This window comes from Helicobacter sp. 11S02596-1, from assembly GCF_002272825.1.
Lineage (GTDB): Bacteria > Campylobacterota > Campylobacteria > Campylobacterales > Helicobacteraceae > Helicobacter_J.
On the sequence record NZ_MLAM01000012.1, the window covers coordinates 1 to 52197 of the forward strand.

The window sequence follows — 52197 nt, forward strand, 5'->3', positions numbered from 1 at the left end:
TGCCAGTGAGGCAAGCTTCTGTGCCATCTGTAGAACAAGTAGTATCACCACCTAGAGAAATATCCGCCCCATATACCAAAGCACTCCCCATCAAAGAAGCCAAGATGATGGAGAAAAGGGGTTTGAAAGGCTTTTGAATTTGTTTGAGATTGTGAGATTCAGAAGCTTTTTGAGATTGTTGGGAAACTTGAGCTGTTTTTGAATTTTGAAGCTTATCTGTAGGGTTGGATTGACTAGTTAAAGGGCTATTAAGATAATCTTGCCCCCCCCCCCGCACGCAATGGAGAATATCGTTGTTGATTATGTTTTTCATAATCCATTCCTTTATTTGAAATTTTGGGTATTAAGAAAAGGGGTATTATATTATAAAGTTTCTTTAAATTATCCTGAAATTTTTTTGCAATAGCTAGAGAGATAAGCTAAATTGGCAATTTTATAGCTATTTTTGAGATATTTCAAATCAAATGATTTACTAAAACAATTTATTTTTGAATAAAATAAATATAAATACTAATTGAAAATTTTGGATTTAAAGGGTGAGAGAGGAATAAAAAGCGAGATTTTGGGGTGGATTTGGGGGCAAAAATCTGAATGGATTTGAAAAAAATTCTAAAAAAATATGCAAAAACGCAAGATATTTTGTTTGTAGATTTTAAATATGGGGGGTGAAAAATAATGATCGGATTTGATTTGTAGCAGTTAAAAAAGTAGTGAAAAAACTATGGCCGGGAGATAACGCTCTGCAACCATTGCGAACGTGATAGGGCTATTGGCTACAAAATCATTTTCTAGCTCGATTTTCTTACTGAAAGCTAGCTTTTCACTCCAGCCACCAAATTTCGTGCCAACTTTTACCTCGTGTCTCTTGCCATCTTTAGTGAATCGGACATAATAGGCGATGTCGCCATCACTAAGGGATTTGAACCGCACGCCCTCGTATTTTTTGCTGCTTATGCTTGTCCCCAATTTTAAATTATTTTAGATGATAATAAATGATGATAAATGAAAAATATAAGAATGTTATTAATCCATAGAGTAACGTATTTTAGGTTGTTTGATGGTGATAAATGATGGCAAATTACTAGAGATGATTTTAAATGATAGTTGAAGAAAAAACTATGGCCGGGAGAGAGGGATTCGAACCCCCGGAGGTGTTACCCTCAACGGTTTTCAAGACCGCCGCTTTCAACCACTCAGCCATCTCCCGAAACAAAAAACACGATTGAAAAACTCTAAGAACGATTTGGAGGCGACACTCGGATTCGAACCGAGGAATCAAGGCTTTGCAGGCCCACGCCTTACCACTTGGCTATGTCGCCGTCTCTTTGTCTGTGGTGCCCGAAGCCGGACTTGAACCGGCACGGAAGCAATATCCGAGGGATTTTAAGTCCCTTGTGTCTACCAATTCCACCACCCGGGCATTTTATCAAAAATTAAAAAACATAAAAATAAACTTGAGCCACAGAGATTTGAAATCAAAGCTTAGGTTTAAATTATATTTATCAAGAAAGTCAAAAGTATGGAGCGGGAAACGGGGATCGAACCCGCGGCCCCAACCTTGGCAAGGTTGTGCTCTACCACTGAGCTATTCCCGCAAGATATGTCTGTAATATCAAGGCGGGTATTTTAGCAACCCTTTGTGAAAAAATCAAGACTAAAAGCAAAAAATTACGAAATTTCCTATACAATGGTTGTTTTCAAAACACCTTAAATAGAATAAAAGAGTAAGAAAGTGAATTTCCAACCCTACCCCTTTGAAAAACTCAAGCAACTCATCGCACCCATCACGCCACAAAAACAAGGTCTCACGCTCACGATCGGGGAGCCACAATTTCCAACCCCTCGCCCTATCGTAGAAACGCTCATAAAGCACGCTGATGAATTGCGGTATTACCCCAAAAGTGCTGGTGAGGACTATCTCAAAAACGCCCAGCTAGATTTTGTCCAAAAACGCTTTAATATCACGCTAAAACCTACGCAGATTATCCCTACGCTAGGCACTCGTGAGGTGTTGTTTAACTTCCCTCAATTTTTGCTTTTTGATGTGCCTGCCCCGATTATCGCTCATCCCAATCCGTTTTATCAGATCTATGAGGGGGCAAGTATCGCTTGTCGGGCAAAAACCATCTATATGAATCTCAAAACTACAAATGATTTTAAACCTATCTTGACCCACGAAGAAAAAAGCCAAGCCCATCTTGTTATCCTCAACTCGCCAAATAACCCAACGGGTGCGACGCTAAGTATCACAGAACTCAAGCAATGGGTAAAAGATGCACTTCGCTATGATTTTGTCCTCCTCAATGATGAATGCTATAGTGAAATCTACCAAAATAACCCGCCAGCCTCTATCCTGCAAGCTTCCTATGAAGTCGGGAATAAGGATTTTAAAAATATCCTTGCGATCAATTCTATCTCGAAGCGTTCTTCTGCCCCCGGTCTTAGGAGTGGGTTTATTGCCGGTGATGAGGGGATTTTGAAAGCTTATGGGCAATACCGCAGTTATCTAGGCTGTGCGATACCCAATCCGCTCCAACGAGCGAGTGCGCAAGCGTGGGGGGATTTTGCAACCAGTGAGGCGATTCGCAAAAAATATGCTAAAAATCTCCAGATCGCAAAGGAAATATTTCCCCACGCTCATATCCCGCCCTATGCGTTTTATCTGTGGTTTGAAGTCAAAAATGACACGGATTTCACACAAAAGCTTTATGAAAAAGAGGGGATTTTGGTGCTTCCGGGAAGTTTTCTTGGCAGGGAGGGAATGGGCAAAGGATATGTTAGAATTGCATTGGTATATGAGGGAGACATCTTAGAGGGTGCGCTCAAAACCATTGCAAGTTTTTTAAAAACCTATCAAAAAGGCGATCAATGATTCTCAAAAAAGATATTAGCAAGCTAAAAATCCATTTCGTAGGTATCGGCGGGATAGGGATTTCTGGGCTTGCCAAATATCTCAAAGCGCAAGGGGCGCAAATTAGCGGTTCAGATATCACAGACAATAATGCGACAAAATACCTGCGCACTCTTGGTGTCCCTATCACTATCCCGCACAACAAAGACGCTATCAACAATCAAGATCTCATTATCCATTCAGCCATCATCAAGCCCGATAATATCGAGCTTGTAGAGGCACAAAAACAAGAAATTCTGATTCTTTCAAGAAAAGAGGCTTTGGAATTTATCTTGTGTAACAAGCGGGTTTTTAGCGTTTGCGGGGCGCACGGCAAAAGCACTACGAGTGCGATGTTGAGTGCGATTTTTCCTGAATTTGGTGCAATCATCGGGGCAGATACGAAAGAATACGGCTCAAATGTGCGTGAAATTGAAAGCCAAAGTATCGTGTTTGAAGCGGATGAATCGGATAAAAGCTTCCTTAATTCCAATCCCTACTGCGCCATCGTTACGAACGCTGAACCCGAGCATATGGAAAACTACGGACACAATTTGGAGATTTTCTATGGGGCTTATAGGCAGTTTCTCCAGAGTGCAAGCGTGCGGTGTATCAATGCCGAAGATCCCTTTTTGGCGAGCCTAGAGCTAGAGGCTTGCAAGCTTTTTCCCTCAAAAGATATTTTTAATATCACCTACGCACTCAAAGATGATGAGCCCTGCACCCGCTTTGAACTAAAAGACTTGGGGGAATTTGAAGTATGGGGCTTTGGAGAACATACCGCTATCAACGCTTCTTTGGCGATTTTGTCTGCTAAGACAGAGCGTGAAATCGAAGAAATCAGAAAAAATTTAGCCCATTTCAAAGGCATCAAAAAACGCTTTGACATCCTGCAAAAAGGGCGACTGACTATCATTGATGACTATGCCCATCACCCTACAGAAATCAAAGCCACGCTTGAATCTGTCAAAATCTATTCGGATTTGAAATCAAAAAATAAAATCATCGCCATCTGGCAACCGCACAAATATTCACGGCTTTTGGATAATCTGGAGGGATTCCAAAAATGTTTTGAAAAATATTGCGATGAACTCATCATCTTGCCTGTATATCGGGCGGGGGAAAGCGAAATTTCGTTTGATATGGAAAAAAACTTTGGGCATTATCGCCCCATCTTTGCTAGGAGACTCAAAAAAGTGGGCGAAACCATAGAGCTTATTTATGAAGACAAAATCATCAAAACCATCGATGAGGGCATTCTCATCGGTCTTGGGGCGGGTGATATTACCTATCAACTCAGAGGAGAAAAATAATGCCTGCATTTTTAGCAATCTTTTTGGTGCTAGCACTCACGCTCTCACTTTTGTATTTTATCTTGAAAGATTTTGGCATCATCACACCCAAACAAAGAACGATCGCACTTGTGGCATTGGTCTTATTTGGCGTATTTGCGGGCGTTTATAGTTATTTTCAAAGCAAATCAGACAAAAACGATATGATGCTCCAAACTGCCTTTTTGCGGGGACAATCGCTCGAATGTAACGGGGTCATCATCAATAGAGAAAATTTCAATCTCGTTACAGGGACGCTAAGCTTTATTGGCAAAAAAGATGGCCCGATGAATAATATCATTATCCCTTTGGATAATTGCAAAATCATCACGCAGGAAAACCCTGAAGAGCCTGTTTCAAGAAATCTCGAGGAAGAACTCCAACGAGACTAATGCAAGAAAATCATTCGTATGCATCCTTGATTGACAAGCTGGATTTGCGGGAGTTTATCGCTTCTTTTGAGGAATTTTTCGCCCGCAAAAAACCTATCCATTTAGAGGGCGATCGATTTGTCTTTGGTCGTTTTATAGCTGAACTTGACACGATCGATTTCACCCCACCGCCCAAGATAAACCCGCTCGATACACAGATCCTCCATCTCAAAAAAATCGGCGTCCTCAAACTCGAAGAAATTTTTGAATTTATCAAAATCATTCGGTATTTTGGCTATCTCAAATCCCTTGCCCAAATCCCAAAAGACTCCCATCTTTGCACGTATCTCCAAAAGATAGAAATCCCCCCTGCTCTATGGGATTTGATGAAAGTTTTTGAACCCAATGGGCAGATAAAAGCGGGTATTTATGCAGAACTCGATAGCCTTGAGCAAGCCATCTGTAGGCAAAAAGCCCAGATTTCAAAAACGCTCTCAGAAATCCTTAGCTCACAAAAACTCTCTGCTTATTTCGTCGATAAACAAATCCATTACATCAATGGCAATGAAACCCTGCTATTAAAAGCAGGATTTCATCACGCCATCAGCGGGATTGTTATTTCACGCTCTCAAGGCGGATTTTTTTATCTCCTGCCTCAAGCCATCCATAGTGTCCATCAAAAAATCTCCGAACTAAATGAGAAACTCCAAATCTGTGTTTATGAAATCTGCAAAAATATCTCTGCGATTTTAGGCAAACAGGTGCGTTTTTTGGATTTTATCAACAAAGAATTTGATAAATTCGACCATCTCCAAGCACGGGTGTTTTTTGCCAAAGCCTACAATCTCGAATTTGTCATCAATAAACCTACGGGCAAAGCAATTGTTTTAAAGGATTTTTCTCACCCGGCATTGTCGCACCCCAAGCCTATTAGCATTGATTTTTCTGCGAATCTTTTGATGATTACGGGCGTGAATGCGGGCGGGAAAACGATGTTACTCAAATCCATCTTGACAAGTGTTTTTTTGTCCAAACATTTGTTGCCAATGAAAATCAATGCATTTCATTCAAAAATCCCCCATTTCAAAAACCTCGCTGCCATCATCTCAGACCCGCAAAATAGCAAAAATGACATCTCGACATTTGCCGGGCGTATGGTTGATTTTAGCAAAATCTTGACCCAAGAAGACATACTTATTGGTATCGATGAAATCGAGCTTGGCACAGACGCTGATGAGGGGAGTAGCCTTTATAAGGTGCTTTTGGAATTTTTGCTTGATAAAAATGCCAAAATCATCATCACAACCCACCACAAGCGCCTCGCTGCTTTGATGGCACAAGATGGGCGCATTCAGATGTGCGCTGCGATTTTTAATGAAGAAAGGCAACTCCCTACGTATGAGTTTTTGCACGGAAGTATCGGCAAAAGCTATGCGTTTGAGACTGCCAAACGATATGGTATCCCAGAAAATCTCATCAAAAAAGCCAAAGAGGTGTATGGAAAAGATAAAGAAAGATTGAATGAACTCATCGAAAAATCCGCACAGCTTGAAATCTCGCTCAAACAAAAAGCGTGCGCATTGGAGGCGAAAATCGATCAATATGAAAGGAAAAAAACCGAACAACAAGACCTTATCACAAAACTTGAAAATGACTACGCAAAAGAAAAATCCTTGCTACAGAGGACCTATCAAGAGGCGCTAAACCAACTCAAACAAACTATCAAAGACAAAGAAATCAGCGACATCCACCGCAATATCCATCACGCCAACAAGATCTTAAACACGCTCAAAAAACAAGATGAAATTTTCAAAACCACGCCTATTCCCAAAAAAGAAATCAAGATTGGCGATAGGATCAAATACGGCTCCAACAAAGGCGTGGTGGTAGCAAAAAATGGTGATATTTGTCAGATACAGCTTGATGAGGGGATGAAGCTAAAGATTGAAGCTAAAAAACTCAAGCTTATTGGAAATTTTGCTAACAATCCCCATCAAGTCGCCCCAAGAGTGCATTTTCAAAATCCAAAAAATGCCAATGTTAGCTTGGATTTACACGGATACCGGGCTGAAGAAGCCATCGAAAAACTCGATATTTTTCTCTCTGATGCCCTCATTGCTGGGTTTGATGAAGTGATGGTATATCACGGGATTGGGACAGGAAAACTCGCATTTGCTATCAAGGAATTTCTAAGCAAACACCCAAAAGTCTTGGGGTTTTGCGATGCACCCCCGCAGATGGGAGGATTTGGCGCAAAAATCATCAAGCTATGATGATAAATGCTAGTCTTTAGGCTTATTTAAAATAGCTTTGGCAACCCTTGAAGAGCTTTCTCGGATTTGCTCCATAAAATCTTTTGCACCATTAGCAAGCTCCACGCTACTATCTATCTGATCGAGGCTCACACGGATACTCTCGACAACTTGGGAAGTTACATCACGCATTGAGTTGATCGTTGTGGTGATTTCAGTGATAGAATGCCCGGTTCTCTCAGCGAGTTTGCGCACTTCATCAGCAACGACAGCAAATCCTCTGCCGTGCTCACCCGCTCTAGCAGCCTCGATAGCAGCATTGAGAGCCAAAAGATTGGTCTGATCAGCGATGTCTTTGATGGTCTGGATTACTGATGTTATCTCGCCAGATTGGACATCAAGCGAAGAAACCAGATTGGAGCTTGATTGCATTGATTCAGAGATCTGGCGGATATTGCCCGCAGTCTTTTCGATAATATCAGCTCCATTATTGGTAAGCTCATCATTTTCTAACACCAATTCGGAAGCCAATTTTTCATTTTCTTTGTCTCGATTGACTTGAGCGGTAATATCAGAGGCAAATTTGATGACTTTGTAAATCTTGCCATCCAAATCAAAAATCGGATTATAGCTGGCATTCAAATAGATATGTTTGCCATCTTTGGCAATACGCACAAATTCACCCGATTGGAACTCACCAGCTCGGAGTTTCTCCCAAAATCTAGAGTATTCAGGGGAATTGACAAATGACCTTTCACAAAATATACTATGGTGCTTGCCTTTGATCTCATCAAGTGTGTAGCCTACCACCCGCAAGAAATTTTCATTAGCATTCACAATCACGCCCTTAGGATCAAATTCGATGGTAGCCATCGAACGATTGACGGCATTTAGCACGCTTTCAAGATCGTTTTTGAAAATAACACTTTGGGTTACATCCGTGGCAAATTTGACAACACGATAAGGTCTGCCATCAGACCCTGTAATAGCATTGTAGCTCGCTTCAAGATAGACTTCTTTTCCCGAACGTGTATATCGCTTGAAAACGCCCGATTCAAATTCCCCATTTTTTAGCTTGCCCCAAAATCTTCTATAATCATCAGAATTGACAAATTTAGGATCACAAAACATACTATGGTGTCTGCCTTTGATGTCATCTAAGCGGTATTCCATTAATTTCAAAAAATTCTCATTTGCAGTAATAATTGTCCCATCAAGGTCAAATTCAATGCTTGCCATTGAGCGATTGACAGCATTCAAAACATCACCCATTTTTTGCATTTCTTCTCTAATTTTTGATTCTTCAGTTATATTCTTTTTTCCAAAAAGCACTATTTACTCCTTATAATTTAAACTTAATCTATTTTCGGATAACTAAAATAAAAATTCTATCAAAAAATAGATAAAATTATCTATAAAAAAGGAGAATGATGATTAACATCGTGCTTATCGAACCTAGAATCCCCCAAAATACCGGAAACATCGGTAGGCTTTGCGTCGCTGGCAATGCAAGATTGCACTTGGTCCATCCGCTGGGATTTTTTATCGATGAAAAATCGCTCAAAAGGGCAGGCATGGATTATTGGGAAAAGCTTCAATTCACAGAATGGGAAAATGCCGAGCATTTTTGGGAAGCCCATCCTATTGATAAAAACCATTTTTTCCTCAGCACCAAAGCAAAAAAGTCTTATTATGAAGCGGATTTTAATGATGAATGTTTTTTGTATTTTGGCAGAGAAGATGCAGGGCTTGATGAAAATATCCTCATCCAAAACCCCCAACAAAGCCTAAAAATCCCAATGACACAAGGCACACGCAGTATTAATCTAGCTACAGCAGTCGGCGCAGTGCTTTATGAAGCCATCCGCCAGACAAAAAATTATCTAAAATTTTAGTTGCGATTTTTATAATCGCTGTATTCAAAGCTTTTTAAAAGCTCGAACTTTCCATTAGAAATAACACCCAAGCTTGGGAGTGGGACACCATTAAATGTGTTGTTTTTCACGATAGTATAATGCATCATATCCTCAAACAAAATCCTATCGCCCACTTTTAGAGGCGTATCAAAGCTATAATCCCCAATAACATCGCCAGCCAAACACGTCGGACCGCCCAAGCGATAGGCGTATTTGCCCCCGCTCGCACCCCTATCATCTTCTATTACTTCCCCCTCATTGGTTTGCGATATTTTTTTGATGTTGGGACGATAGGGCATTTCAAGGCAATCTGGCATATGCGCACTCGCACTCACATCCAAAATCGCGATGGAAATTTCGTTATACACAATATCAATAACTTCGCCTAGTAAAAACCCACTTTGCCAGCCAACCGCCTCTCCGGGTTCTAAAAATACATCGATATTATGATGCTTTGAGCGAAAATCCTTGATAATCGTGATGAGTTTTGCCACATCATAATCCGAGCGTGTGATATGATGCCCGCCCCCGAAATTAAGCCATTTCATCTGTTTCATCTGCGAAAAATATGGCTCAAAATGCTTTTGGAAATGCTCTAATGTCCTCTCAAGCACATCAGAATTTTGCTCACAATGGGTGTGAAAATGCAATCCATCAATCCCGTCTAATCCAAACTCTTGCACGCCTTTGCTAAATTCGCTCGGCACAATACCCAAACGGCTTCCGGGAATGCAGGGATTATAGATAGGTGGATACACTTCACTATAAAGCGGATTCACCCGCAAACCTACTTGGATTTCAGAAAGCCCCAAGGACTGGAGCTGTTTGTTTTTTAGTTCAATTTTTGCTTTAAATTTTTGCCACTGCGAAAAAGAATTGAAAATAATATGGGTCGCAATGGGTAAAAGTTGCTCTATCTCAGAAGCCTTGTAAGCAGGAGAAAAAACACAAATGTCTTTGTCAATCTCTCGTGAGCCAAATTCTTCAAACGCCAACATCGCTTCATAAATGCCACTCGCACAGCAACCCTTGAGATACTCTCTAACCAACTCAAAGCTTCGCCAAAACGCATAGCCTTTCAAAGCGAGTAAGATTTTTGCACCCGTTTGTTGTTGCACAAAATCTAATATTTCAAGATTTTTTTTTAACTTGTCATTTTCCAAGACATAGCAAGGGGTGGGGATTTTAAAAAAATTCATTTTTAATGTGCTTGATTTCCAATAAACTGCTTGACAGCTCTTTCTATGTCTATAGGGTTGGATTTGGATATAAAATCATCGGCGTTTAACGATCGTGCCATATCTTCATTACTGCTCCCGCTCATCGAAGAATTTACAATAATAGGAATATGGGATGTTCCCGGATTGTTTTTCACCTGCTTGATAACCTCAAAACCACTCGCTTCGGGCATCTCAAGATCGGTGATAATCATTCCAATATTATCAATATCAGTGTTTGGAGAAAATAAATAATCAAGCAATTTCTGCCCATTGATAAAATCATTATGCTCCACGCCAAGCTTATCGAGGATGATTTGCATTGTTTTCAAAACGCTGGGACTATCATCAGCGAGCAATATGCTCTTGTTGGTTTTGACCTTACTGACTTTGTTGAGTTCTTCATTTTTTTCTTCCTCGATCCACGGGAAAACATCCACAAGCATTTTTTCAATATCCACCACTTGCACGAGCTTGCCATCAAAATATCGTGTCCGACTTACCAATTTGCTATTGCCACCATTCCCCCCTACCCCAGCGCTCTGCTCCATTTCTGTCCATTTTTTGTTCAAAATCCTATCGGCTTCATAGATACGCACGCCAATCGTCCATCGTGAAAACTCACAAATCATAATAATATCGTCTTCATCTTCTTCGCGCTGGATTTTATAAGGTCTTAAATCTTTGCCTTTATTTTTGCTGTCATAATAAAACCATTTTTTCATATCAATAAGCGGGATAGTGAGCTCACGAATCGTAATCAACCCCTCAACCAAGGAGCTATTTTCGTGGCTGACAATGGTGAGGACACCCTTATACTTGACAACTTCACGTATCTTAAAAACATTCACCGCATACAAATCTTTATTTTTCTCTAAACGAAAGCACAGCAATTGAAGTTCGTTATTTTTGTGCAAACTCGTAACTTGATCGACTTGCGATAGATTCGACATACTGCGTTCCTTTATACAAATAATTGGTTTTTAATATGATAGCATAGTTTTATTTCAAAAAACTTTAGAGGCGTTTGGCAGGATAAGCACAATGCTTGCAAAGCTCCTCGCAAGCCTCCCCACGCATAAATCCCTCCCGTATCCTGCTCGCCCGAGGCGTTGTGAGTATATTGGCGAGATTGTCTTGCTTGAGATTACCAAGATTGATTTTTCCACTAGAATCCACGCAACAAGGCACAACGCTCCCATCAGATAGAATCGCTATTTGAGAAATCAGTCCGTGGCAATATTTTTTTGGATTGCTAATATTTTGGGGCGCAATCTTGGGCCATTCAAAGGTTTTGGTGATATTCAAAAAAACCTTTTTACCCAAGCGAAAACGTGTCTGAAATCCCGTATTAGCAACACCAAACGCCTCTAAAATCGTATCTTTTACCCAAGACAAATCATCAAGCGTGCTATCTTGGAGTCGCAGATTGATGAAATTGGGGGTATCGTTTAGAATCTTATAAGTGCAGAAATTCAAGATATTTTCAAGATAATCTTTTGGGGTGTGATTGCGCCTATCAAAACCAGCATTCAGAGAGATAGAAACCTGTGCAATCGGCGGGGAAAGGAGCAAAGTAAAAATCGAGGGTTGCAGATAAAAGCCACTAGTAACCAAATCAACTTGCAAATCATATTGTTTAGCAATCCTTAAATAATCGCCCAAATTCTGCACTTTGCAGGGATCACCCAAAACGTGGAATGCTATCCTTTCACACAGGGGCGCACTCTGCTGGCAAACCCGTGCAAACAAATCGAGTGGCATTGTTTTGCGAACCCCCTTGGGAGCGGGGCAAAAACTACATTTCAAGCCACAAATATCGCTGAGTTCGATATAAATCTTTTTGAATTTAGACATTAAATCGAAAGTGCATCACATCGCCATCTTGAACGATATAATCTCTCCCTTCTATCCGAACAGCCCCAGCTTCTTTGGCTTTTGCCTCCCCGCCGTATTTGATAAAATCATCATAAGAAATCGTCTCCGCACGGATAAAGCCTTTTTCAAAATCCTTGTGAATCACCCCAGCAGCTTTAGGCGCACTATCGCCTTTGTGGATCGTCCAAGCACGCACCTCTTTGACCCCTGCGGTGAAATAACTCAACAAACCAAGCTTAGCAAAACCTGTGCGGATAATCTGGGTAAGCCCGCTTTCTTCACAGCCCATACTTGCCAAAAATTCATTACGCTCATCCTCATCCATCCCGACCATCTCTTCTTCAAGCTTCGCACACAGCATAATCACCTCACAACCCTGCTTGCGGGCGTATTCTTGAACTTTTTTGAAATACGCATTACCAGAAGCGATGGATGCCTCATCAACATTTGCCCCATAAATGACTTCTTTGTTACTCAAAAATCGCAATTCCCTTTCAAGAGCAAGAAATGCTTCAGTGTCTTTATGCCCAAATGTCCGCACCGGTTGGGAATTTTCAAGATGTTTTAGGAGTGCCTCAGAGCATTCTAGTGCTTCTTTGGCATTCTTATCAGCCTTTGCTTGGCGGGAAAGCTTTTCGATTCGCTTGTTGAGGCTCTGCATATCAGCAAGCAAAAGCTCAAGCTCGATGATTTCAATATCGCCAATCGGGTCAATCCTGCCCTCAACGTGCGTGATATCTGAATCCTCAAAACAACGCACGATATGCAAAATCGCATCGCATTCTTTGATGTTAGCCAAAAACTGATTGCCTAGCCCCTCGCCCTTGCTCGCCCCTTTGACAAGCCCAGCAATATCGACAAACTCAACCACAGAGTGCAAAACCCTTTCGGGATTGACGATTTCAGCAAGCTCTAAAAGTCGTTTGTCAGGGACATTCACGACAGCACGATTGGGCTCGATAGTGCAAAAAGGATAGTTAGCAGATTGGGCATTTTGGGCTTTGGTGAGCGCATTGAATGTGCTAGATTTCCCGACATTTGGCAAGCCGATGATACCGATAGAAAGTCCCATTTTAGCCCCTCTTTGCTACATCTTGAGCGAATGCCACACACGCCCGCACCCCCGCACCGCTCGCCCCAGCGGTATGGATACCCCAATCTTTCTCGACATATGCGGGACCAGCGATATCGATATGTAGCCATTTGTCTTTGTATTCTGGACGAATAAATTCACCCAGAAATATCCCCGCAGTGAGCGCCCCGCCATATCTTGAGGAAGCGACATTGCTAACATCAGCGATTTTGGATTCGATGAGTTTATTAAGATGGCGATTAAAAGGGAGCTTTGCGACCAATTCGCCCGAAGTCAAAGCCAAATCTTCAAATCTCGTTTTCAGTGCTTCATTATGCCCCATAATCCCGCTAGTGTATTCTCCCAATGCCACCACGCAAGCCCCTGTGAGCGTGGCAATATCAATCAAATAATCGGGTTTAAGATCTTGGGCATAACTCAAACAATCCACCAAGACCAATCGCCCCTCAGCGTCGGTATTTCGCACCTCAATGGTCTTGCCCTCACGAGCAAAAAGCACATCATCAGGCTTATAGGCATTTCCCCCGATCATATTTTCGGTCGCCCCGACAATCGCGTGAATCTCTGCTTGGATTTCCATCTTTGCGAGGGCATTGATAATGGCTAAAACCGCACAACCCCCGCTTTTGTCCGCTTTCATTGTTACCATATAATCAGCAGGTTTCAAGCTCAGACCCCCGCTATCATAGGTAAGCCCCTTGCCTACTAGCACAATTCTTGCACGTGATTTTTTGGGCTGGTAGGTCAGATGAATCAATCGTGGAGGGTGTGCAGAAGCCCGATTTACCGCCAAAAATGCACCCATTTTTTCTTGTTTCAAAAATGCCTCATCGCCGATAAAACATTTGAGCTGATTTTCCTTCGCAATCTTTTGTGCCAAATCTGCCATAAACAAAGGAGTAGCGTCTTCTGGGGGCGTATTGATAGCATCTCTAGCCAAAACCATACTCTCTGCTAGAATCAAAGCCTTGTTAAATGCCCCATCAAAATCCTCTGGGGAAAGGGTGCAATCTGCCCCATCAAAACATTCATTAGCGACAAAAATTTCTTTTAACGTTTCTGATGATGGGGGGGATTTTTTGCTTTTGTATTGTTCAAACACATATGTTCCAAGCAACATCCCTAAAAATAGCGATTCCATCATTTTTTTGTCGCCATAAATACCGATTTTAGCAGTGGCAAAAGGCATTTTTTTGATATAGCGAATCGCTTGTGTGCCCGCCTCTGCAAGCATTTCAGGATCAAAAGGCATTTCAGGGTTAAGAGATTTGATACCTACATAGAGGATTTTGTGTTGCTGGTCAAAAAAAATCCCCTCGCCCTCATAGCCAAATTCTTTTAACACCGCAGGCATTACCCAGGGGTGTTTGAGATTTTTATCCACAACAAATACAATACCCAAATCCGCTTTGGTTTCTACAAAACTTGTTTTTTCTAAGCTAATTTTTAACATCATTTTTCCTTCCCTATTTTTTTATTTTCTCGATCTCAAGTTGCGATTGGATTTTTTGAATTTTCTTATCGATCTTTTTTGTATGGGAATTGAAATACCAAATCACAAACCCCAAGAAAACAACCAACAAAATCACAAAAATATAAGGGTGGTGTTTGAGCCATCCTAATATATGCAGGATTTGATCGCCCAAAAACCACGCCAAAAGAATGGTTACAGCAGCCCAAACCCAAGCACTGATGAGATTAATAATCGCAAATTTCAAAGCGCTATAACGTGTCAAACCAATACTGATCGGGATAATCGTGCGCATACCATACATATATCTTTGGATAAATATGATAGGCCAGCCGTATTTTTGTAGCAAAAGATGGGCTAAGGCGAGTTTTCTGCGTTGCTTACTCAAACGTTTCTGCATATAGCCTTTGTTGAACCTGCCGATATAAAAATAAATCTGATCGCCTACAAATCCCCCAAGCCCCGCAACAAACACCGCCAGAAAAACATTCATATGCCCGGTATGTGCGGCGATCCCAGCAAATATCAAACCAAGCTCGCCCTCTAAAATGCTCCACAAAAATAAAATCAAATAGCCCCAATCGGCTACATAGGTATCCCAAAGCTCGATGATATATTCTTCAATACCCATTTTCAAGCCCTGCATTCAATATCGTGAAGACTTTGCTAGATTCACGCAATTTCTCAGCACCGCCTAATTGGGGCAAATCCAGCAAGAAACAAGCCTCTATACAGGTCGCACCCACACGTTTGATTAGATTGAGTGCAGCTTGGGCAGTCCCGCCTGTAGCGATCAAATCATCGATCAAAATAACTTGAGCGCCCTTGACCCCCCTAAAGGCATCAGTATGCATTTCAATCTCATCAAAACCATATTCAAGCTCATATCTTTCGCTCAAGCGTTCAGAGGGGAGTTTGCCTTTTTTTCTAATCGGAACAAACCCGGCTTTGAGAGCATAAGCCAGCGCTGCACCAAAAATAAATCCTCGTGATTCAATGCCGGCAACAAAATCGACATTGAAAACTTCGTAACGGGTTTTTAAAGCATCGATGAGGGATGCAAACAAAATGGGGTGATTGGTTAAAGTCGTGATATCCTTAAACAAAATCCCGGGTTTTGGATAATCAGGGACATCCCTGATGGCAGAAAGTAAATCTTTTTTTAGTTTTTCAGAAATTGGGTGCATTGTTTTCCTTATAAGAGCGCTTCAATTTTTTGTTCTAAATCTTTGATTCTGGTTTTGTATTTATCAGTTTCTGTGCGGTATTGCGAGTTCCTTTGTTTAAGCGTTTTTACCTCGTTTTTGAGCGAATTCATCTCTTGAGTCAAAATATCGATATTCCCTAAGGCTCTTTGGAGTTGGAGTTGGTGTTTTTGGATCAAGATTTCAGCTTCTTGTAAAGTGAGCTTCATCGAAGCGGAGTTGCGCTCTTCTCTTTCTGCAATGGATTTATAAAAAAACGTTTTCACCACCATATAAAGAACAAACAAAATAAAAGCGGTAATAAAAAACCATTGTAACGCCATATTCATCATCTTGATGACCCCTTATCGTTCAAAATTATTCAAAAGCTTCGATTTTTGAAATCCTGCATTCGTGCCTGCCACCTGCAAAATCTGTCTGAATAAAAGTCTCCAAAATCGACTCCACTTCACCAAGCCCGCTGATTCGCTCAGCCAAGCACAATACATTGGCGTTATTATGCAGTCGTGACATTTTTGCCATATACGCATCCAGACACAAAGCAGCCCGAATACCCTTGAAGCGATTAGCAGCAATACTCATCCCCAGCCCAGTCCCACAAATAAGAATGCCTCGCGCATCGCCTCGCTTCAAAACCTCCGCACAAACCTTATGGGCAAAATCAGGGTAATCTACTTTTTGGGAATCTTTCGGAAGAAAATCAAGCACTTCAAAACCCTGCAATAAAAGATAGTTTTTTACAAAATCACCCAAAACAACCCCAGCGTGATCGCTACCTAAGATATAGACCATCAAAAATCCTTTTTATGTCAGTAAAAAATGCAATAAAAATTGCACGGGATAAAAAAATATCTGCGCCAATGGTGTAGCCAGAATAATCAAAATAATTATCATCCCATAAGAACCTATCTGTGCAAAAAACCTCGGCAAGGCATCAAAGCCGAATTTCAGACAGATAAAACTCAATGCTTGCGAACCATCCAAAGGTGGGATGGGCCAAAGATTAAAAATCCCCAGGACAACATTATAGATAATCAACTGCACAAAAAACAAAATCAAAATCTGTGTCCAGCCCCCCGTATCGTTGCCAAAAATCCCACTAAACAAAATCCCACTGATAAGAAGTGCAAAAATAAGATTATAAGCCACGCCTGCCAAACTCACAGCTACACCCGCACCATACCCCCATCGCCCGATGATGAGATTCATATTGATAGGAACAGGCTTCGCCCAGCCAAACAAAAAAGGCGCGTGGGTAAAAAATAAAATCAAAGGGATCAGCACAGAGCCAATAGGATCGATGTGTTTGAGGGGATTGATACTAAGTCTGCCCATTTTTTTTGCGGTATCATCGCCATAACGAAACGCCACATAGCCGTGCATAATCTCGTGTCCAATGATAGCAATCAAAAAAGCAAGTATTTTTAAAACAACATCAGGTTGGAAAAAATTCATTACATCCCTACCCGTTTGATCTGCTTTTCAAGACTTTCAACGCTTTTAAACATTCGTTCCCATCGGATGGTAAATAGCGCTTTAGGATTCTTGTCAGCACCCGATTCAACGCTGTTTTTGAGATTGATACTAAAATAAATAAACCACGGCTTCCCGATGATATTTTTGTAAGGCACACTCCCCCAAAATCGTGAATCATTGCTGTCATCGCGATTATCCCCTATCATAAAAAATTCATCAGGAGCGATTTTTTTATAAAACACCAATTCGCCATCAAGATTGACAGGCATCATTGCGATACCTGCTTGATTGGGATTGTCATTCATACCCAAAAATCCGTTATCCAAAGAGGTTTGAGCCATATTTGCCATCACAAAATACGATGAATTGCCGTTATTATAATGGATTCCCTTATGCTCTTGGGAATAGGGTTCAAAAACAAATTTTTTATCCATCATCACAACGATTTTAGACCCTTTATAATGCGATTGGACATAATCATCCCCTTCGTGGGGGTGCAAATAAAATCCGTTTGATGTGAAAATCACCTCATCCCCACCCACAGCAAAGTTTCTTTTGACATAGTAGGTTTTGGGTTCGTGTGGGGGGATAAAAATCACAACATCGCCACGCTGGGGTCTTTTGCCCTCCAAAAGATGCCCATTACCCTTGAAATCTGGTAGCACAGGGAACTCGATCCAAGGGATTTTAGGGATGGGAATCCCATAAGAAAATTTTTTGACAAACAGCATATCACCCTCATATAAAGTCGCCACCATCGAACGAGAAGGGATAACAAATGCTTGTGCAACAAAGAAAATGACAAATAAAACAATAACAATCGTGCCTGTCCAGCTAGAGCAAAAATTATAAATCGATCTTAAAAATTTCATTAAATTCCTTAATATTTTTGGATTTTTTCAATTTTTTGTTTTCTGGCTGCCAAAAGCGTATTTTGCAACAAAGAAACAATCGTCATCGGTCCCACACCGCCGGGGACTGGGGTGATAAAACTGGCTTTTTTGCTCACAGCGTCAAAATCCACATCACCAACGAGTTGGCCATTTTCCAAGCGATTGATACCAATATCGATTACAACGCAACCATTAGCAACCATATCCGCACGGATAAGCCCGGGTTTGCCCACACCCACACAGATGATGTCAGCATTTTTGGTAAAAAAACCAATGTCCTTAGTCAATATATGACAAATACTGATGGTTGCCCCCGCATTAAGCATCAATGAAGCCAAGGGTTTGCCAACAATATTGCTAGCCCCAATTATAGCAACATTTTTACCTTTTAACGAAATGTCATAATATTCTAAAAGACTCATCACCCCCATCGGCGTAGCAGGTGCAAATGCTTCAATACCTGCAAAAATCCTCCCGGCATTGAATGGATGGAATCCATCGACGTCCTTGCACGGATCAATAGCCTCCAAAATGGACTTTGTCTCGATATGTGCTGGCAGGGGCAACTGGACTAAGATCCCATCAATTTGCGGGTCAGCGTTGAGATCTTTAATGATTTGGAGCAAGTCAATTTGCGTGATGTCTTCGGGCAGTTTTTTTGCCACACAAGCCACCCCTGTGCGTTCGCAGGCTTTTATTTTCATATTTACATACGCACAGCTTGCAGGGTCTTTGCCAACCAAAATCACTGCAAGTGTGGGCACTACCCCATTCCCCTTTAGCGAATCTATTTGCGTTTTGAGTTGCTTTTCAATCGTGTCTGCCAAAGATTTGCCATCAAGGAGGGTCATTTTATCGCCTTTAAAATTGAAGTGCTGTATTATAATAAAAACTCTATTTCTAAAACTTTAAAAGGAATGTTATGGGACGTAACAAGGGATTTTTGTATTTTTGTATTTTTTTTACCTTGCCTGTTTGTTTGATGTCTCAAAATCCTAAGGAAGAAAGCTTTATTACACCGCAAGAATACGGGAAAAAACTCTATGAAAACCCTCGAAATATTGGCTGTATCAAATGCCACGGCAAAAATGGCGAGGGCGAAGTCATCGCACGCTACAAACAAAAAGGCAAAAATAAAATCATCCAAGCCCCCAAAATCAGCGATATGGACTTCCAGACTTTCAAAAAAGCGATGAATAGAGACAAAGGGATGATGCCCAAATACGACCTAACCGATGAGGAAATCAAAGCGATTTACCTCTATATAACATCAAGATAGTTTTGAGTTTTTGCAACTCAAGCATTAACGCCTTTAGTTGCCTGAATAAATAATGCTTCTTCTTTGATGACATCCCAATTTTCTTTATATTGGGACACTTGAGACAATTTCACGCTTTTGCACGCCTCTTCGCTCAATTCCTCTGCCCACTTCATCGGAATAATATAACAAATCCCCACTTGTTTATCCACAGCAACATAAATATCACAATCATCCGATGTGATTCTCTTGCCGATATTTCTTTCGTGCCTATGATCAATACCCTGCCCGCCTCTATCTCTATCCTTAAAGCTAATGATATTTCCAGAGCTGATACCTTTTATCTGCACTCTTAGTAATGTATTATCAAAATCAATAATTGCATCATATCGACTACTGCGAACATCTACACTACTGCAATTAAAACCTGCTAAAATTGCCCTAGCTACAAATATAAATTCTGCACTATCACCTGCATTTGCGACCATCACACCACTATCAATATGGTTAATATTATTACTAAAACCATTTGCCATCGCAATATAAAGGGATTTTTCAATGATTTTCTTAAGACTGGTTTTGATAAATCCAAATTCATTTTTCAAGGTTTCATCGTGCAAATGTTTTTCTATTTCATCGATATTTGCTTGTGCCAAAACTTCCAAATCTAGAGCCTTAGCAATATTTGAGAAAAAAACCATCTCATAATAATGCTTCAACTCTGCTTCTTTGACCCCATATCTTTCAGCAATAGATTTTATTTTGCTTTTTGTATAACCAACCTCTCTTAACGCATCAATATATTTACACATCTAAAGCCTTTCTGATTTCTTTAGCAATCGCCTCAATAACGGGGATGGTTACAGAATTCCCTATCTGTTTGTAAAGATGAGAATTGGCAAGTTTTTCACTCAAAATAAAAGCCTCATCAAATCCCTGAAACCTAGCACACTCCCTAGGCGTTAGCTTCCGAATACCCACGCTATCTATCACAAGAGGAACATTATGTCCCCCTGTCCCCATATTGGCTGTAAGTGTTGGACAAAGATTATTTTTATTTTCCCGCACATATACCCGTCTCCATTGATAAATCGTGCTAGGATTTTTCATCGCCTCTTTGAGCTGTGGATAATATTTGCTTTGATGATAATAAAATGCCTCATCCACCTTTTTATCGATCAAATCAGTGATTTTTATTGTTAGTTTTTGAGGCTTGGGGAAGCGAAATTTTTTGTAAGCTTGCTTATCTTTAAAACCCACAATATAAATCCGTTCTCGATTTTGGGGAATATTGCCATAATCTGCACTATTGAGAACCTGACTAGTGATAAAATAGCCTCTATTTTCAAGCTCGGTTTTAATCCTTTCATAAGTCCTACCCTTATCGTGCGCTTGAAGGTTCTTGACATTTTCTAAAAAAACAACACTCGGTGCTAAATCATCAATAAAACGCAAAATCTCAAAAAAGATATTCCCTCGTTTGTCCTCAAAGCCCTTTTGATAGCCAGCAATCGAAAAAGCTTGGCAAGGGAAGCCACCTGTAAGAATCTCTACCTGCTCGACTTCTTTTGTATCTAATTCCTTGAGGTCCTTTTCATAAAGTTTATGCGAGTGATTGAGCCGATAGGTAATGCTTGCATTTTTATCTATCTCATTTGCCCACGATATAGGAAATCCTGCCTTTTTAAAACCCAATTCAATGCCACCAATCCCGCCAAATAATGCACCGATATTGTAATTTCTAATATCTTTAAATGACTTCTTCATAGCAGAATTATATCAAATTAAAGAATATCAATAATCATATACCTAACCCACGCACCACGATTCTTTTAAATTTTAATGCTATGATTGCATTTTATTAATCAAGGATTTTTATGCATTTACAACGTGTCAAAGAAGCTATCAATGCCATCAAAAATGGCGAAATGATTATTGTTATGGACGATGAAGATAGAGAAAATGAGGGTGATTTGGTGCTAGCAGGTATCTTTTCTAGCCCTGAAAAAATCAACTTTATGGCCCAAGAAGCTCGCGGGCTCATCTGTGTTTCCATCACCAAAGAAATCGCCCAAAAGCTCGATCTCCCGCCGATGGTAGAATACAACAACTCCAATCACGAAACCGCTTTTACCGTCTCAATAGACGCCAAAGACGCCAAGACAGGTATTTCAGCATTTGAACGCCATCTCACAATTGAGCTGATGTGTGATGAAAACACGCTCCCAAGCGATTTTGTCCGTCCCGGGCATATCTTCCCTCTCATCGCCAAAGATGGCGGGGTGCTGGTGAGAACCGGGCATACCGAAGCGAGTATCGATATTTGCAAGCTTGCAGGTCTCAAGCCTGTGAGCGTGATTTGTGAGATTATGAAAGAAGATGGCTCGATGGCACGGCGGGGCGATAAATTTCTCATAGAATTTGCCAAAAAACACAACCTCAAAACACTCTATGTCTCCGATCTCATCAGCTACCGACTCCAAAATGAAAATCTCCTCACGATTATTTCTAAAGAACGGGCTGATTTTCTAGGCACAGAAACGACAAAAATAGTTTTCAAAGACCATCTCCAGCGAGAACATATTGCGTTCAAATTCCAGGACAGCCCCACCCCGCTGGTGAGATTCCACACCATCAAAACCGATTATGAACTCCTTAGCGAACACAAAAATTATGAATTTTTAATCCACTCCATCGCCAAAATCAAACAAGAGGGCGGGTATCTGGTGTTTATCAATGACAATACGGGCAATGCAGAACTCATCAAAAGTTTTGGAATCGGCGCGCAGATACTCAAACTTCTAGGTATCGGGGATTTCAAACTCATCACCTCCAACAACGCCCGTGAATACAATGCCCTCAAAGGATTTGATTTGCGGGTGATTGAATCTATCCAAGTTTAAGATTTTTGTTTTTTTGTGAAAAAAAAAGGGGGGGGGGCGTTTGTCAAAGCCCCTCTGTTTGGGATTTTAGGCTTTTCTAGCAATCAATGTGCCGAAATTCACCCATTTAAACAACACTTCCACGCTTTGAAACCCCGCATTTTGAAGCATTTGATAATTCTCTTGCAGACTATAAGGAATCAAGACATTTTCCAAAGCCTCTCGTTTCGTGGTTATCTCATTTTGGCTATAGCCCTGCTCTTTTTTATAAAGATAATAACGTGCAATCATCTGCTTGTCCAAAACTTTATCGCAACTTGCCATCTTTTCACTCATCACAAACACCCCGCCATCGCACAACCCAGCAAAAATCTTCTCCACAAGTGCGCTTCTTTGCATTGGTCTGACAAATTGCATCGTATAGTTGGCAATCACAGCTGAAGCATTCTGGATATTGAGACTTAAAAAATCATCGCAAATAAAATCGATATTTTTGCCATAAGTATTCGCCTTGAGGCTAGCACGCTCAATCATTGCTTTTGAGCTATCTATACCAATGAGACGCACCCCGTTTGCGTTATTGTTTGGCTCGCTATTTTGTGCGCCATTTAGCCTGCTGGCAAGCTCAAGCAAAAAATTTCCCGTCGAACAGCCCAAATCATACACGCAAGTATCCCGGATTATAGCTTGAAGCACAAAGTCCGCACAAAGCTTGAGAGACTCCGTATAATAAGGAATCGAGCGCATTGCCATATCATCAAATACGCTCGCAACACCAGCGTCAAACTCAAATTGTTTTTGTAACGGGGTGCAAAACAGCTCGTCTTTTTTCATTGATTTTTCCATTGGGTTTTTCCCATCAAGCTTTTCCTGTCAAATTTTTCCATTCAATCTGATTTTTTCAAAGTTTTGCCATACCAAATATCGGAGAACTCGGGCTTGCATAAGTTTTTTTCTCTATCCTGCCAGCCAAAAAACTTTTTCTTCCACTAATCACAGCGTGTTTCATCGCTTCAGCCATCAGCACAGGATTATCTGCGAGTGCAATCGCACTATTACTCAAAACCCCATCAGCCCCCAGCTCCATCGCAATACTCGCATCTGAAGCACAGCCCACGCCCGCATCGACAATCACAGGCACATCAATGCTTTCTTTGATGAAGCCAATATTATAGCGGTTCTGAATCCCAAGCCCGCTCCCAATCGGTGCAGCCAGAGGCATTACAGCACTCGCACCAACATCTTGAAGCTTTTTGGCGATGATAGGGTCATCATTGGTATAAGCTAGCACACAAAACCCCTCTTTAGCAAGCACTTCGCACGCCTTGATCGTCTCGATCACATCAGGATAGAGCGTCCTTTGGGTATCACCGATAATCTCAAGCTTGATAAAATCAATCCCAACCGCTTCTTTGATAAGCCTAAAAAGCGTGATCGCCTCCTCTGCATTCGTGCAACCTGCGGAATTTGGCAAAAATGCCACATTGGTATCCTTGAAAAAATCGAGCAAATTTTCTTCGTTTGGATTGGTGATATTTACCCGTCGGACCGCCACGGTGATAACCTCTGCACCTGAAGCCAAAGTCGCTTGTTTTGTCGTAGCAAAATCCTTATACTTCCCACTACCTACAATCAATCGGGATTCAAAGGTTTTTGAACCGATTTTCAATAAATCTTTTTGCATATTTGGAATCCTTAAAATTTATTTTTTAGCATTTTATCCAAATATTGATTCATTATCACGGGCTAAAAAACAGCTCAAAAATCCCCGCAAGCAAGCAAAAACCCATAAAAAATCTGATTTTATGCCAAATGAGTGTCTTTATTTCAGGTAGCCACGCCCTTTTTCAAAAACAGCGACACCAGCCCCAAAAACAACAGCACGCCCGCACAAATCACAAACATCGCTTGCAGTCCAAACGCATTAACCAGCGACTGGGAAAACAGCGGGGAAATAAACTGCCCAAAGGCGAGCAACATCCCAAACACGCCATACGCCTTTGCCCGTTGCGTTAGTGGTGCGAGCGTAAATAAATGCGATGTGGCATTAATAATCGCCACGCTAAAACTCCCGCCCGCTAACATCCCGCCAATAATCACCCCTGCGGTATTCTCAAGCGTGCCTGCCATCACAAAGCCCACCGCCATTACCACAAAGCACAAGAAAAATATCACTGGCACCGATATTTTTTGCTTGATTTTGGCATAAAAAAGCGGGGAAAACGCTGCCACAAAAATAACGGTGGCAATAATAAGCCCGATGGTTTGCGGGTCTTTTCCTAGCACAATTTTAAGCAAATACGGCATTTGAATAGGCATTGACATAAAAGTCAAATACAAAATAAAGCCAATCAAATAAAGAAAAGTAAATTTTAACAGCGAAAAGGCTTCTTTATTATCGCCCGCCTGCTCGGCTTTGCGTTCTGGCTCAAATAATATAAAAAACGCCGCAAGCAGAGCGATGATTTCAATCGCATAAACCCAAAACGCATAATGCCAACCCAATTGCCCTAAAAACCCGCTAATAGCAATCAGCACCGCACCGCCAAACACCTGCGCAAAGCCCATCAACCCTAGCGCTTTGTCTTTTTTATCACCAGAATAATAATCGCCGATCAGCACCGGAATACCCACCACCAAAGCCGCCGTGCCCACGCCTAAAATCGCCCGTGAAAAAAGCATCCAATAAATATTTTCAAGCCAAATTCCCGCCATCCCGCTTAGCGCCCAAATAAACATTCCTAACAGCACAAAGCCCAAACGATTGTATTTATCCATCAAATAACCGACCAGCGGGGCAAATAACAAAGTAAATAACGCTGGCAGGGTTAAAATAAACTTGGATAAAAAATCAATATGAGGCACATCGCTAAAGAATTTTTCGATTTCAGGAATAACCGGCGACACGCCAACATTGCCGAGTGCCATCGTCCCTGCCGCGCCGAAAATAACAAATTTAAACAAAACACTATCAACATTTTTAATTTTTTGCATTAGATACCCTTCAAAAATATATTTTGAAGTTTATTCTATCAATAATAGTTATTATTTTCTACTCCAAAAGAGTATTTGGTTTTTCAAAAATACACAAATGGAACAATGAAAATAGATTTAATGCTTCATTTTGGCAAACAAAAACACGCACGCCACGACATACACCACAACACCAAAAACCACAAACATCGGGGTTAGACCGACAGCATTCACCACTGGCTGGGTCATAAAGGGCGAAATAAACTGCCCCATAAACAACGAAGCTGCCAAAAATCCGTAAGCCTTCGCCCGTTCAGCATCCTTTGCGAGCCTAAAAAGCCAAGAGCTATTATTTACCATCATCAGCCCCAGTCCCGCACCCATCAAGCCAAAAGCGAGCAAAACCACAGCATAGTCATAAACAAAACCCACCATAATAAAGGCAGAACCCATCAAAAATAAGGCTAAAAAATAGATTTTAAAAATACTCAAAAAACTGCGGAGGCGATTGTAAAATAGCGAAAATACCGCCATACAAATCGACCCAACCGCCATCGAAACACCAGCATAAGCGCTTTCCATTCCCAAAGTATGCGTGATAAAAAACGGCAATTGTGTAGGCGCGATATAAAAAATTGCCATACAAAAAATGCCCAAAAAATAAACGGGTAAAAATTTTATAATAGAAAATTTTTGCTTTTCCTCGATGGGATTTTCTGTGTTGTGGTAGTGGCGCTTGGGTTCAAAAAGCATAAAAAAAGCAAATGCCAATGTCAAAATCCCAAGCAAATACGTCAAAAATGGGTATCGCCAATCTAGGCTGGAGAGATAGCCCCCAAATGCCAAGAAAAATGCCCCACCAAATGCCATAAAAAATCCTTGCAATGCCAAGGCTTTTTCTCTTTTGATACCGGTGTAATAATCACTCAAAAGCACGCTCACCCCTGTCATCAAAAACGCTGTGGCAACACCAAAAACAGCTCGAGATACCAAAAGCAAATACAAATCATCCAAAAAAAACCCGCTCACCCCCGCCACACTCCAGACCACTATCGCAGGATAGATGAGCTTGAGCCTGCCAAACGCATCAAACATAAACCCCGTAATCGGCGAAAATACCATAATAAAAAGTGCGGGCAAGGTCAAAATCAGCTTGGATAAAAACTCGATGTTTTTGACATCAGAAAAATGTGTCTCAAGCGCAGGGAGCGAGGGTGCGATGATCGCAGGTCCTAGCACCGTGAGGGCTGCGATACTAAAAAGCGCACTTTTAAACACAAAACTATCGGTATTTTTTGATCGTGAAGTCAAATCTTGCGTATCCATTGCGTGTCCTAAAAAATGAAATAATGTTGTCTATACAACGATTTTGAAAAAGCATTAAAAAACCCGCAAAAAGCGGGCGATAAAGAAGAAAGGAGGATTAAGATTTCTTGTGGATTTCGTTGATATAAAAACCTACAGAATTCAGCCCCTCTTTCTTCGCCCATTCATAGGCCTCAGAAACGAATTTCCAATTGATATGATTATAAAATTTCTCCAAATACGCTGCTCGCGCATTTTTGTGATCAATATAATAAGCGTGTTCCCACACATCCACCACAAGCACAGGGACTTTGCCATCAGTTACCGGTGTGGCGGCATTGCTTGTTTGAACAATCTCGAGCTTTTGTGTAGCGAGATTATAGACCAACCAGCACCAGCCTGAACCAAATAATCCTGTCGCTGCATTGATATAAGCCTCTTTGAAAGAATCAAGCGAACCAAAATCATTACTGATGGCGTCTTTGAGTTCTGAGCTCATTTCACTCGCAACTGGTGCGATACAATCCCAATAAAAATCGTGATTATAAACCTGTGCGGCGTTATTAAAAAGCCCGCCACTGGCTTTGGTGATGATAGCAAACAAATCGCTGTTGGCAAATTCCGTATTTGCAATCAGGTTATTGAGATTATTCACATAGGTTTGGTGATGTTTTCCATAATGAAAATCAAACGTAACCGGACTCAAAAAGTCTCCCATACTATCTTTTGCATAAGGTAGTTTTCTTAATTCAAACATTGTCGTGTCTCCTAGGTAATTTAGTTGTAAAGTTGTAAATGCTTGACAATTATATCATTTTAGTTTTATTATATTATCTTTACTCGGTTCAATTTTTTCTCTGAAAAATTGAACCTGAAGACCACTTCGCAAGATGTGAAATCTTGCTTCGTTCCTAAAGAATAGGGTTATAACGGCGTGCGTTGCACTTCGTTATCAACCCAGTTTTATAGGTTTTTCTCGGTTTGAATTATCGAATCTGAAGACCGCTACGCAGAGATAAACTCTGCTACGCTCCTAAAGTTACGATTTCACGCCCAAGCGTGGCTTGTGCGTTGGAAATAAGTTTCTAAGGTTTTTAAATCTTATCCACCTAAACCAAAGCCAGCTACGCCCTGTCATCTGGAATTACTAAGGGGGCGTGTCAGGAGGTTTTCACCCGCCCGCCCATTGTTTTAAAGGGGACTTTTTTACCCGCCCACCCAAAGAGGTTTTAGGAAGGGGGGAGAGGCGTAAAGGCAAAGCCAACTGCTTGGCTTTGCTAGCCTCGCACGCCGATTGCCTTATACTTCACAAGTTGTATGGCAATACGGCTAAGACGCTTGCTAAGTAGAACCCCGCCCCCTCCTAATGGGCGTAAGCCTAAAAAACATTACTTTCTACTCGATTCAGTTTTTTCTCTGAAAAACTGAATCTGAAGACCACTGCGGGCAGTGAAACTGCCCTACGTTCCTAAAGAATGGGGTTATTCCCAGCTACCGCTGGTCATCAACCCAGTTTTATAGGTTTTTAATCCTATCCGCTAGCAAACCAAAGCGTGCCACGCTTTTTCACCCTATCGGCTAGGGAGGCGTGCAGTGGGTTTTGACCTGCCCGCCCATTAATGAATCCTCGCTTCATTCCTTTTAAAATCTTGTATAATTGAGGCTCATAAAACCAATGGAGCAAAGCCCAATGCCTATAAATCTGCCAATCAATCCATACGACACACAAGGTCTCCAAGCACTCCAAAAGCTTCTCAAGGTAACTGATGCCTAAAAACAAAATCCCCAAAATCCGCTTTGAGGGCTTTAGTGGGGAGTGGGAAGAGAGGAAATTTAAAGAAATTGCAAATGTCAGGAGAGGTTTAACTTATAAACCAAGTGATATTTGTAGTTATGGCATAAAAGTTTTAAGGTCTTCAAATATCAATGAGGATAATTTTGTTCAGAATGCAGATGATGTTTATGTCAGAGAAGAAGCAATCAATATAGACTTTGCAAATGAATTTGATATTTTAATCACTTCTGCAAATGGTTCTAATCGACTAGTTGGAAAACACGCAATTATTCAGAATTTAAATTCAAAAGCCGTTCACGGCGGATTTATGTTGCTCGCCACTTCAAAAAATCCATTTTTTTTAAATGCTTCTATGAGTTCTTCTTGGTATAAAAAATTTATAAATAAATTTATTTCTGGGGGTAATGGTGCAATTGGCAATTTAAGCAAATCCGATTTAGATGAGCAAGAAATCCCCATCCCATCCCTAGCTGAGCAACAAAAAATCGGGGATTTTTTCCAACAGCTTGACAAACTTATCGAACAAAAAGAAAAGAAATATCACAAACTCAAGCAATTAAAAATCGCACTGCTTGCCAAGATGTTCCCCCAAAATGGCAAAACCACCCCAGAAATCCGCTTTGAGGGCTTTAGTGGGGAGTGGGAAGAGAGGAAATTAGGGGAAATAGGGGAAGTGCGTATGTGTAAGCGTATCCTTAAGGAACAAACGCTTGATATTGGTGAGATTCCTTTTTATAAAATTGGCACTTTTGGTAAAGAGCCAGATGCTTATATTTCAAGAGAATTATTTAATGAATATAAATCTAAATATAGTTATCCCAATATCGGCGATGTATTGATTTCTGCAAGCGGGACAATTGGCAAACTTGTTATCTTTGATGGCAGGGATGCTTATTTTCAAGATAGCAATATCGTTTGGATTGAAAATAATGAAAAACAAGTTTTAAATAAATATTTATTTTATTCTTATCAGGTTGCAAAATGGGAAATTCCTGAGGGTGGCACGATTCAGCGACTTTATAATGAAAACTTGAAAAAAACACAAATCCTCTTCCCCTCCCTAGCTGAGCAACAAAAAATCGGGGATTTTTTCCAACAGCTTGACAAACTTATCGAACTCCAGCAACAAGAAATCAAAAAACTAAAAAATATCAAAAAAGCCTTTTTGAGCAAGATGTTTGTATGAGGCGATGATAGGACAAAATAAACTTAGATTTTATCAAAATAAGTCATCTTTTATCATCGCTAACAGCCTCAAAAAACATTCTACAGGGATAAACCTCTTTTGTTAAAAAAAGAAAAATATTATTTTTTACTCGATTCGGTTTTGAAAAACTGAATCTGAAGACCGCTTTATGGAAGCGAAGCTTCCAGTCGCTCCTAAAGTTTAGAGTTATTCCGTGCTACGCACATCATCAACCCGTTTTCTAAGGTTTATAAATCCTATCCACCTACAAACCCAGCAATCTACGCCCTGTCATCTTGCCCACTAAGGGGGCGGGCAGTGGGTGGGGGTTGCAAGGGGGCGGGCGACGCTTCGCAAGTAGAACCCGCCCCCTGCATAATAAAAAAAATAAAAAGGTGGAAGACTAAAAAATATTGTTTTTTACTCGGTTTGTTTGATAAACAAACCTGAAGACCGCTTTATGGAAGCGAAGCTTCCAGTCGCTCCTAAAGTTTAGGGTTATTCCGTGCTACGCACATCATCAACCCAGTTTCTAAGGTTTTTCAAGGTTTTTCTCGGTTTGAATTATCGAATCTGAAGACCGCTTCGGGCGAGTAATTTAAGGTTTGTTAATTCGAGATAAGTTTTATCGGTTTCCATCATTTTCCATCTTTAAGCGAATGCAACCATTCCAGATTTGCCTGCACTTCATTGCCACATTTTTGCAAAAGACTATCACGAATTGAATTAAGCGAAGCAATATCCAAAGCTCGCATCATTTCGACATTCAAAATCGTAGCTTGCCCCGTATTTTTCTCTCCCAAGCGATTAAGCAAAGCTTGTATTTCTTCAATCAAGCTCTCTTTGCTTACAATCTCCCCATAAGCATTGATAAACGTTGGCTTATCTGGCATTATCAAGCTCTTTTTGCAAAGCGTCGTTAAAAACACCGCTATAGCCCATATCTTGGGGAATTTTTTGTTTAAATTCCTCCAAAATACCAAAATAATCCTCCAATGTGAGCTCGCCCTTTAAAAGCTCGTATTTCAGATAAACCCAATAGGTATTGAGCACATCGCTTTGGCAATATTCATCGATTTTTGCCATCTTTTCTGCTTGGCTTTTGCTCTCATCATAATAGACTTTATATACCAAATCCCCGCTCATATCGTATTTGCCCGGTATGTTTAACATCGCACACACAGAATCTAGCTTGAGATGGCGCACCATTCCAAAATGCCCCAAACTCTCCAACAAATCAGTATGGAAACGTTCAGAAAACCTCTGGCGATAGTTTTCCCATTTGCTTTTGTTAAACGCCACATTATCTTGCTCATAATAAGCCGTCGCATTGAGATTGTAACGCATAGCTCGCAACATCAAAGCCGGTAAATCAAACCCTCTGCCGTTGAAACTCACCAATTTCGGCTGGGATTTGTTAAAAAATTTCAAAAAATCCCCGATGAGATTTTCTTCTTGCTGTTCTGGGGTTGTTTCCAAAAGATTTTTACCAAAATTCCCGACCTTGATAAAATGCCCGTAATCATCAGCAATCACGCTAGCAATCGAAACAACTTGGTGTAAATAAAGAGGCAAAAAATCACTCCCGCTTTTTTCTTTTTGCATTGCCATCGCTTGCTCGCAAATCTCTAGGGGCGAATCGCTAGCAATCTCAGGAAAAACCCTCTGCATCAAGCCAACATCTGGAATCGTTTCAATATCAAATACACAAATCATTTTTCTTTATCCTCATAATTAAAAACAGGTAATCCCATTTTATAATAAATCGCCAAAAGCCGCAACGCCACCCCGCAAAATAGCGTGATTATCGTTGCACTCAAAACCTCAAGACCGCCATACTCAATCAAAACATAATACAAGCTCGCTGTAAGCATTGCCACGCCGGCATAAAGCTCTTTTTGAAAAACCAATGGTATCCGATTGCAAAAAATATCCCGCAAAATACCCCCAAAAACGCCCGTAATCACCGCACTACTCACAATCAATACAAAACCATAGCCCATCCCTAATGCTACCTCTGCCCCGATAACGCTAAAAACCACTAGCCCGAGCGAATCCAAAAACAAAAATAATGATTCTAGCCGTGTCATCACCGAAGCAATGCGTGTGGTTATGATTGCAGCAACACAAATCAGTAGCACATAATGGGGATGTTCCACCCACGTGAGGGGATAATGCCCAAACAAAACATCCCGAATCGAACCACCTCCAATCGCAGTAACTAGCGCAATAAACATCACCCCAAACAAATCCATCTTGTGCCTGCCAGCTGCTAATGCCCCGCTCATCGCTTCTGCGGTAATCCCTATCACATACAATATCGTCAAAAGCATTGCCTTACCTCATAAAAAATCATCAACAAACCATCCAAAATTTGAGTAAAATCCCAATCAGAAATATTACCCAAAATAACAAAGGAAAATAAATGCGTGAAATCATCACCCGATTTGCCCCCTCACCGACTGGAAACCTCCATATTGGCGGATTGCGAACGGCATTATTCAATTATCTTTATGCCCGTGCTAACAACGGCAAATTTTTGCTAAGGATAGAAGATACCGATTTGGCAAGAAACTCCCTTGAAGCCAGCCAAGCCATCATCGAGGCATTCAAATGGGTGGGGATGGATTATGATGGCGAGGTCATCTATCAATCCCAGCGCTTTGAAATCTATAAACGCTACATAGACCAACTCATCGAAGAAAACAAAGCCTACTACTGCTATATGAGTAAAGAAGAGCTTGATAATCTCAGAAATGAACAAAAAAATCGGGGCGAAACGCCAAGATATGACAACCGCTACCGAGATTTTAGAGGCACACCACCTGCAGGTATCGCCCCTGTGGTGAGGATAAAAGCCCCGCTAGATGGGGTGATTGCATTTCACGATGGTATCAAAGGGGACATCAAGGTAGGAGCAAAAGAATTAGATGACTTTATCATCGCCAGAAGCGATGGGACGCCAACGTATAACTTTGTTGTCAGCATTGATGATGCCCTAATGGGGGTTACCGATATTATCCGTGGGGATGACCATCTCTCCAATACTCCCAAACAAATCATCGTCTATGAGGCACTCGGATTTAAAATCCCCAACTTCTATCACGTCCCGATGATCCTTTCTCCACAAGGACACAAGCTCAGCAAGCGTGATGGGGCGATGGGGGTGATGGATTATCAAAAAATGGGCTATCTGCCTGAAGCGATACTCAACTTTTTGGTGCGTTTGGGCTGGAGCTATGAGGATCAAGAGATTTTTAGCCTGCAAGAAATGCTTGAGTATTTTAACCCTAAAGCACTCAATTCTTCCCCAAGTAGCTACAATCAAGAAAAATTCCTCTGGCTCAATGCCCACTATATCAAGCAAACCCCCAATGACACACTCCAAAAACTTTTGCAAGATTTCCCCTGCCCTGCTTTGCCTGCCCTGCTTGATTTGCCTATTTCCCAGCGAGATGTGCTCTATAATGCGATCAAAGAACGCACCCAAACACTCAAAGATTTTGCCAACTATGCCAGCGAAATCCTCACAGCCCCGCAAAACTACGATGAAAAATCGCTCAAAAAAATCGATGCGGATACTTTCAAGATTCTAAAAAATTTTAATGAAGCGCTTGCAGATTTTTCTTTTGAGTCGGTAGAAAATCTTGATAAGCATTTGCACGCCTTTATGGATAATCAAACACTCAAAGCAGGCAAATTAATGCAACCCCTCCGTATAGCGCTGCTTGGCAAACCCGGTGGGATCGGGTTGTGTGAAGCGATGTTTGTCATCGGAAAAAAAGAAGTTCAAAAAAGAATCCAAAAGTTCTGTGAAGCTTCATAAATCCTTAACTTTTATGCAGTAGAATAAGCTATCTTTCGATAAAAATTAAAAAAGGACATTTATGAAAAAGTTTCTCTCAATCGCTGCCATCTTCGCACTTTCTATGGGTGCTATCCACGCAAAAAACTTCACCATCGATACCGCACATTCCTCAGTAGGTTTTGAAGTCGAGCATATGCTCCTTAGCAAAGTCAATGGTGAATTTAACACCTTTAGCGGGGTCTTAGACATTGATCCAAAAACAAAAAAAATCAACAAGCTTGAAGGTGAAATCAGTATCGATTCAGTCGATACAAAAAACGCCAAACGAGATAGCCATCTCAAAGCTAATGATTTTTTTGATCTAAGCAAGTTCCAAAAAGCAACATTCAAAATGACGAAACAAGATGGCGATAAAATCTATGGAGATCTCACGATCAGAGGCATTACAAAACCTGTCGTGTGGGAAGCGGAAGTCAAAGGACCTGTCAATAACCCAAAGACAAATAAACAGCTGATGGCACTAGAAATCAGCGGTAAAATCAATCGAAAAGACTTTCAAGTTGGCACCACAACACCCAATGCCATCGTAAGCGATGAAGTAAAAGTCAAAATCCAAATCGAAGCTTCAGAATAATCTGAAGCCTTTTTTGGCTAAAATCCCCAGCTTTATCTCACTTTTATTATCAATCTCTAAGTAATTATTTTATACAATACACAAAAAATTTAAGGTCTTTTAATAATGTTGCGTAGATTTTGGATTTTGCTCCTTTTGGTCTCTATCGGGCAATCTTATGAGTGGAAATATCGCTTAGGATTTGATTTTTATCTTGATAATCTTGAAGATTCTGTGCCTTATTGGGATACCCGAACGATTTATGGTGTCCGCCTTGCCCCAGAAGTCGGTATCGCATTTGATGAACACCAGTCTTTGATGTTTGGGGGCTATGTCCTCCAAAATATGGGCGAGCAGCATTTCCCCACCAAAGCCAATGTATCGATCTATTACAATGCCACAGGAGAAAAGTTTCGCAGTTATTTTGGGATTTTTCCACGAACCCATTCGATCGCCCATTACCCGCTGAGCTTTTTTCGGAATGATTTTTACTTTTTCAATCCCAACATCAATGGGCTGATGTTCCAATACAAGCCTCAAAATCCATCGGATAAATTCGATGGCTACGCAGAATTTATTTTTGATTGGTATGGGGGCAATCTCTCCAAACGATTTGATGAATTTATGGTTTTGGCTTCAAGTGAGTTCCAATTTTTGCGCCATTATCTCTATGTGGGCGGGAATTTTTTGATGTATCATTTCAAAAATGATGAATATCTCGCCAAAGATGGCTCCAATGGCGATACGTATTTGATGGATCGGATTTATTACAATCTCTATGTAGGCACAAATTTCAAAAATCTACTACCCTTTATGGACAAGGCTAGCACGCAATTTGGCACGCTTTCGTCTCTGGAGAGGAAACGCCGTTTAAGCACAGGGCTTGATCCTTTTTATAATGGGCTTGGCTGGCAATGGGATATTGCAATGCAATACAAAGGATTTGGTATCAAAAACAGCTATTATTTTGGCAAGCCCCAGATGAAATATTTTTCAGAATACGGCGAGGATTTTTATAGCGGTTTGCCTTTTTATCAAGCCAAAACCTACGACCGAGCTGACTTTTATTACGAATACAAAAACGATATTTTGACCGCAAGATTCAGCATTATCCTACATTTTGTTGATAAAATCCTTGCCAATCAAGAAATGCTAACAATCTCTTTGGATACACATAAATTATTTAAATATTTCAAGAAGTGATTTTTCTACTAAACGCCTGCTTATTATTTCAGTATGGTAGGCTCTTGGGCTTGGCTATAGTTTCAAGGTAATTTTTCTAAAAACCCATAAAAACAATATTTAAAATCTAAAAATCTACCGACTATAGTATTAAATTTAATATATTATTTTATAATGTATTTTTATACCTTAATATACATAAACAATCTGCTAGTTATTTGCAATCAACACAAACAAACTATCAGGTTTTTAAGGAAATTTTTTTTATAATCAAGCCAAAATTTTATATCATCAAATGCCCCAGATCGACCTTAAATCGCTCAATTAGCATTTATTTACTAAGGAATCTTATGAAATATTGGATATTTTTAATCATCGCTGTTATTTTTGAAACGATGGGCACCACATCGCTCAAACAATCCACCAATACCGGCAATCACATCTATACAGCCATTTTTGCACTGATGTTTGTGATTTCTTTTACATTTTTTTGGAATGCCCTCAAAGGCATTGATCTAAGCATTGCCTATGCCTCGTGGGCAGGACTTGGGCTTGTGCTTATCACGCTTGGAGGGATTTTTATTTTTAAAGAAGAAATAAGTGTTTTGAAAATCCTATTTTTAGCGATGATACTCATCGGCGTGGTGGGACTGAAACTGATTTCAAAAAGCTAATCAGCGATTGCGCTAGCCACGGAGTTGTTCTAAACGCTCCCTTTTTGTGCCAATATCTGTGATTTGCACCCCAAAGTTTCCATCCACGATGACGACCTCTCCTTTGGCAATCACCTTGTCATCCACAAGGATCTCCAAAGGATCATTTGCGAGCTGGTTGAGTTCGACAACACTCCCAATATCCATCGATATGACATCTTTGAGCAACATCTTTTTTTGCCCAATCCTGACTTTGACATTGAGCTTGACATCGAGGAGCATCCCGATATTTCTGACCTCATCTTGATTGAGTTGGTGATTTTGAGGGACTTCAGAATGCGTGATGACTGGCTGCTGTGGCTGGCTTTCAAAAATACCCGTAAAATCAGATGTCGTCAAAAAGACAAAATTAGATTTAATGGTATTGAGCGAAAAAGAAAATTCATATTCTTTGTCATAAGCACCCAAATCAATCGGTGCGATGACAAATTCGATGTTACGACAAGCAAAATTTAACTTCGGAAGATTTTTTTGAGAACCCAAAGAAGTCGAAATCGCCCCAAATATGTTTGAATTGATTTCTTTGATAGCATCAAGATCATCATTATCCATTTCATTTTTGCTCGCACCCTCACCCCCAATCATCAAATCCGCCAAAGAAGTAGCAAGCCCGACAGGCATAATCAAGGCAATATTTGTGTCAAGATCTCCTGAAACTGCGATATAAGTTATCGCATAAGGAACAGGCAAAGCCATCGCACTAGCATAATCTGTTTTGGTGTTAGCAACATTGGGCGAAGACCCTGTAAGCCCCTCAATAGTAGAAATGGCTTCTTGAGTAAAAATCTTTATAAAATCATTCATTGTTCTTCCTCTTCTTCCATATCATTAACCTTACTCTTTCGCTGTTCTTCAAGCATTTCAAGAATTTCTTTAACTTTATCTTTTTCTGTCTTAATAACTTCTTTGACTTTGATGGTTTTGCGATACCGCTGGAGTCCCACGCTCGCTAGATATTTTTCCTTACCATCGACATTCACAACGACCGTGTCATCAGCTGCCCGATCCAAACGAATAATATCACCCACCATCAAATCCAGCACTTCTTTGAGCGTCAATCTCACCCCGCCCAAAAACACTGAAACATTCACACCAGCCCCACCAACCAAAGCTTGAAGCTCTTTATTACGACTTTTTTTCGAACTCGTTTCAGAAAGCATCAAATCCCTACCGCCCAGCCGAGAAAGTATCGTCTCAAGCGAAATCACAGGATAGCATAGATTCATCATACCGCTACTATGCCCGATGATAATCTCCATCACCACCATAATAACAATCTCATTTTGCGCAACGATCTGGACAACATTCGCACTCGATTCTTTAGCATCGACGGTCGGGAAAATTTCTGTGATGGGCGACCACGCGTCTTTGAGCGTCTGCATAATCTGGCGAAGTATCGTATCTAAAAGATTGAGTTCAATATCGCTAAATTCTCTGGAGCTATCATATGGATCGCCCTTCCCGCCCAAAAGCCTATCAATCATCGGGAAAGCGATACTGGGATTGATCTCTAAAACCCCCGTCCCATCCATCGGTTTCATCGAAAATACGTTAAAACTTGTCGGGCTTGGCAAACTCATCAAAAATTCCCCATAAGTCATTTGATCAACGCTGTGGAGCTGGATTTCAACGATACTTCTCATAATAGCAGAAATCTGGCTAGAAAGGCTTCGAGCCATCTTGTCGTGGATACTCCGAAAAGCACGGAGCTGTTCTTTGCTGACACGATTGGGGCGCTTGAAGTCATAGAGGGTAACTTGCTTTTGATGGATAATATCACGCTTTTGCAAAACCTCCGCATCATCGCCTTCATCGACAACCTCAAGGAGCGCATCAATTTCTTCTTGACTTAATATATCAGCCATTTTTTTCTCCTAAAGATTTTCTTATTTTTTTAATCACTTCTTTGATAATCTGAGAGATTCTTGATTCAGTAATATTCAAAATTTCTTTGATTTCACTCAAATTCAGCTCATCAAAAAAATACAGCTGGATAATCAATTGTTCCCGATCTGGAAGCATTTTTAAAATTTCTTGAATGGTGTCGATAAGCTCTTCACGCTCAATTTTTTCTAAGATATTTTCTTCCTCAATGATATTGCACTGCTCATCAATAGGCACTAAGGCATAAATATCTGAGGCGATCTTTGCTTCTTTGATCTTTTCGACATCTTCGCCCAAAATTTTTGCGAGATATTCATTGCTGGGTTCTTCTTGATGTTCATTGAAATACTTTGAGATTTCATAATCAATCGCTTTTATGAGCTTTCTGGATGCCCGAGATACAATATCAAGCGAACGCAAATAATCGAGCATTGCCCCGTTCGCACGGGTTTTGGCATACCCCCAAAACGAATCATTGAGGGTATTATCATATCTCCTAGCAAGCTTGATAAGCTCTTCTGTGCCGATGGAGACCAAATCATTCAAATCCACCGAGCTTGGCACGCGTTCTTTGATACGATATGCCATCGAACGCACGGCAGGGAGGTATTGCATAGCAAGCTCATCTTGAGAATATTTGATGGTTTGATTGTAGCCATACAGATTTTTTTTGTTCATTTTGATTTCGCTTCAGCAGTTACGGGCTTGTCTTCTGCAAAATCAGAATTTCTAATATAACGACGGATATTTGCCGCTTCCCTTTCCCTAATATCAAATTCACGATCAAAAAGTTCTAATTTTTTCTCAAGATTGGATTTATTAAACATTGTTTTATCAAATTCGATAAACCAAATATAAGCCGAAGCAAAAAAAAGTGTTATCAAATAAAAGCCTATCGTTGCAATCACCGTCCAAAACAAAATAACTTCCGGCTCATCAAATTTAGCAATACCAAAAGCAAGCCCTAGAAAAAATCCAAAAACAACAGAAAAATTAATGAAGTTATTTGGTTTCATCCGTGCTCCTTATAGGTATCCTAATATCCTTTTGAAAAACCCTGAAAAGTTTTCTTTGGGAGTTTCAAGCATATTTTGTTCCACTTTTGAAACGATCATCTTAGCAATCTGCTTGATAGAAAATGAAAAATTACTCAAAGGCTCAACCCTGCAGAGAAGCTCACGATATTTTGTGGATTTTTTGACCGCATCGCTTGAAATGAGCGTGCCTAAAAGGTTCAGCTCCAAACCAGACAGATTTTTCTTCGCAACATTTTGTATCTTGGTAAAAACCCCCATCCCCTCTTTTTGCGATGTTGCCATATTCACGATGACAAAAAGCTCGGTTTTGGTTTTGGAGTTGATTTTGATAGTCGCATAAGCATCCGTGATCGCAGCAGGATCAGGCACGGTTACCACCACGACATAATCACTCGCATTCAAAAACGCTCGGGTTACCTCCCCAATCCCAGCACCCGTGTCAATAATCATAAAATCAAGACTATCTAAAAGCCTGCTCCCATCGATAAACTCATCCAAAATATCCTGATTAGCGTATTTCAAAATCTCATCACCGCTATCACCGGGAATCAGATACAAACCATCTTCAATCGGATAAATCACTTCATCAAATTTCGCCTCACCTTTGAGGGCGTGCAAGATATTTTTATTTGTCTTGACACCAAAAATCAAATCCAGATTTGCCAAGCCAATATCGGCATCAAACACACCGACTTTGTAACCCATCTTACAAAGCGTATAGGAGAGATTCGCACTGATGGTAGATTTTCCCACCCCGCCCTTGCCACTCGTGATGGCGATAAATTTTGTTTTGCCTTTTTGTGTGGCAGGGGCTTTCATCAAGTTTTCTAAGTTGCTGGCTTGATTCATTGGATTACTCGATTAGGGTTTGAAAAACCATCTAACATACAATCGACCAAATAATCATTGGTCGCCACCATCAAATCCATCGGCACTTCTTGCCCCACAGAAACGTAGCTCACGGGCTTTTTGGTCTCATAGACTAAAGAAAACAAATTCCCCAAGCCCCTGCTTTCATCAAGCTTGCTAAAAATCAATGTATCAATATCAAGCTCGCCAAAAGAATGGTAAATATCCCGCAAGTCCTCGTATTTGGTAGTTGCCGACAGCACGAGCGTTACATCGATTTTGTAATCATTATTGATAAATTTTTTTAACATATTGATTTTTTGCTTGTCGTGTTGGGAATGCCCTGCGGTATCGACCAAAATATAATCACAATACCGCAATGTATCGACTTCTTTGAGAAAATCCTCTGGCTCAATCACGGTTTCTATGCTGATTTTCATTTTTCTAGCATACCAGGTGAGTTGCTCAAGCGCGCCGATCCGATAGGTATCGAGCGTGATAATACCGACTTTGTATTTTTTATCCAACATCTTTGAATAGCGAGCGGCTAGCTTAGCAAGCGTGGTGGTTTTGCCCACACCTGTTGGACCGACAAGCATAATGATTTTTTTTGTCCCCATATCCAAATGCTCGCTACGGCAATAAATCATCTTGCGGAGCACCTCGCGAAAATACCGCTTGATAGTCAAAGAATTTTCACGCATTTTTAATGGCATTAATTCCAAGCTGAGCTTCATAATCTCATCAAGATGGATTTTATTCATCCCGCTATTTCTGGCTAGTCGGTAGATTTCAGCAAACTCCTGGGGGACTTTGGGGGGTTCATCTCTGGGGGCTTTTTCATCCCAAAACATATTTTGTATCAGCTTGATTTTGTCATTTATCTTATCAAGCTCGACTTTGATATGCTTGAGTTCTTTGGTGTCATTTTGCTGGCTAATCACCCGTTCTTCTTGCTTGCGAATCAGCTTATTTTCTAGTCTCAAATCAAGATTTTTGGAGACATCTGGGACGATAACAGACTCTTTTTTGGCTTGCGGTTTTTTCGATTCAATACCTGCTATTTTGCTAATCTCCCTCACAGCGTCTGAAAGCTGGATGGTTACATCATCATAGGGATTTCTCTGCGCACTTTTCTTCTTTTCTCTATCTTTTTCCAAAATCGCATCCAAGCGCTTTTGAATGCTATTTTTGGGTTTGGATTCTTGTGTATCTGGCTCAAGAGGCTCTTCATTGCCATCATCGCCCTCAACTGCCACAACGATTTCATAAAGACCCGGCTGGGTCATCGTCTTTTTTCTGATCTCTTTTGTTTTGACCACCAAAGCGTCCTCGCCGTGCTTGCTTTGGGCGATTTTCAAGGCTTCTGCGGCTGTCTCTCCGCCATATGTATAAAGTTTCATTACTGCCCTTTCTGGGTGAGATATGTCAAAAATAAAGGAATCAAGACCGATTCACGTTGGGACCAATTGGGATGGGGTATTTTAAGATAAGGACGCTTTAAAATCAAATCATTAAAAAAAATAATATCTATATCTAAAGTTCTCGGAGAATTTTTAAATTCTCTTTTCTTGGGTCTGCCAAATCTGCGTTCCAAGTAAAAAATAAGCCCAAAAAGTTGAACAATAGAAAACCTTGTCGCCAGCGTGATGGTCGCATTATAAAAATCATCTTGATGGGTATAGCCAAAGGCGGGATTGCGATAAATCGGCGAAGAACGCAGGGAAGAAATATTTTTATTACTTTGAAGCCAACGCCAAAGATGTTCAAAACGTTTTTTACAATCCCCAATATTCCCGCCAATCCCAAGAGTAAGCGTGTTGGCAAAACCTGCAGGGGCGAGACTGGGAGCAAGCCTATCATCAAGACGCCTATCAAAACTCCTGCAAGGAAAAAATCGAGAAAAAATTAATGCCCGCATTTTACTCCAATCATTTATAAAATCTCTGCTCTGCCATTTCTCACGACCACCAAATCTTCGATACGCACACCATAATAATCGGGGATATAAATCCCGGGCTCAATCGAAAACACCATCCCATCTTCAATGATGGTTTCACTCCTTGTAGAAATAAATGGCAACTCGTGGATATCTAGCCCAATGCCGTGTCCGGTGCTATGGACAAAATATTTCCCATAGCCTGCTTTTTCAATGGCATTTCTAGCAATGGCATCGATTTGCTTACCAGACATCCCGCCCCTAAGAAGCGCGATGGTTTTTTCTTGTGCTTTCAAAACCGCCTCATAGATGGTTTGGAGCTTTTTATCTTTGAAATGCTGGGATTTTCTAAAAACAATGCCATCTTTGCCAAAAAACGCTGTCCTTGTGCGATCAGAACAATAGCGTCGGTATTTGACCCCCGCATCAAATAACAAAAGATCACCCCGCTTGATTTTGTCTTTTTGGCTAGGGGTGGCGTGGGGTTTGGCAGCATTCGCATTGATCCCTACGATGGGGCTAAAGCTAAGAGGATATTTACCTTGATGGCTCAAAAACCCACAAGCGTGATAATACAAATCCTGTTCGCTCAAAGTTTTGCCACCACCAATACGCTGGTTGATAAATCTGGCAAAACGTTTGTAAGCCTCTTTGTTGAGTTTTTGAGACTTTTTGATATGTGTGATTTCTTCATCGGTTTTGATGATACGTTTTTGTTGGTGAAAATTTGGAATACCTTTGAGTTCTTTTTTGGAATCCAAAGAAGATTTTAGCTTTTCAAATGCACTCAAAGTCATCTGGCTTGGGTCATAAACAATGCTTGAAACACGGCTTTTGTTGATGAGAGCAGTAGCACTGCTATACAAATCATTTGATGTGATGACCTTAGTCTGGCAAGCTTGCTGCTGTGCTTCTAGGGTATATCTCGAATCGGTGATAAAAAACTTATCGCCCCCGAGCTTTAGGAATAAAGCGTGATCGCAACTATAGCCACACTCAAAATATTGGGCATTTTCATCGGCAGTAAGGTAGGATGCCTCATTGATTTTTTTTGTCATTCTTGATTTCAGTTTTTGCTTCAATTTTTGTATCAGCCGAAGTGCCTTTGGCTTGGGATTCTTTGATGGCTTTTATCTCGGATAAAATCTGCATCATCGCAATGATTGCCATATGGTATCCAAACGCACCAAATCCCGCTATCACGCCTGCACTCACCGCTCCGGTATAAGAATGCCTTCGAAACTCCTCGCGCGCGTGGATATTACTCAAATGCACTTCCACGACAGGCACACCTGCTGCCATAATCGCATCAGCAATCGCAATGGAAGTATGGGAATATGCCCCCGGATTCATAATAATCCCAGCATAATCACTGCCAACACATTCTTGGATTTTATCAATCATCTCACCTTCAAAATTGCTCTGAAAAAAATCGATTTCAAGATGATTTTGTTTGGCAAAAGCCTGCATATTTTCGTGGATTTGCTCTAAGGTCATCGTGCCATAAATCCTAGGATCTCTGTAGCCAAGCATATTTAGATTGGGACCTTGTATCACCAAAATTCTCATTGTTTCTCCTAAGTGCAAATTATATTTTTCCAAATCTTAACACAAATCTTGTTAAATTACAATCTAAAAATTATACAGAGGAATCCTCGCCATCACCGCTGTGTTCTGGCGATGGTGATTGATCTTGGTTTTTCTGAACCTCTGGCTGTGGTTTTTGAGGTAAAGATTTTTTTTCTTCCTGAAATGGCGGGCCTTTTTTGAGGATTTCCGTAAGTTCGGCGGCATTTTTGGGATTCATCTTGGCTAATATCTTCCCCATATCTTGAGCGCTCAAAGAAAACAAAATCGCTGCAGCTTCCATACGGGGGAGATTTTCGATAATAGGTGCGGCTTTGGAATCTTTCATTTTGGCATACGTTTGGGCGAGTTTATTGTCTTTTGCCTGATCGATTTCTTTGAGAAGCTTTTCATTTTGCTTGATGAGATTTTTTATTTTTGCCTCCTCCTCATCATTCATCGCTTTTATGTTGGCTTCTTTGTCTTCGATTTCTTTGAGCTTGGCACTCAAGGCACTTTCTCGTTCTTTTAGCTTGGCTTGGCGCTGGTTGAAAATATTTTGCGTCGCATTTTTGAGGGCTTCTATCGCTTGATATTTTTCATCGAGCTTTCTGAGTTGTTCTTGGATTTCATCTTTTCTGGATTCAAAAACAGCATTGCATTCCAAAAGCTGTGTTGGCGATTGGCTCAATGATTGCGCTTGAGCAGATGGCTGGGCTTGGCTCGATGATTGCGACGAGCCAACTTGTGCCATCAGAGGGACTTGAATAACTATTGCCAATAAAACAAATCTTAAAATATTCTTTATCATACGTTCTCTTTATTTGAAGTAAAAAGCATCATCGCGACTTCATCAAGATTTTTTCCTTCCAATCGCTTGAAATGTTGCACCATTTTTTTGATTTCATTTTCTTGGAGGTATTTGATTTTTTCATATTCGATACAAGCGAGGCGGTAAAATTCCCGAAGCTTTTTTTCGATATTTTTCAATCCTGATATTTCTTCTTGAAGCAAATCCATCTGATAAACCAACATTTTTTTGATTTCACTGACCCGCTTAAAATCCCAAAAACTCCCACTTTCTGGGACACAAACAGCGTCAAGCTCTCTTATGAACTCGCTAAGTTCTTCATACTTTGAAGCGATGAGATTATTGTTTTTGATGATTTCTACCTCGCTTTTATCCACAGCCTGCTTTTTGAGCTTAAGAAGAGAGTCAAATTTTGTTTTCATAAAACAATCGTATCCTCTCTCTCGGGGCTAGTTGAAATGATAGAGATTTTTACACCCACGAGCTTTTCTAAGTCCAAAATATAATCTTTCGCTTCTGTTGGCAGGTCTTCAAAACGCCGAATCCCTGCGGTTTTGCCCCAACCTTTGTAGGTTTTATAAACAGGTTTTAGCTCGCTAATATCACTTGGCATATTATCGATGATTTCGCCATTGCCATTATTGTATTGATAACCAACACAGACTTTGACCTCCTCTAGCCCATCTAAAACATCAAGCTTCATCAAACTAAGCTCGGTGCAACCATTGATACGGCAAGCATACCGCACGCCTAGGGCGTCAAACCAGCCACATCGGCGCGCCCTGCCTGTAGTTACGCCAAATTCGTGTCCTTTTTCTCGCAAAAACTCTCCCATCTCACCAAAATCCTCCGTTGGGAAAGGGCCATTCCCCACACGGGTGCAGTAGGCTTTGACAATGCCAATGATCCTATCAAGCGCCTTAGGAGGGATACCGCTCCCGCTGCACGCCCCTGAAGCTGTCGTTGTCGAACTCGTTACAAAAGGGTATGTCCCGTGATCAATATCAAGCATACTCCCTTGAGCGCCCTCAAGCAAGATTTTTTTGCCCGTATCCATACCCTGCCAAAGCAAGCTAACCGTATCGGTAACAAAAGGCAAAATCTTGGGGGCATATTCGCAGAGATAATCATCGATTTGCTGCAAGCTAGGGAGTTGTATCTGGTATAAATCTTGCAAATAAGCGATTTGTTCCAGATAAAATTGGATTTTTTGCTTCAAAGCAGGGATGTCTTTGAGATCGCCCATTCGAAACCCGCTCCTTGCGACTTTATCGCCATAGCTCGGGCCGATACCTTTGTGTGTCGTGCCGATAGCATTTTTGAGGGATTTTTCTCTTGCTGTATCGATGATTTGATGGTAAGGCATAATCATATGGGCTTTATCGCTGATAAACAGCCTGTCTTTGAGATTATCAAATTGGCTAATCTCCTCGCACAATGCGTCCATTGCGATAACAACGCCATTGCCGATGATGTTTTTACACCGAGGATACAAAACACCTGAGGGCATTAAATGCAAAGCATATTTTTTCCCACCAACGACAATCGTATGCCCGGCATTATGCCCGCCTTGATACCGGACAATATAGTCATAATCCCCTGCAAGCCGATCAACAATCTTGCCTTTCCCCTCATCGCCCCATTGAATACCTACTACAAGATCTGCCATTTTTTCCCTTTTAGCTTATTTTTATCAAATAATCAACCACATCATCGGTATAAATCCCAAAACCGCACGACTCTGTCCCCTCAATCGTGTATTTCCCACCCAAAAGAAAGGTATGATTACCCGCAAACATCCTAAAAACCAAATCATTATAATAATCAACGGGAGCAAAATCAAGCGGGGAAAAAATCGTCTTTTCATAATTACAATAACTCGCACTTGCTGACATCGCCTCAAGCGCTCCTTTTAAAAATTCTGGGGCTTTTTTAGCAAAACTTTCGAGATCTTCTCTCGTTTGGACTTTTAGCAAATCCGCCAAATAGCTCGCTGATTTTAAAATATCTTCGACCTGCATTCTTCTAAATGTCTGCATATCCACGCCCAAATCACGTGCGCACAATTGCAAAATCTTCACATTTGAAATCTGCAAAATAGGTGCGATTTCAAGCTTACGCATCATCACTGCACTCAAACCAAGCAATTCTGGAAGCTCGCTAGCGTCCAAGCATTCTGCCCCGATCTGATGGATTTCATTGGTAGGGTAGCTAAAAACGGGCTGGATATAAAACCATTTTTTTTGATCGGTCGCCCTACCCAAACGCTTGGTGATGATACGAATCGCATCAATGGTGCTATCGTAGCGGAGCGATATTTGATGGTTGTTTTGAGAACTCAAGCGGATAATATCGCGGTTTGAAAAATTTTTTTGATGTTCGAGATAGACAAAAAACGGCGTGAGGATTTCTTCAAAACCATTTTGATAAAAAACCTCGCAAGCAAGATTTTCTATTTTGCGTTTGATCTTGGCAGAAAGCCCAAAATGCAATTTTGTCCCTTGCGGGATTTCGTGTTCTAAAATCATATCCATCCTATATAAAAAGAGAATTTACACTTTCATTATGATAAATTCTTCTAATAACTTCAGCAAACAACGGGGCGACACTCAAAACCGTTATCTTCGAGCATTGTTGGCGCAGTGGGATCGAATTGCTCACGACCACTTCATCTAACGCACTTTTTTCGATCCGCTCAATCGCTGGACCGCTAAGGACGGGGTGCGTTCCCAAAGCCATCACCGAATGCGCCCCTTTGGCTTTCAAAACATCTGCTGCCTTACACATCGTCCCAGCCGTATCGATCATATCATCAACCAAGATAATATCCTTGCCATCGACATCCCCGATGATATTCATTACCTCGCTGACATTTGCCTTTTCACGCTTTTTATCCACGATAACTAAATCAAGCCCTAGCTGATTGGCAAAATACCTCGCCCGTGAAACCCCGCCAATATCAGGGCTAGCAATGATGGGATTTTTTAGCTTTTTGGAACGCACATAATCCCTAAAAACAATCGAACCATAAAGATTATCCACCGGCACATCAAAAAACCCTTGAATCTGACCAGCGTGCAAATCCATCGTGATGACCCGATCCACCCCCGCACTTTGTATGAGATTTGCCACAAGCTTCGCCGTGATAGGCACGCGAGGGGCTGCCTTTCTGTCTTGTCTGGCATAGCCAAAATACGGGATAACCGCATTGATAGAGTTGGCTGAACTCCGCCTAAACGCATCCGTCATTATCAAAAGCTCCATCAAACTATCATTCACAGGGGCGCACGTTGGCTGGATGATAAACACATCTTTGCCCCGCACCGATTCGCTGATTTGGGCATTGATCTCCCCATCGCTGAAGCGATTGAGTGTTGCTTTTGAAACCACCGCATCAAGATGTTTTGCCAACTCTTTGCTAAACTCTGGATGCGCACTCCCGGTAAAAATCTTGAATCCTCGCATTTTGTTCCATCCCTAAAAAGTATAAGTTTGTATTGACAGGATTATAAAGCATATCACTTAAAGTTTGACTTAGAAAACGAAAATAATTTAATTGATATTTTTTATCCATTTATAATTTTTATCTAAAATGAATCTGTATCAAAAATCAAAAAAGGACATACGATGAAAAATGTTACATTGACAAACGCAACCGGAACACCCATTGGCAACAACCAAGACTCACTTAGCGTAGGACCAAGAGGACCTTTACTTTTGCAAAATACGTGGTTTTTGGAAAAATTAGCCCATTTTGATAGAGAACGTATCCCAGAAAGGGTCGTGCACGCCAAAGGAAGTGGCGCTTATGGGACATTCACGGTTACAGGAGATATTACCAAATACACCAAAGCAAAGATTTTTAGTAAAATCGGCAAGAAAACCCCGTGTTTTTTTAGGTTTTCCACCGTTGCAGGCGAACGTGGCGCTGCCGATGCCGAAAGAGACCCTAGAGGTTTTGCGATGAAATACTACACAGAAGAAGGGAATTGGGATCTTGTCGGCAACAACACCCCTGTATTTTTTGTGCGTGATCCCCTCAAATTCCCAGATTTTATCCACACCCAAAAGCGCGACCCAAAAACAAATCTCCGCAGTGCGCAAAATGCGTGGGATTTTTGGAGCTTGCACCCCGAATCTCTCCATCAAGTTACCATCACGATGAGCGATCGGGGCATTCCCAAAAGCTTCCGCCATATGCACGGATTTGGTAGCCATACATTTAGCTTCATCAATGCCAAAAACGAGCGATTTTGGGTCAAATTCCATCTAAAAACAATGCAAGGCATACAAAATCTCACCAACGAAGAAGCAGCTGCAGTGATCGCTAAAGATCGGGAATCCAACCAAAGGGATTTGTTTGAAAATATACAAAATGGCAATTTCCCAAGATGGCGAATGTGCGTGCAGATAATGCCTGAAGCGGAAGCAAAAACCTATCGTTTTCATCCATTTGATTTGACAAAAACCTGGAGTCAAAAAGATTATCCCCTCATCGAAGTCGGCATTGTCGAGCTTAACAAAAATCCTGAAAATTATTTTGCTGAAGTTGAGCAAGCTGCTTTCAACCCCGCAAACATCGTGCCAGGAATCGGTTATAGCCCCGATAGAATGCTTCAAGGCAGGCTATTTTCCTATGGCGATACCCAGCGCTATCGATTAGGGATTAATCACACCCAATTGCCTGTGAATGCGCCTAAATGCCCATTCCACACAACTTCACGGGATGGGTATATGCAAAATGGTAGCTATGGTGCGATGATAAACTACAATCCAAGCTCGCTCCCAGGCTACCAAGAAGATCCCAATGCCCGAGAGCCTAAACTCGATCTTAGCAAGCTGGAAAAAGAAACAGAAATCTATGACTACAACTACCGAGAAATAGATAACGACTATTACACACAGCCTGGCGATCTCTATCGTTTGATGAATGCGGAGGAAAAAGAAAGGCTTTGCCAAAATATCAAAGCAGCGATGGATGGCGTGAGTGTTGATGTCAAAAAACGCCAGATCGAGCATTTTACAAAAGCCGATCCTGCTTATGGCAAGCGAGTAGCTGAACTGGTGCTTTGAGGGTTATGAAGCACATAATAAGGGGTTTAGAGTTACAACGTCCGCTCAATGTTTGGGTAAGTCAAAAAAACCACTTAACACCATCAGGTGGCGGTCAAGATGGCAAAGCGTGAGCTGGCTGGGTTTGAAAGTGATTTAAAAGCAGAAACCTTAGAAAACGGGTTGATAACGAAGTGCAACGCACGCCGTTATAACCCTATTCTTTAGGAACGCAGCAAGATTTCACATCTTGCGAAGTGGTCTTCAGGTTTGTTTGCAAAACAAACCGAGTAAAACCTATAAAACTGGGTTTATAACGAAGTGCAACGCACGCCGTTATAACCCTATTCTTTAGGAACGAAGCAAGATTTCACATCTTGCGAAGTGGTCTTCAGGTTTGTTTGCAAAACAAACCGAGTAAAACCTATAAAACTGGGTTTATAACGAAGTGCAACGCACGCCGTTATAACCCTATTCTTTAGGAATGCAGCAGAGTTTTACTCTGCGGAATGGTCAAGAGAATTCAGTTTTTCAAAACTGAATTGAGTAGGCATAATGTTTTTTCCATAGCAGTGTTTTCTAGTTATTGTTTCTCATACTAGCTAGAAAGGGGTCAGGGGGGCTTAGAATTGCGAAGACCGCCCCCCTAGACCCCTTAAACCCCTACCCCCGTCACGCCCCCTTAGTGGGCGAGATGACAGGGCGTAGTAAGCTGGGTTTGCTAGCAGTTCTGAACTGCTTGCCTTTGTCGCGCTTGTGTGCTGTGAAAAATCGGAAACAAGGGCGTTGAAGTGCGCCCGCCGATTTTTCGCAAGGAGACACAAGCAAGCGACTTCCCCTCCTTTGTTTGCCGAAAAGAAAAGCGGCGCTTATTCTTTTCGTGGGTTAAAGGAGGGGTTAGGGGAGGATTAAACCTCTTTTCTTTTGCGATTAAAAAGCTTAAAGCATTTAGGAACGAAAACGGGCTTTGCCTGTTGGAGTGGTCTTGCGATTCAGTTTGCAAAAACTGAATCGAATAAAAAATGAATATAAAAGGACAATTTATGGAACGCAGAGATTTTATAAAAACGAGTATCTTAGGCACAGGCGTTTTGATGGGTTCGAGCCTATTGGGTGCGAGTGTGCCAACATCAAAAAAAATTTCACTAAATTTTAGCTATCAAATCAATTTTGACTCCGCCAAAGAAGTCAAACTATGGATTCCAATGCCTCTAACATCAAGCTTCCAACAACCCAGCCATATCCGAATAAACGGCAATTATAATAGTTACAAAACCATTACCCAAAATGCAACACCCATCGTGTTTGCCCAATACAATCAAGCAAAAAAGTCAAAAAATATTTCTATTGCGCTCGATGTTTTGCTAACACCGCGCAATGCCCCAACACCAAGCACGCCTCAAGAAGATCTAAAAGATTTTATCAAGCCAACACGCTACATCCGCACAGATGGGCTGATTGCCGAGATTGCTTCCAAGCTCAAAGCAAACGATCACCAAAAAACAGCCCAAAACATCTATGCTTGGATTACAAACAATCTTGATTATGAAAATGCCAAAAACACGCGTGGGATCAGAAAAATACAGACCAAAGACGCCAAAGTCATTTTATCGGGCAAAAACATCAGTGCTACGACGCTGTTTGTGTCTTTGAGCCGGGCTTGTGGCATCCCTGCTAGAGAGGCTTTTGGGCTGGAACTCAGCGGGCAAAATGTCTCTTTTGTCTCCAAAGCAGAGGTTTATTCCGCTCAAGGCTGGATACCCTATGATGTCATCACACCCATCAAAAACCCATCTCAAAACGGCTCAAACAAATGGCTTGGGGATTTTGTATTGCTCAATTATGAACGAGATATGCGACTAGAAAATTTTGTATTGAGTTCTTTTGATAGCCCATTTGGTCTTGTGGATAATGATAGATTAAACTACTATGCTCCCAAGCATTTTAGACAAACTATTGGTTATCGATTAATATAAATTCGGTTTGGGGTTATTATCCTACTCGGTTTGGATTTTAAAATCCAAACCTGAAGACCACTACGCAAGATTTGAAATCTTGCAACATTGCTAAAAAAGCTCTTTGACCCGCCCGAGATGTTATGCCTTTTTGTGATTTTGATTTTTTTCAAAAGCCCTGATAGCATAAACAATCGAGCCAAAGAACGCCAATAATGCAATGAGTGCAGCGATAATCCCCATCATTCTATTTTCTCCAATTCATCAAGCTGTCTAATAATATAACGCACAATCAAATAAAAAGCAAGCACAATAATGCCAACGCCTAGAATAATGGCTATGAGTTGAATCGTGTCGATACTTTTATAATGGATTACGGCATAGCCAAAAATCCCGAATAATCCTGTCAATAAGGCAAGAATGATTGCCTTAAAAAGATCAATCGTTAGTTTGATTTTTTCTTTTCTACTCATAAGAAATCCCATCGCAAATAATCCATTATATCGAATCTCATACCCAAAAAAGCTCGCCTTTTTTAGACATTATTTTTATAGCAAATATTTTATAAAAATATCATTGCCCATCAACCCAGTTTTATATTTTTTTACTCGGTTTTCATTATGTTTTACTCGATTCGGGTTAAAGCCCGAATCTGAAGACCACTCACGGGAGCTAAGCTCCTGTTCGCTCCTAAAGTAAGGGCGTCTGCTATGCTCCTATCGGAGCATAAACACATCGCCGTGCGAAGCTAAAAAAGATAAGCAGTTATCTTTTTTTACGCTTCTCCTCTCATACCCAAGCCTTAGGCTTGTGCGTTGGAGATAAGTTTCTAAGGTTTGGAAACCTTATCCGCTCTCAAACCAAAGCCCGCTACGCTTTTTAATCTTGCATTGCATTGGGGGCGTGCAGGGGGAGCAGGGGTTTAAAGGGGTGAGCGGGGGGCGCTTCGCAAGTCAGCCCCCCAGCACCCCTTTCTAGCTAGTATAAGAAAAAATAACTAGTCGCACGGCTATGGAAAAGAATCATTACTTTCTATTCGATTCACGTTGTGAATCTGAAGACCATTCCGCAAGATGTAAAATCTTGCTTTTGGGCGTATTGCTGTGCTCCTTATAGTCGCACAACGCAATCGCCGTGCGAAGCTAAAAAAGATAAGCAGTTATCTTTTTTAACGCTTCTCCTCCTAAAGTAACCATCTCATACCCAAAGCGTTGCTTTGTGTATTGGAGATAAGTTTCTAGGATTTCCCCTACTTCCTATCTTATTATTTCCTACTTCCCATCTCTAACTTCATATACAATCGTATAGGCATTGGGGTTATGATAGATTTGTCTAGATAATCCATCAGCAAAGGGTTTGGTTTTGATTAAATCATCAGCACTCTTAAATGGCCCAA

Annotated in this window: 54 protein-coding genes and 4 tRNA genes; 14 read left to right on the forward strand and 44 right to left on the reverse strand. The window is 41.0% G+C overall.

Annotated elements, in window-relative coordinates:
- From BJI48_RS07535 to BJI48_RS07560, 6 genes are all read right to left on the reverse strand, one after another.
- Nucleotides 1-313: hypothetical protein (locus BJI48_RS07535; protein ID WP_143428786.1), on the reverse strand; the 313-nt coding region annotated here is incomplete at its 3' end.
- Nucleotides 314-699: 386 nt separating this feature from the next.
- Nucleotides 700-966 carry a hypothetical protein gene (locus tag BJI48_RS07540; protein WP_095333613.1) on the reverse strand — a complete coding sequence of 89 codons (267 nt, stop codon included), beginning with the start codon at nt 964-966 and terminating at the stop codon, nt 700-702.
- 153 nt (nt 967-1119) lie between these two features.
- Nucleotides 1120-1207: transfer RNA gene (locus BJI48_RS07545), tRNA-Ser, on the reverse strand.
- Between the two features lie 37 nt (nt 1208-1244).
- Nucleotides 1245-1319 (reverse strand) — tRNA-Cys (locus BJI48_RS07550).
- A 13-nt stretch (nt 1320-1332) separates the two neighbouring features.
- Nucleotides 1333-1420: transfer RNA gene (locus tag BJI48_RS07555), tRNA-Leu, on the reverse strand.
- 100 nt (nt 1421-1520) lie between these two features.
- Nucleotides 1521-1595 (reverse strand) — tRNA-Gly (locus BJI48_RS07560).
- A 137-nt stretch (nt 1596-1732) separates the two neighbouring features.
- Between BJI48_RS07560 and BJI48_RS07565 the strand changes: the two genes are divergently transcribed.
- From BJI48_RS07565 to BJI48_RS07580, 4 genes are read left to right on the forward strand one after another with little or no spacing between them, the layout of a single operon-like run.
- Nucleotides 1733-2872, forward strand: coding sequence for a succinyldiaminopimelate transaminase (locus tag BJI48_RS07565; RefSeq protein WP_095333615.1), 1140 nt, complete (start codon nt 1733-1735; stop codon nt 2870-2872).
- Complete coding sequence (gene murC, locus BJI48_RS07570; RefSeq protein ID WP_095333617.1) at nt 2869-4203, forward strand: UDP-N-acetylmuramate--L-alanine ligase; 1335 nt, start codon at nt 2869-2871, stop codon at nt 4201-4203. Before BJI48_RS07565 ends, murC begins: the two co-directional genes overlap by 4 nt.
- Nucleotides 4203-4613: a hypothetical protein gene (locus BJI48_RS07575; protein ID WP_095333619.1), complete on the forward strand. Its 411-nt coding sequence runs from the start codon at nt 4203-4205 to the stop codon at nt 4611-4613. Before murC ends, BJI48_RS07575 begins: the two co-directional genes overlap by 1 nt.
- Nucleotides 4613-6865 (forward strand): endonuclease MutS2, encoded by a 2253-nt coding sequence (locus tag BJI48_RS07580; RefSeq protein ID WP_095333621.1) that lies wholly within the window; start codon nt 4613-4615, stop codon nt 6863-6865. The genes BJI48_RS07575 and BJI48_RS07580 overlap by 1 nt, the downstream gene beginning before the upstream one ends.
- 9 nt (nt 6866-6874) lie before the next feature.
- On the opposite strand, the gene BJI48_RS07585 is transcribed toward BJI48_RS07580, so the two are convergent.
- The gene (locus BJI48_RS07585) at nt 6875-8125 is read right to left on the reverse strand and encodes a PAS domain-containing methyl-accepting chemotaxis protein (RefSeq protein ID WP_257874440.1); all 1251 of its coding nucleotides are present in this window, start codon (nt 8123-8125) and stop codon (nt 6875-6877) included.
- Nucleotides 8126-8271: 146 nt separating this feature from the next.
- Between BJI48_RS07585 and BJI48_RS07590 the strand changes: the two genes are divergently transcribed.
- On the forward strand, nt 8272-8739 hold the full coding sequence (locus BJI48_RS07590; protein ID WP_180763089.1) for a tRNA (cytidine(34)-2'-O)-methyltransferase: 468 nt from the start codon (nt 8272-8274) through the stop codon (nt 8737-8739).
- On the opposite strand, the gene nspC is transcribed toward BJI48_RS07590, so the two are convergent.
- From nspC to folD, 12 genes are all read right to left on the reverse strand, one after another.
- On the reverse strand, nt 8736-9959 hold the full coding sequence (gene nspC, locus BJI48_RS07595; protein ID WP_095333625.1) for a carboxynorspermidine decarboxylase: 1224 nt from the start codon (nt 9957-9959) through the stop codon (nt 8736-8738). The genes BJI48_RS07590 and nspC overlap by 4 nt on opposite strands.
- 2 nt (nt 9960-9961) lie before the next feature.
- Nucleotides 9962-10930: a chemotaxis protein gene (locus BJI48_RS07600; protein ID WP_095333627.1), complete on the reverse strand. Its 969-nt coding sequence runs from the start codon at nt 10928-10930 to the stop codon at nt 9962-9964.
- 64 nt (nt 10931-10994) lie between these two features.
- Entirely contained in the window at nt 10995-11834 is an 840-nt protein-coding gene (locus BJI48_RS07605) for a radical SAM/SPASM domain-containing protein (protein ID WP_095333629.1), read from the reverse strand.
- A complete protein-coding gene (ychF, locus tag BJI48_RS07610; protein ID WP_095333631.1) occupies nt 11827-12927 on the reverse strand; it encodes a redox-regulated ATPase YchF in 1101 nt (366 codons plus the stop codon). Before ychF ends, BJI48_RS07605 begins: the two co-directional genes overlap by 8 nt.
- Nucleotide 12928: 1 nt before the next feature.
- Entirely contained in the window at nt 12929-14401 is a 1473-nt protein-coding gene (locus tag BJI48_RS07615) for a leucyl aminopeptidase (protein WP_095333633.1), read from the reverse strand.
- A 13-nt stretch (nt 14402-14414) separates the two neighbouring features.
- Nucleotides 14415-15044, reverse strand: coding sequence for a DedA family protein (locus BJI48_RS07620; RefSeq protein ID WP_095333729.1), 630 nt, complete (start codon nt 15042-15044; stop codon nt 14415-14417).
- Entirely contained in the window at nt 15040-15597 is a 558-nt protein-coding gene (locus BJI48_RS07625) for an adenine phosphoribosyltransferase (RefSeq protein WP_095333732.1), read from the reverse strand. Before BJI48_RS07625 ends, BJI48_RS07620 begins: the two co-directional genes overlap by 5 nt.
- A gap of 17 nt (nt 15598-15614) precedes the next feature.
- Nucleotides 15615-15947 carry a hypothetical protein gene (locus tag BJI48_RS07630; protein WP_095333734.1) on the reverse strand — a complete coding sequence of 111 codons (333 nt, stop codon included), beginning with the start codon at nt 15945-15947 and terminating at the stop codon, nt 15615-15617.
- Nucleotides 15948-15981: 34 nt separating this feature from the next.
- Entirely contained in the window at nt 15982-16416 is a 435-nt protein-coding gene (rpiB, locus tag BJI48_RS07635; RefSeq protein ID WP_095333635.1) for a ribose 5-phosphate isomerase B, read from the reverse strand.
- A 12-nt stretch (nt 16417-16428) separates the two neighbouring features.
- The gene (locus BJI48_RS07640; RefSeq protein WP_095333637.1) at nt 16429-17079 is read right to left on the reverse strand and encodes a site-2 protease family protein; all 651 of its coding nucleotides are present in this window, start codon (nt 17077-17079) and stop codon (nt 16429-16431) included.
- On the reverse strand, nt 17079-17972 hold the full coding sequence (lepB, locus tag BJI48_RS07645; RefSeq protein WP_095333639.1) for a signal peptidase I: 894 nt from the start codon (nt 17970-17972) through the stop codon (nt 17079-17081). The genes BJI48_RS07640 and lepB overlap by 1 nt, the downstream gene beginning before the upstream one ends.
- A gap of 8 nt (nt 17973-17980) precedes the next feature.
- Nucleotides 17981-18844, reverse strand: coding sequence for a bifunctional methylenetetrahydrofolate dehydrogenase/methenyltetrahydrofolate cyclohydrolase FolD (gene folD, locus BJI48_RS07650; protein WP_095333641.1), 864 nt, complete (start codon nt 18842-18844; stop codon nt 17981-17983).
- A 71-nt stretch (nt 18845-18915) separates the two neighbouring features.
- Between folD and BJI48_RS07655 the strand changes: the two genes are divergently transcribed.
- Nucleotides 18916-19272 (forward strand): cytochrome c, encoded by a 357-nt coding sequence (locus tag BJI48_RS07655; RefSeq protein WP_095333643.1) that lies wholly within the window; start codon nt 18916-18918, stop codon nt 19270-19272.
- A gap of 17 nt (nt 19273-19289) precedes the next feature.
- Here BJI48_RS07655 and BJI48_RS07660 read toward each other — a convergent pair whose 3' ends face one another.
- The gene (locus tag BJI48_RS07660) at nt 19290-20063 is read right to left on the reverse strand and encodes a group I intron-associated PD-(D/E)XK endonuclease (protein ID WP_095333645.1); all 774 of its coding nucleotides are present in this window, start codon (nt 20061-20063) and stop codon (nt 19290-19292) included.
- The gene (locus BJI48_RS07665; RefSeq protein WP_095333647.1) at nt 20056-21018 is read right to left on the reverse strand and encodes a DNA cytosine methyltransferase; all 963 of its coding nucleotides are present in this window, start codon (nt 21016-21018) and stop codon (nt 20056-20058) included. The genes BJI48_RS07660 and BJI48_RS07665 overlap by 8 nt, the downstream gene beginning before the upstream one ends.
- A gap of 110 nt (nt 21019-21128) precedes the next feature.
- On the opposite strand from BJI48_RS07665, the gene BJI48_RS07670 reads away from it, so the two are divergent.
- A complete protein-coding gene (locus tag BJI48_RS07670) occupies nt 21129-22154 on the forward strand; it encodes a bifunctional 3,4-dihydroxy-2-butanone 4-phosphate synthase/GTP cyclohydrolase II (protein WP_095333649.1) in 1026 nt (341 codons plus the stop codon).
- 66 nt (nt 22155-22220) lie between these two features.
- Here the strand turns inward: BJI48_RS07670 and cmoA are convergent, their stop codons facing one another.
- The 5 genes from cmoA to sodB all read right to left on the reverse strand — a co-directional run bounded on the left by cmoA (nt 22221) and on the right by sodB (nt 27168).
- A complete protein-coding gene (gene cmoA, locus BJI48_RS07675) occupies nt 22221-22967 on the reverse strand; it encodes a carboxy-S-adenosyl-L-methionine synthase CmoA (RefSeq protein WP_095333651.1) in 747 nt (248 codons plus the stop codon).
- Nucleotides 22968-23034: 67 nt separating this feature from the next.
- A complete protein-coding gene (locus tag BJI48_RS07680; protein WP_095333653.1) occupies nt 23035-23817 on the reverse strand; it encodes a thiazole synthase in 783 nt (260 codons plus the stop codon).
- Between the two features lie 143 nt (nt 23818-23960).
- A complete protein-coding gene (locus BJI48_RS07685; RefSeq protein ID WP_095333655.1) occupies nt 23961-25127 on the reverse strand; it encodes an MFS transporter in 1167 nt (388 codons plus the stop codon).
- Between the two features lie 117 nt (nt 25128-25244).
- Nucleotides 25245-26432 (reverse strand): MFS transporter, encoded by a 1188-nt coding sequence (locus BJI48_RS07690; protein ID WP_095333657.1) that lies wholly within the window; start codon nt 26430-26432, stop codon nt 25245-25247.
- 97 nt (nt 26433-26529) lie between these two features.
- A complete protein-coding gene (gene sodB / locus BJI48_RS07695) occupies nt 26530-27168 on the reverse strand; it encodes a superoxide dismutase [Fe] (protein ID WP_095333659.1) in 639 nt (212 codons plus the stop codon).
- Between the two features lie 1009 nt (nt 27169-28177).
- Between sodB and BJI48_RS09470 the strand changes: the two genes are divergently transcribed.
- On the forward strand, nt 28178-29392 hold the full coding sequence (locus tag BJI48_RS09470) for a restriction endonuclease subunit S (protein ID WP_180763090.1): 1215 nt from the start codon (nt 28178-28180) through the stop codon (nt 29390-29392).
- Between the two features lie 638 nt (nt 29393-30030).
- On the opposite strand, the gene BJI48_RS07710 is transcribed toward BJI48_RS09470, so the two are convergent.
- From BJI48_RS07710 to BJI48_RS07720, 3 genes are read right to left on the reverse strand one after another with little or no spacing between them, the layout of a single operon-like run.
- Nucleotides 30031-30285: a hypothetical protein gene (locus BJI48_RS07710; RefSeq protein WP_095333663.1), complete on the reverse strand. Its 255-nt coding sequence runs from the start codon at nt 30283-30285 to the stop codon at nt 30031-30033.
- Entirely contained in the window at nt 30275-31108 is an 834-nt protein-coding gene (locus tag BJI48_RS07715; protein ID WP_095333665.1) for a 3'-5' exonuclease, read from the reverse strand. Before BJI48_RS07715 ends, BJI48_RS07710 begins: the two co-directional genes overlap by 11 nt.
- The gene (locus BJI48_RS07720; protein ID WP_095333668.1) at nt 31105-31725 is read right to left on the reverse strand and encodes a trimeric intracellular cation channel family protein; all 621 of its coding nucleotides are present in this window, start codon (nt 31723-31725) and stop codon (nt 31105-31107) included. The genes BJI48_RS07715 and BJI48_RS07720 overlap by 4 nt, the downstream gene beginning before the upstream one ends.
- Before the next feature lie 92 nt (nt 31726-31817).
- On the opposite strand from BJI48_RS07720, the gene gltX reads away from it, so the two are divergent.
- The 4 genes from gltX (at nt 31818) to BJI48_RS07740 (ending at nt 35669) form a co-directional block, all read left to right on the forward strand.
- Complete coding sequence (gene gltX, locus BJI48_RS07725; protein WP_095333671.1) at nt 31818-33218, forward strand: glutamate--tRNA ligase; 1401 nt, start codon at nt 31818-31820, stop codon at nt 33216-33218.
- A 61-nt stretch (nt 33219-33279) separates the two neighbouring features.
- Entirely contained in the window at nt 33280-33834 is a 555-nt protein-coding gene (locus BJI48_RS07730; protein WP_095333674.1) for a YceI family protein, read from the forward strand.
- A gap of 105 nt (nt 33835-33939) precedes the next feature.
- On the forward strand, nt 33940-35016 hold the full coding sequence (locus BJI48_RS07735) for a hypothetical protein (protein ID WP_095333676.1): 1077 nt from the start codon (nt 33940-33942) through the stop codon (nt 35014-35016).
- A gap of 329 nt (nt 35017-35345) precedes the next feature.
- Nucleotides 35346-35669, forward strand: coding sequence for a multidrug efflux SMR transporter (locus tag BJI48_RS07740; protein ID WP_095333678.1), 324 nt, complete (start codon nt 35346-35348; stop codon nt 35667-35669).
- Between the two features lie 12 nt (nt 35670-35681).
- Here BJI48_RS07740 and fliY read toward each other — a convergent pair whose 3' ends face one another.
- From fliY to BJI48_RS07810, 14 genes are all read right to left on the reverse strand, one after another.
- Nucleotides 35682-36512 (reverse strand): flagellar motor switch protein FliY, encoded by an 831-nt coding sequence (fliY, locus tag BJI48_RS07745; protein ID WP_095333680.1) that lies wholly within the window; start codon nt 36510-36512, stop codon nt 35682-35684.
- Nucleotides 36509-37573 (reverse strand): flagellar motor switch protein FliM, encoded by a 1065-nt coding sequence (gene fliM, locus BJI48_RS07750; RefSeq protein ID WP_095333684.1) that lies wholly within the window; start codon nt 37571-37573, stop codon nt 36509-36511. The genes fliY and fliM overlap by 4 nt, the downstream gene beginning before the upstream one ends.
- Nucleotides 37566-38270 (reverse strand): RNA polymerase sigma factor FliA, encoded by a 705-nt coding sequence (locus BJI48_RS07755; RefSeq protein WP_095333687.1) that lies wholly within the window; start codon nt 38268-38270, stop codon nt 37566-37568. The genes fliM and BJI48_RS07755 overlap by 8 nt, the downstream gene beginning before the upstream one ends.
- Entirely contained in the window at nt 38267-38608 is a 342-nt protein-coding gene (locus BJI48_RS07760) for a hypothetical protein (RefSeq protein ID WP_095333689.1), read from the reverse strand. Before BJI48_RS07760 ends, BJI48_RS07755 begins: the two co-directional genes overlap by 4 nt.
- A gap of 9 nt (nt 38609-38617) precedes the next feature.
- Nucleotides 38618-39478, reverse strand: a complete 861-nt coding sequence (locus BJI48_RS07765; RefSeq protein WP_095333691.1) for a MinD/ParA family protein — start codon at nt 39476-39478, stop codon at nt 38618-38620.
- On the reverse strand, nt 39475-40881 hold the full coding sequence (gene flhF / locus BJI48_RS07770) for a flagellar biosynthesis protein FlhF (RefSeq protein ID WP_095333694.1): 1407 nt from the start codon (nt 40879-40881) through the stop codon (nt 39475-39477). Before flhF ends, BJI48_RS07765 begins: the two co-directional genes overlap by 4 nt.
- The gene (gene folK, locus BJI48_RS07775; RefSeq protein ID WP_095333697.1) at nt 40881-41399 is read right to left on the reverse strand and encodes a 2-amino-4-hydroxy-6-hydroxymethyldihydropteridine diphosphokinase; all 519 of its coding nucleotides are present in this window, start codon (nt 41397-41399) and stop codon (nt 40881-40883) included. Before folK ends, flhF begins: the two co-directional genes overlap by 1 nt.
- A gap of 14 nt (nt 41400-41413) precedes the next feature.
- Entirely contained in the window at nt 41414-42475 is a 1062-nt protein-coding gene (locus tag BJI48_RS07780) for a M24 family metallopeptidase (RefSeq protein WP_095333699.1), read from the reverse strand.
- A complete protein-coding gene (aroQ, locus tag BJI48_RS07785) occupies nt 42456-42986 on the reverse strand; it encodes a type II 3-dehydroquinate dehydratase (protein WP_095333702.1) in 531 nt (176 codons plus the stop codon). Before aroQ ends, BJI48_RS07780 begins: the two co-directional genes overlap by 20 nt.
- A 70-nt stretch (nt 42987-43056) precedes the next feature.
- On the reverse strand, nt 43057-43794 hold the full coding sequence (locus BJI48_RS07790; protein WP_180763091.1) for a MotE family protein: 738 nt from the start codon (nt 43792-43794) through the stop codon (nt 43057-43059).
- Complete coding sequence (locus BJI48_RS07795) at nt 43791-44216, reverse strand: flagellar export protein FliJ (protein ID WP_095333704.1); 426 nt, start codon at nt 44214-44216, stop codon at nt 43791-43793. The genes BJI48_RS07790 and BJI48_RS07795 overlap by 4 nt, the downstream gene beginning before the upstream one ends.
- Nucleotides 44213-45463, reverse strand: coding sequence for an adenylosuccinate synthase (locus BJI48_RS07800; protein WP_095333708.1), 1251 nt, complete (start codon nt 45461-45463; stop codon nt 44213-44215). Before BJI48_RS07800 ends, BJI48_RS07795 begins: the two co-directional genes overlap by 4 nt.
- Before the next feature lie 10 nt (nt 45464-45473).
- On the reverse strand, nt 45474-46322 hold the full coding sequence (locus tag BJI48_RS07805) for an ATP phosphoribosyltransferase regulatory subunit (RefSeq protein WP_095333710.1): 849 nt from the start codon (nt 46320-46322) through the stop codon (nt 45474-45476).
- A gap of 7 nt (nt 46323-46329) precedes the next feature.
- Entirely contained in the window at nt 46330-47259 is a 930-nt protein-coding gene (locus tag BJI48_RS07810) for a ribose-phosphate pyrophosphokinase (protein ID WP_095333713.1), read from the reverse strand.
- A gap of 162 nt (nt 47260-47421) precedes the next feature.
- Between BJI48_RS07810 and BJI48_RS07815 the strand changes: the two genes are divergently transcribed.
- Both BJI48_RS07815 and BJI48_RS07820 read left to right on the forward strand, forming a co-directional pair.
- Nucleotides 47422-48867: a catalase gene (locus BJI48_RS07815; RefSeq protein WP_095333717.1), complete on the forward strand. Its 1446-nt coding sequence runs from the start codon at nt 47422-47424 to the stop codon at nt 48865-48867.
- A gap of 1022 nt (nt 48868-49889) precedes the next feature.
- A complete protein-coding gene (locus tag BJI48_RS07820; RefSeq protein ID WP_180763092.1) occupies nt 49890-50822 on the forward strand; it encodes a transglutaminase domain-containing protein in 933 nt (310 codons plus the stop codon).
- Nucleotides 50823-51043: 221 nt separating this feature from the next.
- Here the strand turns inward: BJI48_RS07820 and BJI48_RS07825 are convergent, their stop codons facing one another.
- A complete protein-coding gene (locus tag BJI48_RS07825; protein ID WP_143428787.1) occupies nt 51044-51274 on the reverse strand; it encodes a hypothetical protein in 231 nt (76 codons plus the stop codon).
- Between the last annotated feature and the right edge of the window lie 923 nt (nt 51275-52197).

Coding starts and splice junctions, on each gene's coding strand:
- BJI48_RS07740 (WP_095333678.1), top strand. CDS start 35,346: ATGAAATATTGGATATTTTTAATCATCGCTGTTATTTTTGAAACGATG.
- BJI48_RS07735 (WP_095333676.1), top strand. CDS start 33,940: ATGTTGCGTAGATTTTGGATTTTGCTCCTTTTGGTCTCTATCGGGCAA.
- BJI48_RS07585 (WP_257874440.1), bottom strand. CDS start 8,125: ATGCAAAAAATGGGTGATGTTTTGAATGCTGTCAATCGCTCAATGGCA.
- BJI48_RS07670 (WP_095333649.1), top strand. CDS start 21,129: ATGCATTTACAACGTGTCAAAGAAGCTATCAATGCCATCAAAAATGGC.
- BJI48_RS07715 (WP_095333665.1), bottom strand. CDS start 31,108: ATGATTTGTGTATTTGATATTGAAACGATTCCAGATGTTGGCTTGATG.
- BJI48_RS07820 (WP_180763092.1), top strand. CDS start 49,890: ATGGAACGCAGAGATTTTATAAAAACGAGTATCTTAGGCACAGGCGTT.
- murC (WP_095333617.1), top strand. CDS start 2,869: ATGATTCTCAAAAAAGATATTAGCAAGCTAAAAATCCATTTCGTAGGT.
- BJI48_RS07760 (WP_095333689.1), bottom strand. CDS start 38,608: ATGAAACCAAATAACTTCATTAATTTTTCTGTTGTTTTTGGATTTTTT.
- BJI48_RS07730 (WP_095333674.1), top strand. CDS start 33,280: ATGAAAAAGTTTCTCTCAATCGCTGCCATCTTCGCACTTTCTATGGGT.
- sodB (WP_095333659.1), bottom strand. CDS start 27,168: ATGTTTGAATTAAGAAAACTACCTTATGCAAAAGATAGTATGGGAGAC.
- BJI48_RS07790 (WP_180763091.1), bottom strand. CDS start 43,794: ATGATAAAGAATATTTTAAGATTTGTTTTATTGGCAATAGTTATTCAA.
- BJI48_RS07630 (WP_095333734.1), bottom strand. CDS start 15,947: ATGGCGTTACAATGGTTTTTTATTACCGCTTTTATTTTGTTTGTTCTT.
- BJI48_RS07825 (WP_143428787.1), bottom strand. CDS start 51,274: ATGAGTAGAAAAGAAAAAATCAAACTAACGATTGATCTTTTTAAGGCA.
- flhF (WP_095333694.1), bottom strand. CDS start 40,881: ATGAAACTTTATACATATGGCGGAGAGACAGCCGCAGAAGCCTTGAAA.
- BJI48_RS07710 (WP_095333663.1), bottom strand. CDS start 30,285: ATGCCAGATAAGCCAACGTTTATCAATGCTTATGGGGAGATTGTAAGC.
- BJI48_RS07660 (WP_095333645.1), bottom strand. CDS start 20,063: ATGTGTAAATATATTGATGCGTTAAGAGAGGTTGGTTATACAAAAAGC.
- BJI48_RS07655 (WP_095333643.1), top strand. CDS start 18,916: ATGGGACGTAACAAGGGATTTTTGTATTTTTGTATTTTTTTTACCTTG.
- BJI48_RS07580 (WP_095333621.1), top strand. CDS start 4,613: ATGCAAGAAAATCATTCGTATGCATCCTTGATTGACAAGCTGGATTTG.
- BJI48_RS07665 (WP_095333647.1), bottom strand. CDS start 21,018: ATGAAGAAGTCATTTAAAGATATTAGAAATTACAATATCGGTGCATTA.
- BJI48_RS07815 (WP_095333717.1), top strand. CDS start 47,422: ATGAAAAATGTTACATTGACAAACGCAACCGGAACACCCATTGGCAAC.
- aroQ (WP_095333702.1), bottom strand. CDS start 42,986: ATGAGAATTTTGGTGATACAAGGTCCCAATCTAAATATGCTTGGCTAC.
- BJI48_RS07800 (WP_095333708.1), bottom strand. CDS start 45,463: ATGGCAGATCTTGTAGTAGGTATTCAATGGGGCGATGAGGGGAAAGGC.
- fliM (WP_095333684.1), bottom strand. CDS start 37,573: ATGGCTGATATATTAAGTCAAGAAGAAATTGATGCGCTCCTTGAGGTT.
- BJI48_RS07685 (WP_095333655.1), bottom strand. CDS start 25,127: ATGCAAAAAATTAAAAATGTTGATAGTGTTTTGTTTAAATTTGTTATT.
- cmoA (WP_095333651.1), bottom strand. CDS start 22,967: ATGAAAAAAGACGAGCTGTTTTGCACCCCGTTACAAAAACAATTTGAG.
- BJI48_RS09470 (WP_180763090.1), top strand. CDS start 28,178: ATGCCTAAAAACAAAATCCCCAAAATCCGCTTTGAGGGCTTTAGTGGG.
- BJI48_RS07575 (WP_095333619.1), top strand. CDS start 4,203: ATGCCTGCATTTTTAGCAATCTTTTTGGTGCTAGCACTCACGCTCTCA.
- BJI48_RS07805 (WP_095333710.1), bottom strand. CDS start 46,322: ATGATTTTAGAACACGAAATCCCGCAAGGGACAAAATTGCATTTTGGG.
- BJI48_RS07680 (WP_095333653.1), bottom strand. CDS start 23,817: ATGCAAAAAGATTTATTGAAAATCGGTTCAAAAACCTTTGAATCCCGA.
- BJI48_RS07720 (WP_095333668.1), bottom strand. CDS start 31,725: ATGCTTTTGACGATATTGTATGTGATAGGGATTACCGCAGAAGCGATG.
- BJI48_RS07795 (WP_095333704.1), bottom strand. CDS start 44,216: ATGAAAACAAAATTTGACTCTCTTCTTAAGCTCAAAAAGCAGGCTGTG.
- ychF (WP_095333631.1), bottom strand. CDS start 12,927: ATGGGACTTTCTATCGGTATCATCGGCTTGCCAAATGTCGGGAAATCT.
- BJI48_RS07690 (WP_095333657.1), bottom strand. CDS start 26,432: ATGGATACGCAAGATTTGACTTCACGATCAAAAAATACCGATAGTTTT.
- folD (WP_095333641.1), bottom strand. CDS start 18,844: ATGACCCTCCTTGATGGCAAATCTTTGGCAGACACGATTGAAAAGCAA.
- BJI48_RS07755 (WP_095333687.1), bottom strand. CDS start 38,270: ATGAACAAAAAAAATCTGTATGGCTACAATCAAACCATCAAATATTCT.
- rpiB (WP_095333635.1), bottom strand. CDS start 16,416: ATGGTCTATATCTTAGGTAGCGATCACGCTGGGGTTGTTTTGGGTGAT.
- gltX (WP_095333671.1), top strand. CDS start 31,818: ATGCGTGAAATCATCACCCGATTTGCCCCCTCACCGACTGGAAACCTC.
- nspC (WP_095333625.1), bottom strand. CDS start 9,959: ATGAATTTTTTTAAAATCCCCACCCCTTGCTATGTCTTGGAAAATGAC.
- folK (WP_095333697.1), bottom strand. CDS start 41,399: ATGCGGGCATTAATTTTTTCTCGATTTTTTCCTTGCAGGAGTTTTGAT.
- BJI48_RS07640 (WP_095333637.1), bottom strand. CDS start 17,079: ATGAATTTTTTCCAACCTGATGTTGTTTTAAAAATACTTGCTTTTTTG.
- BJI48_RS07600 (WP_095333627.1), bottom strand. CDS start 10,930: ATGTCGAATCTATCGCAAGTCGATCAAGTTACGAGTTTGCACAAAAAT.
- BJI48_RS07605 (WP_095333629.1), bottom strand. CDS start 11,834: ATGTCTAAATTCAAAAAGATTTATATCGAACTCAGCGATATTTGTGGC.
- BJI48_RS07810 (WP_095333713.1), bottom strand. CDS start 47,259: ATGCGAGGATTCAAGATTTTTACCGGGAGTGCGCATCCAGAGTTTAGC.
- BJI48_RS07615 (WP_095333633.1), bottom strand. CDS start 14,401: ATGTTAAAAATTAGCTTAGAAAAAACAAGTTTTGTAGAAACCAAAGCG.
- BJI48_RS07590 (WP_180763089.1), top strand. CDS start 8,272: ATGATGATTAACATCGTGCTTATCGAACCTAGAATCCCCCAAAATACC.
- BJI48_RS07765 (WP_095333691.1), bottom strand. CDS start 39,478: ATGAATCAAGCCAGCAACTTAGAAAACTTGATGAAAGCCCCTGCCACA.
- lepB (WP_095333639.1), bottom strand. CDS start 17,972: ATGAAATTTTTAAGATCGATTTATAATTTTTGCTCTAGCTGGACAGGC.
- fliY (WP_095333680.1), bottom strand. CDS start 36,512: ATGAATGATTTTATAAAGATTTTTACTCAAGAAGCCATTTCTACTATT.
- BJI48_RS07780 (WP_095333699.1), bottom strand. CDS start 42,475: ATGACAAAAAAAATCAATGAGGCATCCTACCTTACTGCCGATGAAAAT.